Source organism: Streptomyces niveus, assembly GCF_001723055.1.
In the GTDB taxonomy this organism is placed as follows: domain Bacteria; phylum Actinomycetota; class Actinomycetes; order Streptomycetales; family Streptomycetaceae; genus Streptomyces; species Streptomyces niveus.
The window spans coordinates 1-56080 of record NZ_MDCR01000042.1 but is presented as its reverse complement, the minus strand read 5'-3'; the positions used below and the strand labels follow the sequence as shown (position 1 = coordinate 56080).

The window sequence follows — 56080 nt, the reverse complement described above, 5'->3', positions numbered from 1 at the left end:
ACGCGACACCGGAAGCACCCTAGCGAGCCCGTACCCCGTACATACACCGCTGTATCGCCGCACTGCCTTAGATTGCATACATCAACTTGCGAGATTGCTGAACAATGGAAGGCTTCAGGCATATGGACGCCGTGGATAGGCAGCTCATCCAGGCCCTCAGGGAGAACGGCAGAGCCTCGTACGCGGAGCTCGGCCGGCTCGTCGGGCTCTCCGGGCCCAGCGTCACCGACCGCATCAACCGCCTGGAGGCGGCGGGCGTCATCATCGGCTATCGCGCCACCGTCGACTCCGCGTCGCTCGGCCTCGGCGTCACCGCGCTGATCGGCATCTCGCTCTCGGACGCGGCCGACCACGAGGACGTCGCGCACCGGCTGCGCGGACTGAGCGAGATCGAGGACTGCTGGTTCATCGCGGGCGACGACTCGTACATGCTCAAGGTCCGCGCCGGCGACGTCGACGGTCTGGAGAAGACCATCCGCCGCCTCGGCAGTACGAAGGGCGTCTCGCGGACCCGTACGACGATCGTGCTCTCCACCAAGTGGGAGAACCGGGTCGGCGAACTTCCCGACGAAACGTAGGCGTACGGTTGGTGGAGTCTGGTAACCGGGCGTTCGGCGGACATATGACACACACAGTGGGAGGCGCCGCATGACTGCATCTGTCATGGATGTGGGGCTCAAGCGCGAGCTGGAGGAGAAGGTCAGGGCCGGTGAGCGGCTGACCCGTGAGGACGGCATCGCCCTCTACGAGTCGGACGACCTGGCCTGGCTGGGCGGTCTCGCGCACGAGGTGCGGACGCGCAAGAACGGTGACGTCGTCCACTTCAACGTCAACCGTCACCTCAACATGACGAACGTCTGCACGGCGTCGTGCGCCTACTGCTCGTTCCAGCGCAAGCCGGGCGAGAAGGACGCGTACACGATGCGCATCGAGGAGGCCGTGCGCCTCGCGAACGCGATGCGCGGCGAGAGCCTGACCGAGCTGCACATCGTCAACGGGCTCCACCCGACGCTGCCTTGGCGCTACTACCCGCGCTCGCTGAAGGCGCTGAAGGAAGCGCTGCCCGAGGTCTCGCTCAAGGCGTTCACCGCCACCGAGATCCACCACTTCGAGACCATCTCCGGGCTGACGGCCAGTGAGATCCTCGACGAGCTGATCGAGGCCGGGCTCGAATCGCTGACGGGCGGCGGCGCCGAGATCTTCGACTGGGAGGTCCGGCAGCACATCGTCGACCACCGCACGCACTGGGAGGACTGGTCGCGCATCCACCGCCTCGCGCACGAGAAGGGTCTCAAGACCCCGTGCACGATGCTGTACGGCCACATCGAGGAGCCCAGGCACCGGGTCGACCACGTCCTGCGGCTGCGTGAACTCCAGGACGAGACCGGCGGGTTCCAGGTCTTCATCCCGCTGCGCTACCAGCACGACTTCGTGGACATGCAGGACGGCAAGGTCCGTAACCGCCTCCAGGCGCGTACGACGATGGCCACCGGCGCCGAGGCGCTGAAGACCTTCGCCGTCTCCCGGCTGCTGTTCGACAACGTCCCGCACGTGAAGGTCTTCTGGGTGATGCACGGCGTGCAGACCGCCCAACTCGCGCTCCAGCACGGCGCGGACGACATGGACGGCTCGGTCGTCGAGTACAAGATCACGCACGACGCCGACAACTACGGCACGCCGAACAAGCTCGGCCGTGAGGATCTGCTCGACCTGATCCGCGACGCCGGCTTCCGGCCGGTCGAGCGCAACACGCGCTACGAGATCATCCGCGAGTACCCGGGCCCCGACGCGGAGCGGCGTGAGACGCCGCAGCCGATGCGGCTCTGACGTCCCGGCGTGTTCCCGTTGAGCGGCCCCAGCTCGTCGAGCTGGGGCTTCTCGCGTTCTGGAACGGGGTTGAGCGCAGATGCGCGTAATGGTTACGGTTGGCGAATGCCGCTTACGCCGCCCCCGCTCGTATTCACCCTGGACCCGCCCGTCGACCCGGCCCTGCGCGACGGCGTCGTCACGCTCTGGGCGGACGTCTCCGACGCGGGCGGCGCCGTCGGCTTCGTACCGCCGGTCAACCGGGACGACGTACGGGCCGAGCTGGTCAAGCACCTCGCGTCGATGGCCGAGGGGCGGACCCGGCTGCTCGTCGGGTACGACGAGGACGGAGCCGTGGCCGCCACGGCGTTCCTCGCGCTCAACACCCACCGGCTGATGCGGCACTGGCTCTGGCTCTACACGGTGATGGTCCACCCGAGGCACCAGGGCAAGGGCTACGGCCGCGACCTGATGGACGCGGCGGCCGACGCCGCCCGCGGCATCGACGGCATCGAGGCGATCCGGCTCACCTGCCGGGGCGGTCTGGGGCTGGAGCGGTTCTACGAGGCGTGCGGTTACAAGGAGGTCGGCCGGGTGCCGGACGCGATACGGGTGGCGCCCGGCGACGACCGCGACGACATCACCATGCTGCTGTCGCTGCGCTGAGCCAACCCGCCTATTTGGGACGCCGGGGGGCGTGCTTCACTGGTCGGGTACGTCGCCATGAGGAGCACGAGGAGAGAGGGCCGCCGTGACCGCCGCCAGAACGAGCGCCACGATCCGCTACACCGCGATGCGCCTGGGCATCTTCGTCGGCTGCTTCGTCGTTGTCGCCCTCCTGGTCCAGTTCGGCGTGCTGCCCAAGGGCCTCGGCGACTCGAACTTCGTCTGGGTGCTGCTGCTCGCGCTGGTCGTCTCCGCGCCGCTCAGCTTCATCCTGCTGCGCAAGCAGCGCGACGAGATGTCCACGCAGCTCGTGAACAAGGTCGACTCCGCGAAGGCCAGGCTTGAGGCCAACCGCGCGCAGGAGGACGGCGCGACCCAGTAGGGTCCGTTCTGTCCCGTACGAGCGCCATAAGCGCCGCGTAAGCTTCGTCACACCCGTACGCCGAACACGGATGCCCCAGCCGCTCATGCGCTGGGGCATCCGTGCGTACAGGGGCAGTTGGTGGCGCTCCGCGCACCGATACCTCAAAGCAGACCTTTGAGTTCCCCAAAGTCCCGGTGTTAATGTATCGAGCATGAAGACAGCAGTGCGCCATCACGCCGTGAGCCTCCCGCTCGTGGCGCGCCTGCATGTCGATCTCTGCCGCTGCATGTCCGCGGTCTGTTGCCGCTCGCACTGATCCGACTCGGCACCATGCGGCGGCGCCACTTCTGAAGCACGGGCGCCGCACCCCCCAGTTCCACCCCCTTCCTCTCGTCCCCTTATCCCCGTACGCCCAACTGGAGTGTGTCCGTGTCCGCGAATTCCGAGCCCGCCACCACCGGCAAGGCCGCCCAGGCCGACAAGCCGGCCGGTTCAGGCCCAGGTTTCTCCCTGCCCAAGGTCCCGTTCTGGGCCCAGATAGTCGCCGGTCTCGTCCTCGGCGTGCTGCTCGGCTGGCTCGCCCGCAGCCAGGACATCAGCTGGCTGTACACCACCCTCGACAAGATCGGCAGCATCTTCGTCCAGCTGCTGAAGCTGGCCGTCGCCCCGCTGGTCTTCTTCGCGATCCTGGTGTCGATCACCAATCTCCGTAAGGTCAACAACGCCGCCAGGCTGGCCTCGCGCACGCTGCTCTGGTTCCTGATCACCTCGCTCATCGCCGTCGTCATCGGCATCGTGATCGGCCTGATCACCAACCCCGGCTCCGGCACCGGCCTCACCCCCAAGGACGGCTCGAAGCCGGAGGGCTCGGGCTCCTGGATCGACTTCCTGACCGGCATCGTGCCGACGGACGTCATCACCCCGTTCACCGAGCTGAACGTCCTCCAGATCGTCTTCCTGGCCGCCGTCGCCGGCATCGCCGCGCTCAAGCTCGGCGACCGCGCCGCGCCGATCCTCGCGCTCAGCGAGTCCGTGCTCGAACTGCTCCAGAAGGCCCTGTGGTGGGTCATCCGCCTCGCCCCGCTCGGCACCGTCGGCCTCATCGGCTACGCCATCGCGGACTACGGCTGGGACCTGATCGGCGACTACGCGACGTTCACCGCCGACGTGTACATCGGCTGCGCCCTGGTGCTCTTCGGCGTCTACCCGCTGCTGCTGGCGACGGTCGCCAAGGTCAGCCCGATCCAGTTCTTCAAGGGCGCCTGGCCCGCGATCCAGCTGGCCTTCGTCTCCCGCTCCTCGGTCGGCACGATGCCCGTCACCGTGCGGGTCACCGAGCGTCTCGGCGTGCCGAAGGAGTACACCAGCTTCGCCGTCCCGTTCGGCGCCACCACCAAGATGGACGGCTGCGCCGCGATCTACCCGGCGCTGGCGGCGATCTTCATCGCGGAGATCTTCAACGTCCAGCTCGGCATCCAGGACTACCTGCTGATCGCCTTCGTCTCGGTGGTCGGCTCGGCGGCCACGGCCGGCCTCACCGGCGCGACGGTCATGCTGACCCTGACCCTCTCCACGCTGGGCCTGCCGCTTGAGGGCGTCGGCCTGCTGATCGCGATCGACCCGATCCTGGACATGATCCGCACGGCGACGAACGTCGCGGGCCAGGCCCTGGTCCCGGTCATCGTGGCGGCGCGGGAGAAGATCCTGGACCACGACAAGTACAACTCGGCCTCGGCGTCCCCGATCGACGACCCGGAGCCGGAGCCCAGCGACCGCAAGACGGCTGTTCCGGTCGCCGCGTAGACGCCACGCTCGGACGCCGCCCGCCTCCCGTTCTGTCGGGGGTGCGGGCGGCGTCGTTTGTCCACCGGACTGTTCCACCATCATGGATGTTGTCGTGACGCTGTGAGCGCTGGTCGCCTGGCAGGTCGGCGGATCTGAGGGAGTTGGTGGGGGCATGCCGTCTGGTACTGAGCGGAGCGCGGGAGAAGGCTTCACGTCGGCGGTCGCTACGAGGGTGGTGGCTGCGGCGTGCCGACAGGCGGGGCTCGACGGTAAGGGGGCCCGGCTGACGCCTTGGGGAGAATGCTCTGTTCCGTCTGGAGGCGCACCCGGTGGTGGTGCGGATCGCTCGGTCGACCGAGTATCTGGAGTCCGCCCGAGGTGAGGTCGCTGTATCCCGCTGGCTGGCGCGTGAGGGCTTCCCTGCGACGCGGGCGCTGGATGACGTGGAGCAACCCGTGATCGTCGATGGTCACCCGGTGACGTTCTGGCACTTGATCGAGGAGAGCGACCGTAAGCCGACGTACGGTGAGTTGGGAGCGGTCCTCCGTGACCTCCATTCGCTCACCCTGCCCGCGTCGTTGAGTCTCCCTCCGTACCCGGTGCTGGACCGGACGGATCGGCGTATCGGCGCGGCGACCGGGATACCGGAGGACGACCGTGCCGGCGTACGGCGTGAGGTCCTGGGCGAGCTGGACCGCGTCCACGGACATGAAGACATCCCCCTGGGCAGAACGCGCCACCGACGTCAGAGCACAGCGGCGCGATGAGCCACCCAGCGTAGCCAACGCCCACGCCCCTCGGTCCGTGAACACCGCGAACCCCAACAGCCTTCGGCGCTGCCCGGCCTCGGCGTGTCCGGTCTGACCGTAGGCTTGCGTGAGTTCGGGGGTACGTGGGGTGGGAGGTCGGGCCAGGTGGGTTCCGCAGGTGTGGGGAAGAGCAAGCGGATGCCGCGTGAGGTGCGTGAGCGGCAGATGATGGATGCCGCCGTGGCTACCTTCGGGCAGCGGGGGTACCGCGCGGCTTCGATGGACGAGATCGCCGAACTGGCCGGTGTGTCCAAGCCGTTGGTGTATCTGTATCTGAACTCCAAGGAGGATCTGTTCACCGCGTGCATCCGCCGCGAGGCCGGCGCGCTCCTGGCGGCCGTACGCGCGGGTGTCGTCGAGCCGGACCTCGCGCCGGACGAGCAACTGTGGGCCGGGCTCACGGCGTTCTTCGCGCACACGGCGGACAACCCCGACGCCTGGTCGGTGCTGCACCGGCAGGCGCGGACGCACGGGGAGTCGTTCGCCGCCGAAGTGGGCGCGATGCGGGGGGAGTTGGTCGCCCTGGTGACCGGTCTGCTGGGGGACGCGGGCCGCGCGTCGCCCGCCTCGCCGGATCTGGACGACCGGGATGTCGTCGGGGTCGCGCAGGCGCTCGTCGGCGCTGCCGAGGCGCTGGCCGGGTGGGCGAACGAGACGCCCGGCGTCTCCGCCAAGGAGGCCGCCTCCACGCTGATGAACTTCGCCTGGACGGGACTGGGGAGGCTGCTGGAGGGCGAACGCTGGTCACGGTGACGCCCGTTGGGCCGGTCCGGCGCTCGGTTCTCCGCTACCACCGCTCCCAGTGCAGGACCTGCTCCCGGGGAATCCGGCGGGCCGGCTTGAACTCGGTGCCGAGGGTGAACGCCAACGGGATGAAGGCGGCGAGCATCACCTCGTCGTAGGGCACTTGGAGCGCGTCGGCGAGCTCCCTCTCCAGCGGGCCCTGTGCCGAAGTCCACACCGTGCCCAGCCCGCGGGCGCGCGCGGCGAGCATGAAGCTCCACACCGCCGGGAGGATGGACCCCCAGGTCATGGACTGGTCGAGCACGGAAGCGCCTTCCGTGCGGCCCTCGATGGCGGGGACGACGAAGGCGGGCACGCGGTGGATGTTGTCGTGCAGGTGGCGCAGACCGTCCGAGATCCGTTCCATGGAGCCGGGGTGGGCGAACATGCGCGGCAGATCCCGCTCGGTCGGAGGCTGTCCGCCTCCGGTCGCCAGGGCGCGCCGGAAGATGTCCCCGACGAGACGGCGCCGGTCGGGGTCGGTGACAACGATGAAATGCCAGCGTTGCCGGTTGCGCCCCGTCGGTGCCTGCGTCGCCAGATCGACGCACTCTTCGATCAGTGACCGTGGGACCGGGCGGTCCAGGTCGAGGCGCTTGCGCACCGCGCGGGTGGTGGACAGCAGTTGGTCGGGGGTCAGGTCCAGGGTCACGGGAGCCTCCTCGCAGTCGGGTGAGGGTGTCGAGGGCAGCGCTCAGCAGCAGCGCCAATGATTGGTGGGCAGATGATTGGCGAGCATACGATTGCAATAGATGGTGGTCAAACAATCTGGAGCCAGATGATTGCGGTAAGGTGGCGTCAGCCAAGAGGGAGACCCCATGCCGTCCACGAACACGGACCGCGCGAGCGACGACTACTTCCCCCGGCTCGCCGCGGAGCGCCTCGACATCGCCCTGTGCCGGGCCTCAACTGCCGTTGCCCGGGCCGCGGATGCCCGTGTCGGCGCGCTCGGGCTCGGCGTCGGCCAGCATCTGGTGCTGAAGATGGTCGCCGAGGTCGGCCCCTGCTCGCAGCGCGTACTGAGCGACGAACTGCGTATCGACCGCACCGTGATGGTCGGCGTCTGTGACGGCCTCGAACAGGCGGGCCACGTACGGCGCGAACGAGACCCCGCCGACCGCCGCGCGTACGCCGTCACCATCACCGAGTCCGGGCGGCGGCTCCTCGCCCGCGCCGAAGACGCCGTACCCGACTTCCTCGACGGGACCTTCCAGGCCCTCAGCGCCACCGAGCGCCGACAGCTCTCCGGCATCCTCGGCAAACTGCTGTGGCCCCGCCCATGACCGGTTCCGCGCGGGCCTCAAGTCAGTGATGACGCTCCGCACCCGTGCGGTGTCGCTGTCTTGATTTCGCGACCGGGTCCCGATTTACTCGCCGGATCGGAGCCCCACGCTCCGCGCAGAGATGAGGGAACAGCGCGTGTCCACAGACGTTCCCGCCGAGGCCGGTGTGTCCTTGCCGCCGCTCTCCCACGTCGAGCCCGAGAAGCTCTGGGTGGACGGAGTCGTACGACAGGTCTCCGTACCGGCCCTCGTGCCGCCCGCCCCGGACGGCTCCCTCGCCGACATCCCCTTCGACAACGCGCAGGACGCCCCTGACGAGGCCGTCCTCAGCCGTAAAGACCCCGACGGCCGGTGGCGCGACGTCACCGCCGCCGCCTTCGCCGACGAGGTACGAGCCGTCGCCAAGGGGCTGATCGCGGAGGGGCTGCGGCCCGGCGACCGGCTCGCCATCATGGCCCGTACGACGTACGAGTGGACGCTGCTGGACTTCGCGGCCTGGGCCGCCGGCCTGGTCACCGTCCCCGTGTATCCGACCTCCTCGGCCTTCCAGACCCGCTGGATCCTCCAGGACTCGGGCGCCGTCGCGTGCGCGGTCGAGAGCGCGGAACAGGCCAGGCTGGTCAGCCACGAGCGCAGGCAACTGCCGGACCTCGCCCACCTCTGGACCTTCGACACCGGCGCCGTCGACGCGCTGCGCGCGGCCGGCGCCGAGGTCCCCGACGAGGAACTCGACGCGCGCCGCGCCGCGCTCTCGCCCGCCTCCCTCGCGACCCTCGTCTACACCTCGGGCACCACGGGAAGCCCCAAGGGCTGCGTCCTCACGCACGCCAACTTCTTCGCGGAGGTGGACAACTGCATCGAGCTGCTCCACCCCGTCTTCAAGTCGGTGAGCAGGGAGCCCGCCTCCACGCTGCTCTTCCTGCCGCTCTCCCACATCTTCGGACGCATGGTCGCCGTCGGCTGTCTGCGCGCCCGGGTGCGGCTCGGGCACGCCCCCTCGCTGCGTACCGACGACCTGATAGCCGATCTCGCGGGCTTCCGGCCGACGTTCCTGCTCGCCGTTCCGTACGTCCTGGAGAAGGTCTTCAACACCGGCCGCGCCACCGCCGAGAAGATGGGCCGCGCCGCGTCCTTCGACCGGGCCGCGAGGATCGCCCGGCGGTACGGGCAGGCCGTCGAGGCCGCCGCGGCCGGTACGGGCCCCGGCCCCGCGCTGCCCCTCAGAGCCGCCCGCGCGCTCTACGACCCGCTGGTCTACCGGCGGATACGGGCCGCGCTCGGCGGCAGGGTGGTGCAGGCCATCTGCGGCGGCTCCCCGCTCGGGGGCTCCCTCGCCGCCTTCTACGCGGGCGCGGGGATCACGATCTTCGAGGGGTACGGCCTGACGGAGACCACGGCCGCCGCCACGGTGACGCCTCCGCTCAAACCCCGTCTCGGCACGGTCGGCTGGCCGCTGCCCGGCACGTCCGTACGGATCGCCGACGACGGCGAGGTGCTGCTGCGCGGCGGGCAGGTCTTCGTCGGTTACTGGGACTTGGCGCGCGGCGAGCCCGTACCGGCCCTGGACGAGGGCTGGTTCGCGACCGGGGACCTGGGCGCGCTGGACGACGACGGCTATCTCACCATCACCGGCCGCAAGAAGGACATCCTCATCACCTCGGCCGGCAAGAACGTCGCCCCGGCCCCGCTGGAGGACTGGCTGCGCGCCCACCCGCTGATCGGCCAGTGCCTGGTACTCGGCGACAACCGCCCGTACGTCACGGCTCTGCTCACCCTGGAGCCGGACGGCCTCGCGCACTGGTGCCAGATGCGGAAGAAGGAGCACCTGACGCGCGAGGAGCTGGTCACGGACGAGGACCTGCTCGCCGCGCTGCAACGGGCGGTCGACGAGGCCAACCGGCTGGTGTCCAGGGCCGAGTCGATCCGCCGCTTCCGGGTGCTGCCCGGCTCCTTCACCGAGGCGAGCGGGCAGCTGACACCGTCGCTGAAGGTCCGGCGGGCGGCCGTCGTCGAGGACTTCGCGGCAGAGATCGAGGAGCTGTACCGCTAGCGGGCCGATCGAGGGGCTGTACCGCTAGCGGGCCCGGTTCAGGGCTTGCGCCTCGGGGCCAGCAACTGCTCCCGCAGCGCCGTCAGTTGATGGGACGACTCGACCGCGCGTGTCTCGTCCAGGGCCGTGAGCGCCAGCAGCAGGACGTCCGCCACCACCAGCCCCGTCAGGGACTCCGCCGTGATGCCGGTCGGGGTGTGCGGCGCCGTGAGGACCGACTCCACGCGGCTCGCGAACGTCTCGCCCAGCTCGTCGGTCACCAGCACCACCTTGGCGCCGACCGCCCTGGCCCGCTCCACCAGCACCGTCAGCTCCGGCAGTTCGCGGCCCGGCTGGAAGATCACGACCGCGTCCCCCTGGCCCACCGCCAGCAGCGCGTCCGCCAGGGCGAAGCCGGTCTCACCGACGAAGCGGGCCCGGCGGCCGATCCGGCCCAGGGCCAACGCCAGGTGCCTGGCGGCCAGTTCGGAGGCGGCCACCCCGTAGCAGAAGACCTCGCGCGCCGGGGCGAGCGCGGCCACCGCGCGGTGCAACGCGGCCGGTTCCGTGAGGCGGCTGCCGTGGTCGACGCGGTCCCGGGCCTCGGCGAAGACGTCGCGCCAGATGGTATCGAGGTCCTGGCCGACATGGTCGATGCGCTGCTTGAGCCGTACCTCGGGGGCGACCGTCGCCGTGAAGTCGGCGGCCAGCTCGCGCTTGAGGGCGGGCAGTCCCGCGTACCCGAGGCGCTGGAGGGCCCGGACGACGGTCGCGTTGCTCGTGCCGCTCGCCGCGCCCAGCTCCTGGGCGCCGGCGAAGAGCAGCTGCTCGACCGGGGCGCTCGCCAGATACTGGGCGACCGCCCGCTCGGACGCGGACAGCTCCTCCCACTGATCGCGCACGGCGGCCCGCAGCCGGGTCACGCCCGCACCCGGCGGCCCCGATTCCGGGCCCGCCGGCTGTCCGGACTCTGGAATCTTCATTACACCCATTGACTTCCCTGTCTCCGGCATTACTCTCCTGGACAACGCATTCCAAGAGGAACGATCCCTGAAATCAACGTTACAGGATCACGGGAATCACGTTCCGTCGCGAGGAGAACAATGGCACCCCGCTCCCTTCCGGTCATCGAGATCTCCGGCTCACCGCGCGAGCGCGGCCGGCAGTACGGCGAGGCCGTACGCCCCCAACTGCACGCCGCGCTCGGCTACTACGGGGAAGCCTTCGGGCAGTCCGCCGGTCTCACCTGGGACCGGGTCACCGCACGCGCCGAGCGCTGGCTCGCCCCCGTCGACGCCTACGCGCCCGGCCTGGTCGAGGAGATGCGCGGCATCGCCGACGGCGCGGGCGTGAGCCTGCTCGACGTCCTCGCGCTCAACGCCCGCGGCGAGGTCATCTACGACAAGTCGTTCGCCTCGATGAGCGAGAACGGCGCCCCCGCCGACGCCGACGACGAGGAGCCCGCCGACGGCTGCACGTCCTTCGCCGCGTACGGCGCCGCCAGCGGTGACGGACACGTCTACGCCGGCCAGAACTGGGACTGGCGCGCGGGCGTCGCCGACACCGTCGTCATGCTGCGGATCGTCCAGCCGCCCAAACCCACCCTGATCATGCAGGTCGAGGCAGGCCAGGTCGGCCGCCAGGGCGCCAACTCGGCCGGGATCGCGCTCAACGCGAACGGCCTCGGCGGCAGGTTCGACGACACGGTGGGACTGCTCCAGACCGTCGTACGCCGCTCGGTGCTCGACCAGCCCACCATCACCGACGCCCTCGACGTCCTGTGCCGCACCCGCGCCCACATCGCCAGCAACGCGCTGCTCACCTGCCGCGAGGGCTTCGCCATCGACCTGGAGACGACACCCGCCGGGCACGGCTGGCTCTACCCCACGGACGGCCTGCTCGTGCACGGCAACCACTACCAGGCCGGTGTCCCCGCCGCCCTCGCCGCCAACTACCGCCCCATGTCGTCCGACTCCCTCGTCCGCGTCCCGCGCGCCGAGGAAGGGCTGCGCCGGCTGCGCGGTTCCGGCGGGCCCGAGGAGTCCCGCCGGCTGATCAAGGAGGCGATGTCCGACCATCTCGGGCTCCCCGAATCGCTGTGCACGCACCCCGATCCGAGGCGGCCGACGATCAAGCACTGGACCACCCTCGTCTCGTCCTGCGTCGACCTGACCAGCGGTGACTACCACGTCACCGCAGGTACGCCCTGCGACAGGGAGTACCAGCACATGCCCTGGAACGTGTACGACGGCCCCTATGGCGACCGCCCGTACGACCCCGGGAACGACCACCACCCCGAACGCGAGACCACCGAGGACCCCGCGATGGCCACCACAGGAGCCCAGCGATGAGAAGCACCCGCACCACCGCCACGGCCGCCCTGGCCGTCGCCGCCCTGCTGACCGCCGCCGGCTGCAGCGGCGCCGACCAGACGTCCACCGGCGGCGGGAGCGCCGACGCCGCCTCCCTCAAGCTCCTCGCGACCACCCCCGCCGCCAAGGGCGGCCTCACCACGGCCAACTGGCTGCTGGAGGACGAGCCCGACTCCCTCGACCTCGACACCCAGGGCACCAGCGCGGGCCGCGTCGTCCTCACCAACGTCTGCGAACGGCTCTACCAGCTCCAGCCGGACATGTCCGTGAAACCGCTGCTCGCCGAGAAGGCCACCACCCCCGACGACCGGACGCTCGTCCTCACCGTCCGCGACGGCGTCACCTTCCACGACGGCACGGACCTCACCGCCGACGACGTGCTGTACAGCCTGAAGCGGCACGCCGACCCGGACATGGAGCAGAGCGACGAGTTCACCAACGTCGCCGCCATGAAGAAGACCGGCGACCGCGAGATCACCGTCACCTTCAAGCAGCCCGACGCCCTCTTCACCAAGGCGCTCGCCGGTGACGCCGGCCTCGTCTGGAACCAGGAACAGGTCGAGAAGTCCGGTGAGGACTTCGGTACGCCGGGCCAGCCCGACGCCTGCTCGGGGCCGTACGAGCTCAGCCGTTGGAGCTCCGGCGACTCGATCGTCATCCACAGCTACGACGACTACTGGGGCAAGAAGGCCCTCACCGACAAGGTCGTCTTCCGCTGGGCCTCCGACAGCGCGCTCGTCAACGCCGTGACCACCGGGGCCGCCGACGGCGCCTACACCGAGTCGCCCAACACCGCGTCCGCCCTGCGCGGCAAGAAGGGCGTCGACCAGCACTACGGCCCCTCCACCGCCTCGCTCGTGCTCATCCCGACCGAACGCGGCGGCCTGAAGAACGCCGCCGTCCGCCAGGCGCTCTCCCTCGCGATCGACCGCGTCGGCATCGCCAAGTCCGGTTACGGCGGCCTGGTCGAGCCCTGGGCGACGCCCGTCGGCGCCGGGGCCTGGGGGTATGAGAAGCCCGTCTTCGAGGCCGCGCAGAAGGAGATCACCAACGCCCCCGACAGCCCGTCCGCCGACGATCTGACCCGCGCGAAGAAGCTCGTGGACGAGTCGGGCGTCGACAAGGCCGCGCCGATCGTCATCGGCACCGACGCCAGCCAGGGCCGTACGGTCGTCGCCAACGCGACCCGCTCCGCGCTCCAGCGCATCGGCCTCAAGGGCCGGATCAAGACCGTACCGACGGCCCAGTTCGAGCAGTTCTACAGCGACCCGCAGATCCGCTCCGAGATCGACGTCCTCGTCGGCGACTGGTACATCTCCAAGTCCGACCCGATCGGCTTCTACGACAACGGACTCTCCGACTCCTCCAACAACTGGGTCGGCTTCAAGGACGCCGCGTACGACGCGCAGGTGAAGAAGGCCCTCGGCACGCTCGACGACGCCGAACGCGCCGGGCTCGCCGTGGAGGTGCAGCGGAAGTTCACCGACCAGGCCGTCTGGATCTCCGTCGCCCAGGTGCCGTCCGTGCTGGTCCTGAACGACAGGCTGACCGGGCCGCCCGCCTCCATGGCGTACCTCTACTACCCGTGGGCCGCCCAGCTCGGCACCAAGAGCGCCGAGAGCGCGTCCGGCACCGGGAAGGGCTGACCGACATGCTCGCCCGAATATCCAGGCGCCTCGCGGGCCTCCTCGCCACCCTCTTCGCCGCGTCGTTCGTCATCTTCGCCGCCGTGTACGCGGCCCCCGGCGACCCGGCCGTCTTCCTGGCCGGCGGCCGGGACAAGCTGACCCCGGAGAAGCTCGAACTGGTCCGTCAGCAGTACCACTTGGACGAGCCGCTGGCCGAGCAGTACGGCCGCTGGCTCTGGGACGGCGTCCATCTCGACCTCGGCCGGTCCTTCAAGTACAGCGACCAGGTGGCCGACCTGCTGGCCGCCCGCCTGCCCACCACCCTCGCGCTGGTGGCGTACGCGACCGTCCTCTTCGTCGTCATCGGCGTCGGCGCCGGTGTGCTCGCCGCCGTCCGGCGCGGCAGCTGGGTCGACTCGACGGTCGTCGGCGGTACGACGCTGGCCGCGTCCGTCCCGTCGTTCGTCTCCGCCATCGCGCTCGTCGCGCTCTTCGGTGTCCAGCTCGGCTGGTTCCCCGTCACCGGGGGCGGCGAGGGCGTCGGCGGGACGCTGCACCATCTGACGCTGCCCGCCGTCTCCCTGGCACTCGGCGCGCTCGCGCTGATCAGCCGGGTCACCCGCCAGGCGATGGTCGACGCGGGCGCCGCGGACCACGTGGAGGTGGCGCGCGCGTCGGGCCTGCCCGAACGCGAGATCGTCCGCAGACACGTGCTGCGCAACGCGCTCGGCCCCATCGTCACCATGTGCGGCCTCGTCATGGCGGGCATGCTCGCCGGCACCGTCGTCGTGGAGACGGCCTTCGGCATCAGCGGCATCGGCTCACTGCTCGTCGGCGCCATCAACACCCACGACTTCCCGGTCGCCCAGGCCGTCCTGCTGCTGATGGTCACCGGCTACATCGTGGTCACCACCCTCGTCGACCTCCTCCATCCGCTGCTGGACCCCCGAGTGAAGGAGCGTGCGGCATGACGGCGCCGACCCTCGCCCCCGTCGGCGGACCGCGCTCCCGCCAGCCGCTCGGCGTGCGCGTCGCGGGCGGGTTCCTCGTCCTCGTCGTCCTGGCCGCCGTCCTGGCGCCGTTCGTCGCGCCGTACGCCCCCGACGCCATCGACCTCTCCGCGTCACTGGTCGGCACCTCCGGCGACCATCTGCTCGGCACCGACTCCTCGGGCCAGGACCTGCTCTCGCGGGTGCTGTACGGGGCGCGTACGAGCCTGATCGCGCCGGTCCTGCTGCTGGGCCTCGCGGCGCTGCTCGGCGTCACCCTCGGCACACTCGCCGCCTGGCGCGGCGGCTGGGTGGACACCCTCGTCTCGCGGATCACGGACGTCATGTACGCGTTCCCCGGGCTGCTGTTCACCGTCCTGATCATCGCCGTCTTCGGCGCCGGGATGACCACGTCCGTACTGGCGCTGGGCCTCGCCTACACGCCCACCGTCGCCAAGTACACCCGGTCCGTGGCGCTCGCGGAGTGCCGCAAGCCGTACATCGACGCCTACCGGGTCCAGGGCATGGGCGGCGCGCGGATCTGCGCGCTGCACCTCGTGCCCAATCTGGGGCGCTCCGTCGTCGGCTATCTCGTCGTCCTCTTCGGCGAGGCCCTGATGTCGCTGGCGACCCTGTCCTACCTCGGCTTCGGTGCCCAGCCGCCCAGCTCCGACTGGGGGTTGATGGTCCAGGAGGGCCAGGCCGCCGTCGTACAGGGCGCGTTGCTCCCGGCGCTCGTGCCGGGCGTGGCCATCGCCCTCGTCGTGGTGTCCTTCAACGTCGTCGGGGTGCGGGCCGCCGACCGACTCGGCAGCGGGAGGTAACCGCATGCTCCTCGACATCGAGCACCTGACCGTCCGGCTCCCGGGCACCGCCCGGCCCGTGCTCACCGACGTCACCCTGCGGGTGGCGAGCGGCGAAGTCGTGGGCCTGGTCGGCGAATCGGGCTCCGGCAAGTCCACCACCGCCAACGCCGCCCTGCGTCTGCTGCCGGGCGACGCCACGGCCACCGGCCGGATCACCGTCGACGGGACGGACGTCCTGTCCCTCACCGGCGATGCCCTGCGCGCCCACCGCTCGCGTACGGTCGCGATGGTCCACCAGGACCCGCGCTCCGCCCTCAACCCGGTGCGGCGCGTCGGGGACTTCCTCACCGAGCGGCTGCGCGGGGCGGGGCTCGACCAGCGGGCGGCGCGAGCCCGCGCGGTCGAACTCCTCGCCGCCGTCGGCCTGTCCGACCCGGAACGGCGCGTACGGCAGCGCCCGCACGAACTGTCCGGCGGCATGCTCCAGCGCGTCGTCATCGCGGGCGCGCTCGCCGCCGAACCGCGCCTGCTGCTCGCCGACGAGGCGACCAGCGCCCTGGACGTGACGACGCAGGCGGAGATCCTGGCGCTGCTGAGGTCCCTGCGGACCTCCGGCGGTGACCGGACGCCGGGGATGCTGTTCATCACCCACGACCTCCAACTGGCCGCCGCCTACTGCGATCGCGTGTACGTCATGTACGCGGGCCGGGTCGTCGAGGAAGGGTCCGCCGACGACCTGTTCGCCCGGCCCAGGCACCCGTACACGCGGGGGCTGCTCGACTGCTCCCCGACGCTGGACACGGAGACGCGCGAGATCCGCCCCATCCCCGGCCGGCCACCCTCGCTCGCCGACGCCTTCACCGGCTGCGAGTTCGCGGCGCGCTGCCCGTGGGCGGAGGCCGCGTGCGAGACGTGGCGGCCGGAGCCGGTCGCGCTGGACGGCGGCGGTACGGCGGCCTGCCGCAGGCTGCCGGTCACAGGCGCGGCCACGGCGACGGCCACGGATACGGACACGGTCACGGTCACGGAAGGGAGCGTCCGATGACGGATGCCGGACAGGAGCACGCCCTCGCCGTCGACGGACTCCACAAGGAGTACCCGATGCCCGGCGGCGGCCGGCTCACCGCGGCCGACGCGGTGTCCTTCACCGTCCCCGCGGGCGGCTCGCTCGGCATCGTGGGGGAGTCCGGGTCGGGCAAGACGACCGTGGCGCGGATGCTGGTGGGTCTCGTACGGCCCGACGCCGGCGCCGTACGGGTCGCGGGCCGCCTCCGGGAGACCCGCACCCCACGCGGCGCGTCGGCCCGGCTGGCCAGGGCCAGGGAGATCCAGATGGTCTTCCAGGACCCGTACGTCTCACTCGATCCCCGGCTGACGTCCCGTCAGTGCCTCACCACCGCACTGCGGTTGCACGGGCGCGACGACTCACTGGCCGACGGGCTGCTCGACCGGGTGGGGCTCGGCGCCCGCGAGTCCGGGGCGCGTCCGCACGGGATGTCCGGCGGTCAGCGGCAGCGGCTCGCCATCGCGCGGGCGCTGGCCGTCGACCCGAAGGTGCTGGTGCTGGACGAGGCGGTGGCCGCGCTGGACGTGTCCATCCAGGCGCAGATCCTGCGACTGCTCGGTGAGATCCGCCGGGACACGGGCGTCGCGCTGGTCTTCGTGAGCCACGACCTGGCCGTGGTGCGGCACATCACCGACGAGGTGCTGGTCATGCGGCGCGGCATCGTGGTCGAACAGGGCCCGACGGACGGGGTGTTGGCGGCACCGGACCACCCGTACACCCGGCGGCTGCTGGCGTCGGTGCCCCGGCCGGGCTGGGACCCGGCGGCGGTCGTGGGGGCGTAGGGGTCACAAGGCAGGAGCCCTGCTCCCCGCACTGGACATGCGGGGAGAGGGCTCCTTGGGTACTGCTATTTTCGTGCGCGATCTACCGACCCGGGCAACTAGGCCGGGGTTACGTTCTCCGCCTGCGGGCCCTTCGGGCCCTGGGTGACGTCGAAGTTCACGACCTGGTTCTCCTCGAGGGAGCGGAACCCGGACGCGTTGATCGCGGAGTAATGGACGAAGACATCCGGGCCGCCGCCGTCCTGGGCGATGAAGCCGAAGCCCTTTTCAGCGTTGAACCACTTGACGGTTCCGGTAGCCATAAGCCCTCCTTGGGCCAAAGGGTTGCCCTGCTCCAGAACCTGCAAACAAGTCTGAAAACTACAAAAGCCTGCGGGTCACATGCTCCGCAGGCTCTGTACTGCAAGGGAAACCAAACTGCAACTTGCGGCGAGCCTAGCACGCGTCTTACGGGCAGCGGTAGGGGGAAAGATCACCCAAAGATCACCTCACCCCCACGTTTGAAGAGGCCCCCGGCGAGGTGACGCGGCGCGGGTCCTGACGTGCGAAGGAGACCCGCCCGGAGCCCGCCCCGGGCCCGCCGGGAGCCCCGCACGCCGCCCCGTCCGACACCCCCTGACGGCCCGGCCGGCCTCACGGGTCTAGCCTCGCCCTGTGGACAGCTCCCTTGAAAGCACAGCACGCCCCGAGGCGGACGGAAGCGCTCCGCTCCGCGTACGCCCGCGCGTCGGTCACATCCAGTTCCTGAACTGCCTCCCCCTTTACTGGGGCCTCGGCAGAACCGGAGCGCTCTTCGATCTTGAGCTGACGAAGGACACCCCGGAGAAGCTCAGCGAGCGCCTCGTGCGCGGTGATCTCGATATCGGTCCCGTGACCGTGGTCGAATTCCTCCGCAATGCCGAGGACCTCGTCGCATTCCCCGATCTCGCGGTCGGCTGCGACGGCCCCGTCATGTCCTGCCTGATCGTTTCGCAGGTGCCGCTCGACGAACTCGACGGGGCGCGGGTGGCGCTCGGCTCGACCTCGCGGACCGCCGTACGGCTCGCGCAGCTGCTGCTCGCCGAGCAGTTCAAGGTCACGCCCGAGTACTACACGTGTCCGCCCGACCTCGGTCTGATGATGCAGGAGGCGGACGCCGCCGTCCTGATCGGCGACGCGGCCCTGCGCGCCTCGCTGCACGACGCGCCGCGCCTCGGGCTCCAGGTCCATGACCTCGGGCAGATGTGGAAGGACTGGACGGGGCTGCCGTTCGTCTTCGCGGTGTGGGCGGCGCGCAAGGACTATCTGGCGCGTGAGCCGGAGACCGTACGCCTGGTGCACCAGGCGTTCCTCGCCTCCCGTGACGTGTCGCTGGAGGAGGTCACCAAGGTCTCCGAGCAGGCGGCGCGCTGGGAGAGCTTCGACGCGGAGCTGCTGGAGCGCTACTTCACGACGCTCGACTTCCGCTTCGGGCCCGACCAGCTCGCGGGCGTACGGGAGTTCGCCCGCCGGACCGGACCCACGACCGGTTATCCCGCCGACCCCCACGTCGAGTTGCTCCCCTCCTGAGAAGGTAGGAGCGGCACACGGGGGACGGGAACGGGGAGGGGACGGGTATGCAGCCGCTCGACGCGGACGGGCCTCGCACCATCGGCGCGTACCGGCTGCTGGGCAAGCTCGGCGCCGGCGGCATGGGCCGGGTCTATCTCGCCAGGTCCGGGGGCGGCCGGACGGTCGCCGTGAAGGTCGTCCATCCGCATCTCGCGCTGGACGAGGAGTTCCGGGCCCGCTTCCGCCGCGAGGTGGCGGCGGCCCGCCGGGTCGGCGGCGCCTGGACGGCGCCGGTGCTCGACGCCGACCCGGAGGCGGCCACGCCATGGGTCGCCACCGGCTATGTGGCCGGCCCCTCGCTGACGCAGGCCGTCGCCGCGCACGGCCCCCTGCCCGAGCGGACCGTACGGGCGCTGGGCGCCGGGCTCGCCGAGGCGCTGGGCGCGGTCCACGAGCTGGGCCTCGTCCACCGCGACGTCAAACCCTCGAACGTCCTGCTGGCCCTCGACGGGCCCCGGCTCATCGACTTCGGCATCGCGCGCGCCACCGACGGCACCGCCTCGCTGACCTCCACCGGCGTCTCCGTGGGCTCGCCCGGCTACATGGCGCCCGAGCAGATACTCGGCAAGGGCGTCACGGGCGCGGCCGACGTCTTCTCGCTCGGCGCGGTGCTCGCGTACGCCACCGCCGGGGTGAGCCCCTTCCCCGGCGACTCCTCCGCCGCGCTGCTCTACAAGGTCGTCCACGAGGAGCCCGAACTGGACGCGCTGGACGGCGACTTGAAGGACCTGGTGGCCCACTGCCTGGCCAAGGACCCGGCCGCGCGCCCCGCCCCGGCGGAGGTCGCCGCCCGGCTCACGCCCGCGCCCGGCGGCGCCGCCCCGCTGGTGGAGGCGGGCTGGCTGCCGGAGGCCCTGGTACGCGAGGCCGGCCGGGCCGCCGTACAGCTGCTGGACCTGGAATCGGCGGCGCCCGTACGGAGCGCTCCCGGGCAGCCGGTGCACTGGCCCACGCCGCCGGAGCCGGACACGCCCCCGCCCGCCGTGGGCCCCGCGCTGGGCGAGTTCGGGCCGCCGACGTACCCCGACGCCCAGGCGCACCCGGTGCCCGGAGCCGCCCCGCGGATCCAGGATTCCGACGACCCCCGGATGTCCCTCTCCGTCACCGCGGGCCGGGCCGGACCCCGACGCCGCAGGATCAGCTGCACGGTCGCCCTCGCCGTGGCGGGCGCGCTGGCCGCCGTCACGCTCGGCGGCACGCTGCTCCTCGACCAGTTCTCGAACGGCTCCTCCAACGACTCCGCCCACGACTCGGCCGGCCAGGGCAAACCGACGGGGGCCGGCCCGAGCGCGACGGCCCCCGGCGACACGGCCCCCGGCGACGGGGCCCCCAGCGACGGGGCGACCGGGGCCGTCGCGGACGTGCCCAAGGAGTTCGTCGGCACCTGGAAGGGCCCGACGACCGAGCGCAGCGGACTCCCGCACGGCGACTACGAGGTCGAGATCACCGCGGGCGGCAAGGGCGACAAGGTGCTCCGCTCCACCAGCTTCCTCTCGCTCCTCGGTGTGGAGGCCGAGTGCTACGGCGTGGGCACACTCGTGTCCGCCACCGCGAAGGAGATCCGGATCGAGGAGTCGACCGATCCGGACCGGCAGGGCAGGGCGGGGATGTGCACGACCACCGAGGCCGCCGAGCTGACGTTCACGCTCACCGACAAGGGGGATCTGCGCTTCGTCTCCAAGGAGGAGGCGGCGGGCAACCCGACCGGCACCCTGACGAAGCGGTAGCGGAGGCGCAGCCGGTCGGCCCGTACCCCTGGCGTACGCTGGATCGGTCCGTAGCTCCCCTGATACACCGCCGAAAGGTGACGCCCCGGTGACCGAGAAGGCCGACCAGCAGTCTGTCCTCGACCGCGCTGCCGAGGGTGGCCGGATCACCCCCGAAGAGGCGCTCGACCTCTACCGATCGGCCCCCCTCCACGCGCTCGGCTCCGCCGCCGACCGCGTACGCCGCCGCCGGTACGCCGGTACGGAGCACATCGCGACGTACATCATCGAGCGGAACATCAACTACACGAACGTCTGCGTGACGGCGTGCAAGTTCTGCGCCTTCTACGCGGCCCCCAAGGACACCGACAAGGGCTGGACCCGCGACCTCGACGACATCCTGCGCCGCTGCGCGGAGACCGTCGAACTCGGCGGCACCCAGATCATGTTCCAGGGCGGCCACCACCCCGACTACGGCGTGGAGTACTACGAGAAGCACTTCGGTGCCATCAAGGCCGCGTTCCCGCAGCTGGTCATCCACTCCCTCGGCGCGTCCGAGGTCGAGCACATGGCCCGGATCTCGGACGTCTCCGTGGAGGAGGCGATCCGCCGGATCCACGCGGCGGGCCTCGACTCGTTCGCGGGCGCCGGCGCCGAACTGCTGCCGGCCCGGCCGCGTACGGCCATCGCGCCGCTCAAGGAGTCCGGCGAGCGGTGGCTGGAGATCATGGAGACCGCGCACGGGCTCGGCGTCGAGTCGACGTCCACGATGCTCATGGGCACCGGCGAGACGAACGCGGAGCGGATCGAGCACCTGCGGATGATCCGCGACGTACAGGACCGGACGGGCGGCTTCCGGGCGTTCATCCCGTACACCTACCAGCCGGAGAACAACAAGCTGAAGGGGCAGACGCAGGCCACGCTCTTCGAGTACCTGCGGCTGATCGCCATCGCGCGGCTCTTCCTCGACAACGTCGCGCACATCCAGGGCTCCTGGCTGACCACGGGCAAGGAGGTCGGCCAACTCTCCCTGCACTACGGCGCGGACGACCTCGGCTCGATCATGCTGGAGGAGAACGTGGTATCCTCGGCGGGCGCCAGGCACCGCTCCAACCGGCTGGAGATCATCGACCTGATCCGCAAGTCGGGCCGGGTACCGGCGCAGCGCACGACGACGTACGAGCACATCGTCGTGCACGACGACCCCGCGAACGACCCGGTCGACGAGCGCGTCGTCTCGCACATCTCCTCCACGGCGATCGCGGGCGGCACGGCGCACCCCGAGCTCAAGCTGCTCGACGCCAACTGACCGCGTGGCACTGACGATCCACCGGGCGGACCTGCTGCTGCCCGGCGCCGGGCGCGCGCCCGTGCCGGGCGGCGCCGTCCTGGTCGCGGGCGACTCGATCGAGGCCGTCGGCCCGTACGAGGAACTGGCGGCGGCCCACCCGGCCGCCCGCGTCCGCCGGTGGCCGGGCGTCCTGACCCCCGGGCTGCGCAATCCGTACGGTCCCGAACTGCTGGAGCGGGCCTACCACCCCGACCCGCGCGAGGCCGACGAACTGGGAACCCGCCCGCTCACCGGCGCCGCGCTGGCCGCGCTGGAGATGACCGAGTCCCGCTGGGGCGCGAGCGCGCGGCGCGGGGTACGGGCGATGCTGGCCCACGGCACGGTCGCCGTCGCGGGCCGGCTGCGGCGCGCCACGGTGGCGGACGCCGTCGCCCGCTCGGGCCTGGGAATCGAACCCCGCGCCACCGCCCCACCGGGCCCGCCGACCCTGGACGTGTTCGCGGCCCTGCCGCCCGAGGAGTCGTTCGCGCTGCCACCACTGGACTTCGAGGGCCGCCAGGCGGACTTCGCGGTCTTCGACGTCCCGGCGGCCACCGCCCCGTACACCGCCCTGACGCAGGCGGGCGCGGCGAGCTGTGTGGCCACGATCCTCGACGGCCGCCTGGTCCACCGCCGCGCGTAACGCGCGGGGCGGTCTCTGCGGTCTCTCCGGTCGGTCCCCGGGCCCGTGCCGGAGGCGGGCTGATTCAATGGAGGGGTGACCCGAGCCTCCCTGGAAAAGCAGCCGCACGAAGTCGCCTCGATGTTCGACGACGTGGCGGCCAAGTACGACCTCACCAACGACGTGCTCTCGCTGGGCCAGGCGCGGCTCTGGCGCAAGGAGGTCGCCAGGGCCGTGGGTGCCCGGCCCGCGCAGAAGATCCTCGACCTCGCCGCGGGCACCGCCACCTCCTCCATGCCCTTCGCCGCCACCGGCGCCTACGTCGTGCCGTGCGACTTCTCGCTCGGCATGCTCCGCGAGGGCAAGAAGCGCCACCCCTGGCTGCCGCTGACCGCCGGCGACGCGACGAAACTCCCCTTCCGGGACGACGTCTTCGACCGCGTCACGATCTCCTTCGGTCTGCGCAACGTCCAGGACACCGACAGCGCGCTGCGCGAGCTGTACCGGGTGACCAAGCCCGGCGGGCAGGTCGTGATCTGTGAGTTCTCACAGCCGACCTGGGAGCCCTTCCGGACCGTCTACACGGAGTACCTGATGCGCGCGCTGCCGCCCGTGGCGCGCGGTGTGTCCTCCAACCCCGACGCGTACGTGTACCTCGCCGAGTCCATCCGCGCCTGGCCCGACCAGCCCGGTCTCGCCGCCCTCCTCCAGAAGGCCGGCTGGTCGAAGGTCGCGTGGCGCAATCTCACCGGCGGGGTCGTGGCGCTGCACCGTGGCGTCAAGGCTGAAGTCTGAGCCCGAAGCGGTACGCCTTCCGCTTGCCCACCGGCGTCATGAACGTCTCCTCCAGGTCCATGCCGAGGCGCCGGGCGACCGCCACCGAGCGGTCGTTGCGGGCGTCGACCATCGCCACGACGGTGGAGACGCCCGCCGCCCGTACCCGCTCCAGCGTCGCGTGCGCGGCGGCCGTGACGTACCCCTTGCCCCAGTACGCGCGGCCGAGCCGCCAGCCGATCTCGATCTCGCCGACCGGGCCGAACGACGTGTGCGGCCACGGCTGCGCGCCGGTGAAGCCGATCACCTCGCCCTCGGCGTCGAGCATCGTCCAGAGGCAGAAGCCGCGTTCGGCGGCGTGCGCGCGCTGACGGGCGGTGAACTCCTCGTACTCGGCGAGCGGCGCGGGCCCGCCGTGGAACTCCATGACGTCCGGGTCGTCGAAGATCCGGTGCCACGCGCGCGCGTCGTCCTCGGTGGGTACGCGGAGCCGTACGACGGGGACCGGTCGGGTGATGTCGTTCACGTGGGTGGCCCTTCAACTCGTCGATCAATACGCACCCATAGACTGCACCTGTCCAGTGCCGAACATGTCCACAGCCGTCGGTACGCCATGAACGGGACCCGCCAGCCGGGTGCCACGAGTCTTCGGGAGATCCCGCTGTGACCGAGCCCCTCTCCGAACACACCGCAGATGTGATCGTCGTCGGGGCGGGCCCGGCCGGCTCCACCACGGCGTACCACCTGGCCAAGTCGGGCCTGGACGTCCTGTTGCTGGAGAAGACCGCGTTCCCGCGCGAGAAGGTGTGCGGCGACGGTCTGACCCCGCGCGCCACCAAGCAGCTGGTGGGGATGGGCATCGACATCTCCGAGGAGGCCGGCTGGCTCCGTAACAAGGGCCTGCGGATCATCGGCGGCGGTGTACGGCTCCAGCTCGACTGGCCCGACCTGGCCAGCTACCCGGACTACGGACTCGTCCGCAAGCGCGACGACTTCGACGAGCAACTCGCCCGCCAGGCACAGAAGGCCGGGGCGCGGCTGCACGAGCGCTGCAACGTCGGCGCGCCGATCATCGACCCGCGCACCGGCCGCATCACCGGCGTCAACGCCAAGATGGGCGAGGAGAAGACGCCCGTCACCTTCCACGCGCCGCTCGTCGTCGCCGCCGACGGCAACTCCACGCGGCTGTCGCTCGCGATGGGTCTGCACCGGCGCGAGGACCGGCCGATGGGCGTCGCCGTCCGTACGTACTTCACCTCGCCCCGCCACGACGACGACTACCTGGAGTCCTGGCTGGAGCTGTGGGACCGGCGCGGTCCGCAGGACCGGCTGCTGCCCGGCTACGGCTGGATCTTCGGCATGGGTGACGGCACCTCCAACGTCGGCCTGGGCATCCTCAATTCGTCGTCCGCCTTCAAGGAGCTGGACTGGCGCGAGGTGCTGAAGGCGTGGTGCGCCTCGATGCCGGAGGACTGGGGCTACACCCCCGACAACATGACGATGCCGATCCGCGGCGCCGCGCTGCCCATGGCGTTCAACCGGCAGCCGCACTACACCAAGGGCCTGCTGCTGGTCGGTGACGCGGGCGGGCTGGTCAACCCGTTCAACGGCGAGGGCATCGCGTACGCCATGGAGTCCGGCCAGATCGCGGCGGACGTCATCGTGCAGGCGCAGTCCCGGCAGACGCCGGGACAGCGCGAGATGGCTCTCCAGCGCTATCCGCAGGTCCTCAAGGACACCTACGGCGGCTACTACACGCTGGGCCGCGCCTTCGTGAAGCTGATCGGCAACCCGAAGGTCATGAAGATCGCGACGCAGCGGGGGCTGACGCATCCGCTGCTGATGAAGTTCACGCTGAAGATGCTGGCGAACCTGACGGACCCGACGGGCGGCGACGCGATGGACCGGGTCATCAACGGTCTGAGCAAGGTCGCGCCCAAGTCGTAGAAGAGTGAGCGGCGGTGGGCCGGGTCATCCCTCGGCCCACTTCCGCAGGGCGGCGGCGTCCGCGAACCTGCCGACGTTCGTGTCGAGCGGGGTGTCCGTGTACTGGTGGAACTTCCACGCGGCCTTGATCCGGGGCTTGCCCGCCGTCACGTAGTCCGCGATCCACAGGGCGTCGCCCGCCTCGCTGGTGGTGTCGCGGTTGAGCCAGAAGTCCCTGTTGCAGTAGAGCCCGACGCGGTGGTCCGCGCCCCGCAGCCGCTTGAGCTCCGCCAGGAAGGCGTCCTTGGAGGCGCAACTGACGTCCGCGTCCTCCCAGTCGACGAACAGCGGGTCGCCGGACCGCGAGGCGGCCTTGTCCGCGAAGTACTCCGCCTGCGCCTTCATGCTGCCGGGCCGCAGGAAGTGGTAGAAGCCGACGACGAGTCCGGCCTCCCGCGCGTGCGAGGCCTGGTCGTTCATACGGGGGTTGATGTACGAGGTGCCCTCGGTGGCTTTGACGATGGCGAAGTGCAGGCCCTGCGTGGAGAACGAGGAGCTCTGGTACGACGAAACGTCGACGCCGTTGACGGTCATGGGTGGTGCCTCCTGCGTGGTGCGTGTGGGGGGAGAGATTCCCTGTCTCTCCGATGCCCTCCACGGCACCGCCGCACTCTCGAACAACCACGCCGGGGGAGTGCGTTGGAAGCACGGTCCGGGGGCGCGCGGCACGACCGAAGGGCCGCCGCTCCCCGGGGCGGGGGAGTGACGGCCCTTCGGTCGTGCGGTCGTGATGGTCGTTCTGATGGCGCAGGTCGTGCCGGTCGGTCAGAGAAGACGGACGGCGCCGCTCGGCGGGTCCCAGTCCAGCGTCTTCTCGACGACACCCGTACCGGAGTTCTGCGCGCCGATGAACTTGCCGCCGCCGGAGTAGATCCCCACGTGGTACGCGCTGCCCGCGCCGCCCCAGTAGAGGATGTCGCCGACCTGGAGGTTGTCCAGGGAGACCTGGGTGCCGGCCGTCGACTGCGGCTGCGAGGTGCGCGGCAGGTCGATACCGGCCTGGCGGTACGCGGCCTGGACGAGGCTGGAGCAGTCCCACGAGTTCGGGCCCGTGGAGCCGAGTACGTACGCGTCGCCGACCTGGGCGCGCGCGAAGGCCAGGACGGCGGCGGCCGAGCCGGTGGCCTGCGTGCTGCTGTCGGAGGCCGGGGCGGACGAGCCGGAGGAGGCGGCGAGCGTCGTGCGCTCCTCGGAGCGCGAGGCGCGCTCCTCGGCGGCCTTGGCGCGAGCGGCAGCCGCGGCCTTCTCCTTGGCCTCTGCCTTGCGCTGGGCCTCGGCCTTGGCCTTCTTGGCGACCTTCGCGGCGTGGGTCGCCGCGGCGTCCTCCTGGGCGCGCAGGTCGAGGCTGTCCGCGACCTGCTGGGTGGCGGCGGCCGACTGGGCGACGCTGCCGGCGAGACCGGCGGTGAGCGTGGGCATCTCGATGGTCTCGGTGACCGGCTCGGCGTTGGCCGGAGCGGCGGCACCGGCCAGCGCGATGGTGCTGAGTACGCCACCGGCAACTCCGGACCGGATGGCGGTTTTCGACGCGCCTCGGCGGGGCTTCCGGTGGCTGGGTATGTGAGCGGTGTGGGACATGAGGACAATCGCTATCAGGGCATTCGGGTTCCCTTCAAGCAAAGTGTGTTGCGCCACAGTTACGTTCGGAATGGGCCAATCCGCTTACTGGCGGCCTTTATTGACGCCGTAACGGGCATAACGGTCACTCGTGATCATGGCTGTGATCACCAGTAATCGGTGAATCGCCCGAATTGCCCAGCACCTACCATCCGTTCGCTCTGATGGCCAAGCCCCACTTTTAGGACGGTTGAGTGGAGTGGTACAGGTCACAGAATGGTGAACGCGGAACCGCCGGCCGCTCGTGAACGCGTGCACGTGATCCGTGTTCGTCCGTTCCCGTCCGCGTCTGCCCGACCTCGTGCCTCGTACTCCCTCTTTCCGGCACCCGCTCCCGAACTCGATCCGTACTCGTTCCGCGTTCGTTCCCGTCCTCGTCCGCCCCCGTCCGCACCCCGTCCACCTCTGTCCCCCGACCTCCCCCGGGCGGGTGGCGCGCGCCTCTATCACCCGCGCGCGTCCATCTCCAATTTGCTGCTCTCCGTGCTGTCTTGATAGGGGCAGCACGCCTCCGACCAGCGGTGACTCTCCGCATTGTTACCTCAGGTGACCGACCGGACGCTGCCCGTTCGTTGATCCAACGCCCCTGTGACGCATGATCGATCGTCAGGTGGTGGAGATCACAAACTCGTTGTCGCACCCCGTGTCGCACGTCACAGACCGGGAGGCATAAGATGCGGGGCAGTCCGGCTTGTGAACTGCCTCACATACGCGTGATCTTCGCGGGGTGGCGAGACAGAAGCTCGGTTGAGGACCAACGGTCAGGGACGACTGGAAGGAGCGAGGAGCGTGAATGCCTACGCGCCAATCCTCGTGCTCGGCGCTCTCGGTGCCGCGTTTGCGATCTTCTCCGTGGTGGCGGCCACGCTTATCGGCCCGAAAAGGTACAACCGGGCAAAACTCGAAGCGTACGAGTGCGGCATCGAGCCCACTCCCACGCCGGCCGGAGGTGGCCGCTTTCCCATCAAGTACTACCTGACGGCGATGCTCTTCATCATTTTCGACATCGAGGTCGTCTTCCTTTACCCCTGGGCCGTCACCTTCGACGCGCTGGGGCTTTTCGGGCTCGTGGAGATGTTGCTCTTCGTGCTCACCGTCTTCGTCGCCTACGCGTATGTGTGGCGGCGCGGCGGTCTGGAATGGGACTAAAGGCGCGGAGGGGCAACCAATGGGACTCGAAGAGAAGCTGCCGAGCGGTTTTCTGCTGACCACCGTCGAGCAGGCCGCGGGCTGGGTGCGCAAGTCGTCCGTCTTCCCGGCGACCTTCGGCCTCGCCTGCTGCGCCATCGAGATGATGACGACGGGCGCCGGCCGGTACGACCTGGCCCGGTTCGGCATGGAGGTCTTCCGCGGCTCGCCGCGCCAGGCCGACCTGATGATCGTCGCGGGACGGGTGAGCCAGAAGATGGCGCCCGTCCTGAGGCAGGTCTACGACCAGATGCCGAATCCCAAGTGGGTCATCTCCATGGGGGTTTGCGCGTCGTCCGGCGGGATGTTCAACAACTACGCGATCGTCCAGGGCGTCGACCACGTCGTCCCTGTCGACATCTACCTGCCGGGCTGCCCGCCGCGGCCGGAAATGCTGATGGACGCCATCCTCAAGCTCCACGAGAAGATCCAGACCTCCAAGCTCGGGGTCAACGCGGAGGAAGCCGCCCGCGAGGCGGAGGAGGCGGCGCTCAAGGCGCTCCCGACGATCGAGATGAAGGGGCTGCTGCGGTGAGCGACGAGCAGCGATCCGGAAGTTCCCCGGACGACCAGCACGACCAGCCGGCCGACGAGGCGGGCAGCAGTGTGCCGTCCGCCCGCGGCCAGGCCGCCGAGGTCATCGGCGTACGCAAGGGCATGTTCGGCACCGACAGCGGCGGCGGTGACACCAGCGGCTACGGCGGTCTCATCAGGACCGTGAGCCTGCCGGGCGCCGCCAGCCGCCCGTACGGCGGCCGGGACGGTGTCTTCGACGAGATCGCCGACGAACTCGAAGGGGCGCTGGAGGAGCAGGGACTGCTCCCCGCCGACGCCATCGAGAAGACGGTCGTCGACCGGGGCGAGATCACCTTCCACATCGCCCGCGAGCATCTGGTCCAGGTGGCCAGGACGCTGCGCGACGACCCGGCACTGCGCTTCGAGCTGTGTACGGGTGTGTCCGGCGTCCACTTCCTGGGCGACAAGGGCCGCGAGCTGCACGCCGTCTACCACCTGCGCTCACTGACGCACGGCCGGCTGATCCGCCTTGAGGTGTCCGCACCGGACAGCGACCCGCACGTGCCGTCCCTGGTCGAGGTCTATCCGACCAACGACTGGCACGAGCGCGAGACGTACGACTTCTTCGGCCTGATCTTCGACGGCCACCCCGCCCTCACCCGGATCATGATGCCGGACGACTGGCAGGGCTTCCCGCAGCGCAAGGACTACCCCCTCGGCGGTATCGCCGTCGAGTACAAGGGCGCCCAGATCCCGTCTCCGGACCAGCGGAGGTCGTACTCATGACCACCCCCCACGCCACTCCCCGTGCCACCACCGAGGGCACCGTCTACACCGTCACCGGCGGTGACTGGGACGAGGTCGTCGAGACCGCGGCCAAGTCGGACGACGAGCGCATCATCGTCAACATGGGTCCCCAGCACCCGTCGACGCACGGTGTGCTCAGGCTGATCCTGGAGATCGAGGGCGAGACCGTCACCGAGGCCCGCTGCGGCATCGGCTATCTGCACACCGGTATCGAGAAGAACCTCGAATTCCGCAACTGGACGCAGGGCACCACCTTCGTCACGCGCATGGACTACCTGACGTCGTTCTTCAACGAGACGGCGTACTGCCGTGCCGTGGAGACGCTGCTGGGCATCGAGGACGACATCCCGGACCGGGCGAACATCATCCGCGTCCTGCTGATGGAGCTGAACCGGCTCTCCTCGCACCTGGTCTGCATCGCCACCGGCGGTATGGAACTCGGCGCGACCACGATCATGATCTACGGCTTCCGCGATCGTGAACTGATTCTCGATGCCTACGAGTTGATCACCGGCCTGCGGATGAACCACGCGTACATCCGGCCCGGCGGCCTCGCCCAGGACCTTCCCCCGGGCGCCGTCGACCATCTGCGTGAGCTGCTGAAGACCCTGCGCAAGAACCTGCCGGAGTACGACAAGCTCGCCACCGGCAACCCGATCTTCAAGGCCCGTATGCAGGACGTCGGCTATCTCGACCTGGCCGGCTGCATGGCGCTCGGCGCCACCGGACCGATCCTGCGCTCGGCCGGTCTGCCGCACGACCTGCGCAAGACCGACCCGTACTGCGGCTACGAGACGTACGACTTCGACATCCCGACCGCCGAGACCTGCGACGCCTACGGGCGCTTCCTGATCCGGCTGGAGGAGATGCGCCAGTCGCTGCGGATCGTCGAGCAGTGCCTGGACCGGCTGGAGCCGGGCCCGGTCATGGTCGGCGACAAGAAGATCGCCTGGCCCGCGCAGCTCGCGCTCGGCCCGGACGGACTCGGCAACTCGCTCGACCACATCAAGAACATCATGGGCACGTCCATGGAGGCTCTGATCCATCACTTCAAGCTGGTGACGGAGGGCTTCCGGGTCCCGCCGGGGCAGGCGTACGCCGCCGTCGAGTCGCCGAAGGGCGAACTCGGCGTGCACGTCGTCTCCGACGGGGGCACGCGTCCCTACCGGGTCCACTTCCGCGACCCGTCGTTCACCAATCTCCAGTCCATGGCGGCCATGTGTGAGGGCGGCCAGGTCGCCGACGTCATCGTCGCCGTCGCGTCCATCGACCCCGTGATGGGAGGCGTCGACCGGTGACCACCACACCGAATTCCGAGGTCAGCCTCGGGATGCCCCAACTCCCCGCCCCCGACTACCCGGCCGATGTACGCGCCCGGCTGGAGACGGACGCCAAGGAGGTGATCGCCCGCTACCCCGACAGCCGCTCGGCCCTGCTGCCGCTGCTGCACCTCACCCAGTCCGAGGACGGGTACGTCACCCGTACCGGCGTCCGCTTCTGCGCCGAGATGCTGGGGCTGACCACCGCCGAGGTGACCGCGGTCTCCACCTTCTACTCGATGTACCGGCGCAAGCCCTCCGGCGACTACCAGGTCGGCGTCTGCACCAACACGCTCTGCGCGGTGATGGGCGGCGACGCCATCTTCGACGGGCTCAAGGAGCACCTGGGCGTCGGCAACAACGAGACCACCGAGGACGGCAAGGTCACGCTGGAGCACATCGAGTGCAACGCGGCCTGCGACTTCGCGCCGGTGGTGATGGTCAACTGGGAGTTCTTCGACAACCAGACCGTCGAGTCGGCGAAGCGGCTCGTGGACGACCTGATGGCCGGCGAGCAGGTCTCCCCGACCCGCGGCGCGCCCCTGTGCACGTACAAGGAGACCGCGCGCATCCTCGCGGGCTTCCCCGACGAGCGCCCCGGCGCCGTCGACGCCACCGGTGGCGCGGGCCCCGCCTCGCTGATCGGTCTCCAGCTCGCCAAGGGCGAGGCCGTCCCGGCCCGTACACCGCGCCCGCGCGGCGACGCGGCCCCGCAGGACACCCCGCCCCAGCCCGGTGCCGGGCACCTCAGCTCGCACGACGCGCCGCAGCGGACCGCGGCGTCCGATCCCGCGAACCCCACGGGCCCGGTAGACGGGGAGGGGAAGTGATGACCACAGCACCCGAGTTGAACGACACGAGCCCGGAGAAGCTGCTGACTCCGGTCCTGTCCGCGTTCTGGGACCAGCCCGACGCGTGGACGCTGGACACCTACAAGCGGCACGAGGGGTACGAGGGCCTGCGCAAGGCGCTCGCCATGACGCCCGACGACCTCATCGCGTACGTGAAGGACTCCGGTCTGCGCGGCAGGGGCGGCGCGGGCTTCCCCACCGGCATGAAGTGGCAGTTCATTCCGCAGGGCGACGGCAAACCGCACTACCTCGTCGTCAACGCCGACGAGTCGGAGCCCGGCACCTGCAAGGACATCCCCCTTCTCTTCGCCAACCCGCACTCCCTCATCGAGGGAATGATCATCGCCTGCTACGCGATCCGCTCGCAGCACGCCTTCATCTACCTGCGCGGCGAGGTCGTGCCCGTACTGCGCAGGCTGCACGAGGCCGTACGCGAGGCGTACGAGGCGGGCTACCTCGGCAAGGACATCCTCGGCAGCGGGATCGACCTCGACATCACCGTGCACGCGGGGGCCGGCGCGTACATCTGCGGCGAGGAGACCGCGCTGCTGGACTCGCTGGAGGGGCGGCGCGGACAGCCCCGCCTCCGCCCGCCGTTCCCGGCGGTCGCGGGTCTCTACGCGTGCCCCACTGTGGTGAACAACGTCGAATCCATCGCCTCGGTTCCCGCGATCCTGAACCGGGGCAAGGACTGGTTCAAGTCGATGGGCAGCGAGAAGTCCGCGGGCTTCACGCTCTACTCGCTCAGCGGCCATGTCACCAGCCCCGGCCAGTACGAGGCCCCGCTCGGCATCACGCTGCGCCAGCTGCTCGACATGGGCGGCGGCATGCGCAAGGGCCACCGGCTCAAGTTCTGGACGCCGGGCGGCTCCTCCACGCCGATGTTCACCGACGAGCACCTGGACGTGCCGCTCGACTACGAGGGCGTCGGCGCCGCCGGATCCATGCTCGGCACCAAGGCGCTCCAGTGCTTCGACGAGACGACCTGCGTGGTGCGGGCCGTCACCCGCTGGACCGAGTTCTACGCCCACGAGTCCTGCGGCAAGTGCACTCCGTGCCGTGAAGGCACCTACTGGCTCGTGCAGTTGCTCCGTGACATCGAGGCCGGCAAGGGCGTGCCCTCCGACCTCGACAAGCTGAACGACATCGCCGACAACATCAACGGCAAGTCGTTCTGCGCCCTCGGAGACGGCGCCGCAGCGCCGATCTTCTCCTCGCTCAAGTACTTCCGCGAGGAGTACGAGCAGCACATCACCGGCAAGGGCTGCCCCTTCGACCCGGCGAAGTCCACCCTGTGGGCCGACCAGCACGCGCACCTGGAGGTGAACGCATGACAGTCACCACCTCCGCCCCCACAGGCGGCGGCGAGGCGGCGGTCCCGCCCGAAGATCTCGTCTCGCTGACGATCGACGGCATCGAGATCTCGGTCCCCAAGGGGACCTTGGTGATCCGCGCCGCCGAACTCCTCGGCATCGAGATCCCCCGGTTCTGCGACCACCCGCTCCTCGACCCGGCCGGCGCCTGCCGGCAGTGCATCGTCGAGGTCGAGGGCCAGCGCAAGCCGATGGCCTCCTGCACCATCACCTGCACCGACGGCATGGTCGTCAAGTCGCAGATCACCTCGCCGGTCGCCGAGAAGGCGCAGCGCGGTGTGATGGAGCTGCTGCTCATCAACCACCCGCTGGACTGCCCGGTCTGCGACAAGGGCGGCGAGTGCCCGCTGCAGAACCAGGCGATGAGCGCCGGCCAGTCCGACACCCGGTTCGAGGGCCAGAAGCGGACCTTCGAGAAGCCCGTACCGATCTCCACCCAGGTGCTGCTCGACCGCGAGCGCTGCGTGCTCTGCGCGCGCTGCACCCGCTTCTCCAACCAGGTCGCGGGCGACCCGGTGATCGAGTTCCTGGAGCGCGGCGCGCTCCAGCAGGTCGGCATCGGCGTGGGCGACCCCTTCGAGTCGTACTTCTCCGGCAACACCATCCAGATCTGCCCGGTCGGCGCGCTGACCTCGGTGGCGTACCGCTTCCGCTCCCGCCCGTTCGACCTGGTCTCCTCGCCGAGCGTGTGCGAGCACTGCGCGGGCGGCTGCGCCACCCGTACCGACCACCGGCGCGGCAAGGTCATGCGGCGCATGGCCGCCGACGACCCCGAGGTCAACGAGGAGTGGATCTGCGACAAGGGGCGGTTCGGCTTCCGTTACGCGCAGCGGCCCGACCGGCTCACCACTCCTCTCGTACGCGGCGAGGACGGCGAGCTGGCACCGGCGAGCTGGCCGGAGGCACTTGAGGCCGCCGCGAACGGGCTCGCCGCCGCGCGCGGCCGGGCCGCCGTCCTGACCGGCGGCCGGCTCACGGTCGAGGACTCCTACGCGTACGCCAAGTTCACCCGCGTCGCGCTCGACACCAACGACATCGACTTCCGCGCGCGCGTACACAGCGCCGAGGAGGCCGACTTCCTCGCCGCCCACGTCGCCGGACACGGCGTCGACCTGGACGGTACGGGGATCACGAACACGACGCTGGAGAAGGCCCCGGCCGTCCTGCTCGTCGGGTTCGAGTCCGAGGAGGAGGCGCCCGGCGTCTTCCTGAGGATGCGCAAGGCCCACCGCAAGCACGGGCAGCGCAGCTTCTCGGTCGCCACGCACGCCACGCCCGGTCTCACCAAGGCGGGCGGCACGCTGCTGCCCGCCGCGCCCGGCACCGAGACCGAATGGCTCGACGCGCTCGCCTCGCAGACCGGCCTCGAAGGCGCGGGCACCCGCGCCGCCGACGCCCTGCGCGAGAGCGGCGCGGTGATCGTCGTCGGCGAACGGCTCGCCGCCGTCCCCGGCGGGCTCACCGCCGCCGCCAGGGCCGCCACCGCGACCGGCGCGAAGCTCGTCTGGGTGCCGCGCAGGGCCGGTGAGCGCGGTGCGGTCGAGGCCGGCGCGCTGGCCGGCCTGCTGCCCGGCGGCCGTCCCGCCACGGACCCGCGCGCCCGTGACGAGGTCGCCGAGGTCTGGCGCGTACGGGAACTGCCGTCCCGGCACGGCCGCGACACCGGCCAGATCGTCGACGCCGCCGCGACCGGCGAACTCGGCGCGCTGGTCGTCGCGGGCGTCGAGGTCGCCGACCTGCCGGACCCGGCACGCGCGCGTGAAGCACTCGCGGCCGTCGGCTTCCTGGTGTCGCTGGAGCTGCGGCCCAGCGAGGTCACCGACCACGCCGACGTCGTCTTCCCGGTCGCCGCCGTCGCCGAGAAGGCCGGCACCTTCCTCAACTGGGAAGGCAGGGCGCGGATGTTCGAGGCGGCGCTCAAGCCCGATCAGATGACGCGTCGGCTGGCCACGGACGACGCGCGGGTGCTGCACATGCTCGCCGACGCCATGGACATCCCCTTCGCGCTGCCCGACCTGAACTCCGTACGCCGCGAACTGGACCGGCTCTCCAACTGGGACGGCCCGCACGCCGAACCGCCCGTCGAGTCCTCCCGTCCGCTGCCCCGTCCGGGCGCGGGCGAGGCGGTGCTCGCCGGTCACCGGCTGCTGCTCGACCAGGGCCGGCTCCAGGACGGCGACGAGGCCCTGGCGGGCACCCGCCATGCCGCCGTCGCCCGGCTCTCCGCCGCCACGGCGGCCGAGACCGGCGTCAAGGACGGCGGCGTCCTGGCCGTCACCGGGCCCGCCGGCACGGTCGAACTGCCGCTCAGCGTCACCGAGATGCCCGACAAGGTCGTCTGGCTGCCGCTGAACTCGACCGGCGGCGGTGTCCTCGCCGACACCGGATCCCGGCCGGGCACGCTGGTCCGGATCGGCGCCGCCGAGGCCGGGGCCCCGGCGGACGCACCGGAGTCCGACGCACCGGAGGTGCGCGCATGACCGCCATCGACCGAATCGGCGCGGCCCCCGCGCAGAGCGTCCTCGCCGCCGAGGACCTCTCGATGTTCGGCACCGACCCGTGGTGGCTGGTGGCCCTCAAGGCCGTCTTCTGCTTCGCGTTCCTGATGGTGACCGTGCTGGTCGCCATCGTCTGGGAGCGCAAGGTCGTCGCCTGGATGCAGCTGCGCATCGGCCCCAACCGGCACGGCCCCTGGGGCATGCTCCAGTCGCTCGCCGACGGCATCAAGCTGATGCTGAAGGAAGACGTCGTCGTCAAGCGGGCCGACAAGGTCGTCTACGTCCTGGCGCCGGTCATCGCGGCGGTGCCCGCCTTCATGGCGATCGCTGTGATCCCCTTCGGCCCCGCGGGCAACGAGGTGTCGATCTTCGGCCACCGTACGACGATGCAGCTGACCGACCTGCCGATCGCGATGCTCTACATCCTCGCGGTCGCCTCCGTCGGCATCTACGGCATCGTCCTCGCCGGCTGGTCGTCCGGATCGACGTACCCGCTGCTCGGCGGTCTGCGCTCGTGCGCGCAGATGATCTCGTACGAGATCGCGATGGGCGCCGCGTTCGCCTCGGTGTTCCTCTACTCCGGGACGATGTCGACGTCGGCGATCGTCGAGGCGCAGGCCGACCGGTGGTACATCATCCTGCTGCCGGTCTCCTTCATCATCTACATCGTCACAATGGTCGGCGAGACCAACCGCGCGCCGTTCGACATGCCCGAGTCCGAGGGCGACCTGGTCGGCGGCTTCAACACCGAGTACTCGTCGATCAAGTTCGCGCTGTTCATGCTGGCCGAGTACGTCAACATGGTCACCGTCTCCGCCGTCTCCGCCACGCTCTTCCTGGGCGGCTGGCGGGCCCCGTACCCGATCTCCTCGTTCTGGGAGGGTGCGAACCACGGCTGGTGGCCGATGCTCTGGTTCATCATCAAGGTCCAGCTGCTGCTGTTCTTCTTCATCTGGCTGCGCGGCACGCTGCCGCGCGTGCGCTACGACCAGCTGATGAAGCTCGGCTGGAAGGTGCTGATCCCGGTCTCGGTCGTCTGGCTGATGCTGGTGGCGACCGTGCGCGCCCTGCGCAACGAGAACTACGACTTCCAGGACATCGTCCTGTACGTCGCCGGGGCCGTCATCGCGATCCTGCTGCTCTCCTTCGTCGCCGACATCTTCCGGGACAAGAAGGAGAAGGCCGCCGCCGCGGCCGAACCACCACCGCCCCCGTTCGACCCGATGGCCGGTGGATTCCCGGTGCCCCCGCTGCCCGGGCAGACCCTGCCGCCCGTGCCGCGCCGACGCTCACGCGGTGAGCGCGAACTGGTTGTCAGTGGCGGGGCCAATACTGAGAGTGACGCGAGTGACGGAAAGGAGGCTGACGGTGTCTGACAACGCTTCCAAAGGTTCGAAGGGGGACGACCCCGGGGCGCGCCGGCTGAATCCGGTCGCCGGCTTCGGCGTGACCTTCAAGGCCATGTTCAAGAAGCGGCTGACCGAGCAGTATCCGGAGACGGAGAAGGTGACGGCGCCGCGCTTCCACGGCCGCCACCAGCTGAACCGCCATCCGGACGGCCTGGAGAAGTGCATCGGCTGCGAGCTGTGCGCCTGGGCCTGCCCGGCGGACGCGATCTATGTCGAGGGCGCGGACAACACCGAGGAGGAGCGCTACTCCCCGGGCGAGCGGTACGGTCGCGTCTACCAGATCAACTACGCGCGCTGCATCCTGTGCGGCCTGTGCATCGAGGCGTGCCCCACGCGGGCGCTCACGATGACCAACGAGTTCGAGCTGGCGGACAGTTCGCGCGAGAGCCTCATCTACACCAAGGAGCAGCTGCTCGCCGGTCTGGAGGAGGGCATGGTCGAGTCGCCGCACTCGATCTTCCCCGGCACGGACGAACAGGACTACTACCGGGGCCTGGTGACCGAGGCCGCCCCCGGCACGGTCAAGCAGGTCGCGTACACCAAGGGTGAGGTCCCGCAGGAGAGCGCCTCCACCTTCGGTGAGGACGAACCGGCCTCGAAGAAGGTGATCGGCGGATGAACACGCTCGCCGCTTCCCTCACCTCGACCGGCGAAGCCGTCCAGTTCTGGATCCTCGGCACGATCGCCGTGATCGGCGCGCTCTGCACCATCCTGATGAGGCGGGCCGTGCACAGCGCGCTCTGCCTCGCCGGGACCATGATCGTCCTGGCGGTCTTCTACCTGGCCAACGGGGCGTACTTCCTGGGCATCGTGCAGATCGTCGTCTACACCGGCGCGATCATGATGCTGTTCCTCTTCGTGGTCATGCTCGTCGGCGTCACCGCCGCCGACTCGCTCACCGAGACCATCAAGGGCCAGCGCTGGTGGGCCGCCGCCTGCGGCCTCGGCTTCGGCATCCTGCTGATCGCCGGTATCGGCAACGCGTCGCTGACGACCTTCACCGGACTCGGCGTCGCCAACGCCGGTGGCAACGTCGAGGGCCTCGCCGCCCTTATCTTCACCAAGTACGTGTTCGCCTTCGAGATCACCGGCGCCCTGCTGATCACGGCCTCCATCGGCGCGATGGTGCTCACGCACCGCGAGCGCACCGAACGGGCCCTGACCCAGCGGGAGATGTCCGAGAAGCGCGTCCGGAGCAAGCACCTGCCCCCGCTGCCCGCGCCCGGTGTCTACGCCAGGCACAACGCGGTGGACATCGCCGGTCTGCTGCCCGACGGCAGCGCCTCGGAGCTGACGGTCAGCAAGACGCTGAAGGACCGCGGTCAGATCCGGGACGTCTCCGGTGAGGCCATCGCCGATCTGAAGGCGCTGGAGCAGCGGTCGAGCGAGCGACTGGGCCGCGCGGACCGCCTCGGCCGTGAGGACCGCGAGGACCGTGAGGAGGGCGTCACCAAATGAATCCGGTCAACTACCTCTATCTCGCAGCGCTGTTGTTCACCATCGGCGCGGCGGGAGTGCTGATCCGGCGCAATGCGATCGTCGTCTTCATGTGCGTCGAGCTGATGCTCAACGCGTGCAACCTCGCGTTCGTCGCCTTCTCCCGGATGCACGGCAATCTGGACGGCCAGATCATCGCCTTCTTCACGATGGTCGTCGCCGCCGCGGAAGTCGTCGTCGGGCTCGCGATCATCGTGTCGGTGTTCCGTTCGCGCCACTCGGCCTCGGTCGACGACGCCAGCCTGATGAAGCTCTGAGGGGTCGCTGAATCGTGGAGAATCTGATCGCGCTGCTCATCGCGGCGCCCCTGCTCGGAGCAGGTCTTCTGCTGTGCGGCGGGCGGCGTCTCGACCGGGTGGGCCATATCCTCGGCACGCTGCTGGCTGCCGCCTCCTTCGTGATCGGCGTGGTGCTGTTCGCGGACATGCTGGGCAGGAGCGGCGACGACCGCGCCCTGCACCAGCACCTGTTCAGCTGGATTCCGGTCGAGAGCTTCCAGGCGGACATCGCCTTCCAGCTCGACCAGCTGTCCATGACGTTCGTACTGCTCATCACCGGCGTCGGCACCCTGATCCACATCTACTCCATCGGGTACATGGAGCACGACGAGCGGCGCCGCCGCTTCTTCGGCTATCTGAACCTGTTCCTCGCCGCGATGCTGCTGCTGGTCCTCGCGGACAACTACCTGCTGCTGTACTTCGGCTGGGAGGGTGTCGGCCTCGCGTCGTACCTGCTCATCGGGTTCTGGCAGCACAAGCCCAGCGCGGCCACCGCGGCCAAGAAGGCCTTCCTCGTCAACCGCGTCGGCGACATGGGCCTGTCGATCGCGATCATGCTGATGTTCACCACCTTCGGCACGTTCGCCTTCGGGCCCGTCCTGGAGTCCACCGGTCAGGCGAGCAGCGGCACGATCACCGGCATCGGCCTGATGCTGCTGCTCGCGGCCTGCGGCAAGTCGGCGCAGGTGCCGCTCCAGTCCTGGCTCGGCGACGCGATGGAGGGCCCGACCCCGGTCTCGGCCCTGATCCACGCGGCGACGATGGTGACGGCGGGCGTGTATCTGATCACCCGCTCCGGCGCGATCTTCAACGCCTCGCCGGACGCCCAACTCGTCGTCGTGATCGTCGGAGCCGTCACGCTCCTGTTCGGTGCGATCGTCGGTTGCGCGAAGGACGACATCAAGAAGGCCCTCGCGGGCTCGACGATGTCCCAGATCGGCTACATGATCCTGGCCGCAGGTCTCGGCCCCATCGGCTACGTCTTCGCGATCATGCACCTGGTGACGCACGGCTTCTTCAAGGCCGGGCTGTTCCTCGGCGCCGGCTCGGTCATGCACGGCATGAACGACGAGGTCGACATGCGCAAGTACGGCGGTCTGCGCAAGTACATGCCGGTCACCTTCGTCACCTTCGGTCTCGGCTATCTCGCGATCATCGGCTTCCCGGGTCTCTCCGGCTTCTGGTCGAAGGACAAGATCATCGAGGCGGCGTTCGCCAAGGGAGGCACCGAGGGCTGGATCCTCGGCGCCGTCACCCTCCTGGGCGCGGCCCTCACCGCGTACTACATGACGCGCGTGATGCTGATGACCTTCTTCGGTGAGAAGCGCTGGCAGCCCGACGCGGAGGGCAATGAGCCCAAGCCGCACGAGTCGCCCAAGTCGATGACGATCCCGATGATCGTCCTCGCCTTCGGCTCGGTCTTCGCGGGCGGTCTCTTCTCGCTCAACGAGTCGTTCGTGAAGTGGCTTGAGCCGGTCACCCAGTTCGAGCACGGTCACCCGCCGATCAGCGCGGCGGCCGTCACCACCCTCACGGTCGTGGTGCTGCTCATCGGTGTCGGTGTCGCGTATCTCCAGTACGGCCGCAAGCCGGTGCCCGTCACGGCGCCGCGCGGCTCGCTGGTCACCCGCGCCGCCCGCCGCGATCTTCTCCAGGACGACTTCAACCATGTGGTCCTGGTCCGCGGCGGCGAGCACCTCACCCGCTCGCTCGTGTACGTCGACCACACCCTGGTCGACGGTGTCGTCAACGGCACCGCGGCGTCGTTCGGCGGGCTCTCCGGCCGGCTGCGCAAGCTGCAGAACGGCTACGCCCGCTCCTACGCGGTCTCGATGTTCGGAGGTACGGCAGTGCTCATCGCCGCGACCCTGCTGATGAGGGCGGTGTAATCAGATGTCGTTCCCCCTTCTGACGGCGACGGCGGCCGTCCCGGCGATCGGCGCCATCGTCACGGCGGCCGTTCCGGCCGCCCGGCGCACCGCCGCCAAGTGGATCGCGCTGACCTTCTCGCTCGCCACGCTCGTACTGGCGGCGATCGCGCTGGTCCGCTTCGAACCCGGCGGCGACCGTTACCAGTTGACGGAGTCCCACGCCTGGATCTCCGACTTCGGGGTCAGGTACGAACTGGGCGTGGACGGCATCGGTGTGTCGCTCATGGCGCTCACCGCCCTGCTGATCCCCTTCGTCATCGCGGCGGGCTGGCACGACGCCGACCCGCTGGAGACGAAGAGCTCCCGCTGGCGGCCGACGCAGGGCTTCTTCGCCCTGATCCTGATGGTCGAGGCGATGGTGATCCTCTCCTTCGAGGCCACCGACGTCTTCCTCTTCTACATCCTGTTCGAAGCCATGCTCATCCCGGTGTACTTCCTCATCGGCGGCTTCGGGGACCGGGCCCACGCGGGCGGCGACGAGGCCGGAGCCACCCAGCGGTCGTACGCGGCCGTGAAGTTCCTCCTCTACAACCTGGCCGGCGGCCTGATCATGCTGGCCGCCGTCATCGGACTGTTCGTCCAGGCGGGCACCTTCTCGCTGACGGAGATCGCCGCGGCGAGGGCCGACGGCACGCTGGACATGTCGACGGGCATGGAGAGGTGGCTCTTCCTGGGCTTCTTCCTCGCCTTCGCCATCAAGGCGCCCCTGTGGCCGGTGCACACCTGGCTGCCCAACGCCATGGGCGAGGCCACCGCGCCCGTCGCCGTCCTGATCACCGCGGTGGTCGACAAGGTCGGCACGTTCGCGATGCTGCGCTTCTGCCTCCAGCTCTTCCCGGAGGCGTCCAAGTGGGCCACCCCGGTGGTGCTGGTGCTGGCGCTGATCAGCATCGTCTACGGGGCGCTGCTCGCGGTCGGCCAGCGCGACATCAAGCGGCTGATCGCCTACGCGTCGATCTCGCACTTCGGCTTCATCATCATGGGCATCTTCGCGATGACCAGCCAGGGCCAGTCGGGCGCGACGCTCTACATGATCAACCACGGCATCTCGACGGCCGCGCTGCTGCTGGTCGCGGGCTTCCTGATCTCGCGGCGCGGTTCCCGGCTCATCTCGGACTACGGCGGAGTGCAGAAGGTCGCCCCGGTCCTGGCCGGCACGTTCCTGATCGGCGGACTGGCGACCCTCTCGCTGCCGGGGCTCGCCCCGTTCGTGAGTGAATTCCTGGTCCTGGTCGGCACGTTCAGCCGGTATCCGGTGATCGGCATCATCGCGACCATCGGCATCGTGCTCGCCGCGCTCTACGTCCTGGTCCTCTACCAGCGCACGATGACGGGCCCGGTGAACGAGTCGGTCCGCCACATGCCGGACCTGAAGCTGCGTGAGCTGGCGGTCGTCACCCCGCTGATCGCGCTCCTCCTCTTCCTGGGCGTCTACCCGAAGCCGCTGACCGACATCGTGAACCCGGCGGTGGAGCACACCATGAGCGACGTCCATAAGTCCGACCCCAAGCCCGAGGTGGAGGCAGCACCGTGAGCGTGACAGCTGTCCACAGCCTGTGGACAACGACGGCGGCCGAGGGGATCGACAAGATCCAGGCCCCCAAGATCGAATACGCGCAACTGGCCCCCGTACTGATCGTGCTGGGCGCCGCGGTCGTGGGCATCCTCCTTGAGGCCTTCGTCCCGAGGAAGGGTCGGTACTACGCGCAGCTCTTCCTCTCGGTCGTCGCCCTGGCCGCCGCGTTCGCCGCGGTGGTCGCCCTGGCGGCGGGCGGATACGGCAGCACCAAGGCGCACCTCGCCGCCATGGGCGCGATCGCCGTGGACGGGCCCGCGCTGTTCCTCCAGGGCGTCATCCTCCTGACGTCGGTCGTCGCCGTGTTCACCTTCGCCGAGCGCAGGCTCGACCCGGTGAGCCACGGCGCCCGGATCGACTCCTTCGCCGCCGAGGGCGCCTCGGTGCCCGGCAGCGAGGGCGAGAAGGCGGCGGTCAAGGCCGGGTTCACCACCACCGAGGTGTTCCCGATCATGATGTTCGCGGTGGCGGGCATGCTGGTCTTCCCGGCCGCCAACGACCTGCTGACGCTCTTCATCGCGCTGGAGGTCTTCTCCCTCCCGCTCTACCTCCTGTGCGCGCTGGCCCGCCGCAAGCGGCTGATGTCGCAGGAGGCCGCGGTGAAGTACTTCCTGCTCGGGGCCTTCTCGTCCGCGTTCCTGCTCTTCGGCGTCGCGCTGCTGTACGGCTACGCGGGCTCGGTGTCGTACGCGCGCATCGCCGCCGTCGTCGACGGCTCGGTCGGCACCGTCGACCCGGTCCTCGCGGACACCATGGGCAACGACGCGCTGCTGCTCATCGGCGGCGCGATGATCCTCATGGGCCTGCTCTTCAAGGTCGGCGCGGTGCCGTTCCACATGTGGACCCCGGACGTCTACCAGGGCGCGCCCACGCCGGTCACCGGTTTCATGGCGGCCGCGACGAAGGTCGCCGCGTTCGGCGCCCTGCTGCGACTGCTGTACGTGGTGCTGCCGGGCCTGCGCTGGGACTTCCGGCCCGTGATGTTCGGTGTCGCGATCCTCACCATGCTGTTCGGCGCGGTCGTCGCCATCACCCAGACGGACATCAAGCGCCTCCTGGCGTACTCGTCGATCGCGCACGCGGGCTTCATCCTGGCCGGTGTCATCGCCATGTCGGACGACGGCATCTCGTCCGTCCTCTTCTACCTGGCGGCGTACTCGTTCGTGACGGTCGGCGCGTTCGCCGTCGTCACGCTGGTGCGCGACGCGGGCGGCGAGGCGACGCACCTGTCGAAGTGGGCGGGGCTCGGCAGACGTTCACCCCTGGTGGCCGCGGTCTTCGCGGTCTTCCTGCTCGCCTTCGCCGGCATTCCGCTGACCTCGGGCTTCTCCGGCAAGTTCGCCGTCTTCAAGGCGGCGGCGGACGGCGGGGCCGGCGCGCTGGTCGTGGTCGGTGTGATCTCCTCCGCGATCGCCGCGTTCTTCTACATCCGGGTCATCGTCCTGATGTTCTTCAGCGAGCCGAAGGCGGACGGCCCCACGGTCGCCGTGCCCTCGCCGCTGACGATGGCGACGATCGGCGTGGGAGTCGCGGTCACCCTGGTCCTGGGCCTCGCACCCCAGTACTTCCTGGACCTGGCAAGCCAGGCGGGCGTCTTCGTCCGCTAGGTCGCACGCCCGTACGCGGGCACACAAGCGCCGCGGGGCCCCACCGACACCCGGTGGGGCCCCGCGGCGTTCGGCGGACCTCAGGAGCCCGCAGACGGGTTCCGCGGCGTGCGCGGCGAGCGGGGCCGCGTCGCGCTCATCCGGCGACGATCCGCCCCGCCACCTCGCCGAGGCCCACCCGGGTGCCGTCCGGGCCCGGGGCCCAGGCTGTGAGGGTGATCTCGTCGCCGTCCTCCAGGAACGTGCGCTTGCCGTCGGGGAGTTCGAGGGGCTCGGTGCCGTTCCAGGTGAGTTCGAGGAAGGAGCCGCGCTCCTCGCGCCGGGCGCCGCTGACCGTGCCCGAGGCGAAGAGGTCGCCCGTACGGAGGGAGGCACCGTTGACCGTCATATGGGCCAGCTGCTGCGCCGCCGTCCAGTACATGGTGGAGAACGGGGGCTCCGAGATCACATGGCCGTTCAGGGAGACGGAGATCCGCAGGTCGAAGCCGCCGGGCTCCTCGTCCTGCGCGTCGTCCAGATAGGGGAGCAGATCGTCGGTACGGGCCGGGGGCGCCACGCGGGCCGCGTCGAGGGCCTCCAGCGGGGTCACCCAGGCGGCAACGGACGTGGCGAAGGACTTGCCGAGGAACGGGCCGAGCGGCACGTACTCCCAGGCCTGGATGTCCCGCGCCGACCAGTCGTTGAGCAGGGAGAGACCGAAGACGTGGTCACGGAACGAGGCCAGCTCCACCGGGCTGCCCTGCCGCGAGGGCGTACCGACGACGAAGGCGACCTCCGCCTCGATGTCGAGCTTGCCGGAGGGGCCGAAGACGGGCGCCGGGTCGGCGGGCGACTTGCGCTGCCCGGACGGGCGGGTGACGTCCGTGCCGGAGACGACGATCGTGCCGGCCCTGCCGTGGTAACCGATCGGCAGATGTTTCCAGTTGGGTGTCAGCGCGTCCCCGTCGGGGCGGAAGATCCGGCCGACGTTGGTGGCGTGGTGCTCGCTGGCGTAGAAGTCGACGTAGTCCGCGACCTCGTACGGCAGGTGCAGCGTGACGGAGTCGAGCGGGTGCAGCAGGGGCTCTATGTCCGGCCGGTGGGCGGGGACCGTCACCCAGGCGGTGAGGGCCCGGCGTACATCGCGCCAGGCCGTGCGCCCGGCGGCCATCAGCGGGTTGAGACTCGGCCGGTCCAGCAGCGCGGCGTACGGGGAGCCCAGCGCGTGCGCGGCGGCCCCCGCGTCGAGCACATGGCCGCCGACACGCACCCCGAGCCGACGGCGCTCGGGCTCGCCGGCCGTGGTGAAGACGCCGTAGGGGAGGTTGTGCGGACCGAAGGGATCGCCCTCGGCCAGTTCGAGCGGGCTCTGCTCGGGCATCGGTGCTGCCTCGCTTTCCGGATCGATGCTGGACACGTTACGTCGGTGTTGCCCGGCGGCGGCAGTGATAAAAAGCGCGCAACGACCGAAAGGGCCTGAGCGGGGTGGGGTGTTGGGGCGTACTACCGGCGGTAGCCCGAACGGGCGCGGGGCACGGACAAACGGGGTCAGTTCTGGTCGTATTTACTGATCACGAACATACGGGCGGAGCCGGGAAGGCGCCCATGGTGATCGAAACCCGACCGGATACGCTGACTTGAATGACAGCAGCGACACATCGACAATCCATGTGATCGTCAGCAGACAGGAGTACCCCTCGTGACCGTCGTCGGGCCGTTCGGGCTGAGCGTGCGGGACCCGGCTCTTGAAGCCGATGTCCTGAGCGGATTGTCGGCAGTGGAGGCGGGTCTCCTCGAAGCCACCAAGAGCGAGGTCCCTTTCATCACGGAAGCGGCGCAGCACCTGGTGCGCGCCGGGGGCAAGCGGTTCCGGCCGCTGGTCGTGATGCTGGCGGCCCAGTTCGGTGACCCGTACGCCCCCGGGATCGTCCCCGCGGCCGTGGTCGTGGAGCTGACGCACCTGGCGACGCTGTACCACGACGACGTGATGGACGAGGCGGACGTACGCCGGGGTGTGGACAGCGCCAACAGCCGCTGGGGCAACTCCGTCGCGGTTCTCACGGGTGACTTCCTCTTCGCGCGCGCGTCGCACATCCTGGCGGACCTCGGGCCCGAGGCCGTACGGATCCAGGCCGAGGCGTTCGAGCGGCTGGTGACGGGCCAGATCCTGGAGACGGCCGGACCGCGCGACGGGCGCGACCCCGTCAGCCACTACCTCGACGTGCTCGCCGGCAAGACCGGCGCGCTGTTCGCCGTGTCCGGCCGCTTCGGCGCGCTGACGTCCGGCGCCGACGAGACGGTCACCGACATCCTCACCCAGTACGGCGAGCGGCTCGGGGTCGCCTTCCAGCTCGCCGACGACGTCCTGGACATCGCCAGCGACTCCCACGAGTCCGGCAAGACCCCCGGCACCGACCTCCGCGAGGGCATCCCCACGCTGCCGGTGCTCCTGCTGCGCGCCCAGGCCGAGGCGCACGGCCGCCCGGAGGACATCGAGCTGGTCGAGCTGCTGGACGGCGACCTGACGGACGACGCCAGGCACGCGGAGGCGCTGCGCGGGCTGCGCGCGCACCCGGCGCTGGAGCAGGCACGGCGGGACACCGTCCGGTACGCCGAGGAGGCGCGTACGGCGCTCACTCCGCTGCCCGAGTGCTACGCGAAGTCCGCGCTGGTCGAACTGTGCGACCTGGTGGTCCACCGCGCGGGCTGAGTACGCCCGTTGACACCCCCGCGTGTTCCTTGGGCCGGGCCGTCCCCTACTGGATGGGGGAGCCGACGGCGCCGGCCGTCATCCCAGAGCAGTACGCGAAGTTGCCTCTGCGGGGTGACGCTTCCGATTAGCCGATTTGGTCTTATGGACAACACCACCCCGGACCAATTCGAGTGAGAATGGCGGCAAGGGGTGGACGAGTGCAAAGGGACGGAAGCCGCCGACCACGGAGGTAGGGCACACATGGCACCGAACGACAGCGCACAGATCACCGGCGAGACCGGCGAGACCGGGGGAGTTCCGGCGGGCCGTCGCAGAGCGGCGCGCTATGTCGTCCCGGTCGCGGTCGCGGGCATCACGGCGGCCACCATCGGTCTCGTCCCGGCGCTCGCCTCGACGGGCGATCCGGATCTGCCGAAGATCAGCGCGGCGGAGCTGATCGAGAAGATCGCGGCGTCCGACACCGAACAGCTGTCCGGCACCGTCAAGATCACCACGGACCTCGGCATCCCGTCGCTCGGAGGTCTCGGTGGCTCGGCCGCCGGGACGTTCGCGCCGAAGGGCGGCGCCGCGGGCGCCGAGGGCGGCGGTTCCGCCGCCGAGCCGACCGGACGGCTGATGGAGCTGGCCTCCGGCGAGCACACCCTGCGCGTCGCCGCCGACGGACCGGACAAGCAGCGCCTGTCGATCCTCGACAGCGCCGCCGAGTACAGCCTGATCCACAACGGCGACGAGGTGTGGGCGTACGACAGCGCCTCGAACGAGGCGTACCACGCCACGGCCCCGGCCGGCGCCGCCAAGGGCTCGGAGAAGGGTGCGAAGGGCAAGGACCAGGCCGCGCCGAAGGATCTGCCCGCCACGCCCCAGGACTTCGCGCAGGAAGCGCTGAAGGCCGCGGGCGACACCACCTCGGTGACCGTCGACGGCACGGCGCGGATCGCGGGCCGTGACGCCTACCAGCTGGTCATCAAGCCCAAGCAGACGGGCTCGACGATCGGTTCCATCAAGGTGGCGGTCGACTCCAGGACCGGTACGCCCCTGAAGTTCACCCTGCTGCCGAGCAGCGGTGGCAAGGCCGCGATCGACGTCGGCTTCACCAAGGTCGACTTCTCGAAGCCGGCCGCGTCCACCTTCGACTTCACGCCCCCCAAGGGCGCGAAGGTGACGGAGGCCGACGAGTCGAAGGCCGCGGGCAAGGACCAGGCCCACAAGGCGCCCAAGGACGCCAAGGACCTCAAGGGCCTCGGGACGGAGCCGAACGTCATCGGGGAGGGCTGGACCACGATCGTCCGGCTCGACACCGGCGGCGTGGGCCCGGCCGCCGCGTCGAAGGACATGCCCGCGCAGGGGCGGGAGTTCATGGACGCGCTGGGTGACAAGGTCGACGGGAAGTTCGGCTCGGGCACGGTCTTCAAGACGCGCCTGGTCAACGCCCTGATGACGGACGACGGCAAGGTCTACGTCGGCGCGGTCACCAAGGACGCGCTGGTGAAGGCGGCCAACGCGGCGAAGTAGCGCGAAGCGCGGCGCATGCGCGCGGCACCAGGCATGCGCGCAGCACCACGCACGGACGGCCCGCCCCGTCGTACGCTCCGTACGGCGGGGCGGACCGCTGTCCGCACGGGAACGGGGAGAAGGGACGGCCGCGGGATGACAGTCGTCATAGAGACGCGCGGGCTCACCAAGCGCTACCGGGGCGGACAGCTCGCGGTCGACCGCCTGGACCTCGCCGTACCGGCCGGCAGCGTCTTCGGCTTCCTCGGCCCCAACGGCTCCGGGAAGACCACCACCATCCGCATGCTGATGGGCCTCATAGAACCGACCGCGGGCACCGCCTCGGTCCTCGGCCGCGGCATGCCGCGCGCGGCCGGAGCCGTACTGCCGCAGGTCGGCGCGCTGATCGAAGGCCCGGCGCTGTACGGGTACTTGAACGGCCGCGACAATCTCCTGCGCTACGACTCCGCCGACCCCACCGCCGACCCCCGCACCCGGCGTGCCCGGGTGGCCGGGGCGCTGGAGCGGGTCGGGCTCACGGCGGCCGGCGGCAAGAAGACCAAGGCGTACTCGCTGGGCATGAAGCAGCGGCTCGCGCTCGCCGCCGCGCTGCTCCAGCCGCGAAAGCTCCTCGTCCTCGACGAGCCGACGAACGGCCTCGACCCGCAGGGCATGCGCGAGATCCGGGCCCTCGTACGGGAGCTGGCGCACGAGGGCACGACGGTCTTCCTCTCCTCGCATCTGCTGGACGAGATCGAGCAGGTGTGCACGCACGCGGCCGTGATGGCGCGCGGACGGCTGCTGACCCAGGGCACGGTCGCCGAGCTGGCGGCGGGCACCCGGGGGCGGCTGGCGGTCACGACCCCCGATCCGGCGGACGCCGCCCGGGTGCTGAAGGAGCTGGGGGTCACCGATGTGACGGTGGCCGGGGACCGGGTGAGCGGGGAGCTGCCGGTGTCCGACGAGGGGGAGCCGGCCGAGCCGGCGGACCTCAATTCGGCGCTGGTACGGGCGGGGGTGCGCGTACGGGCCTTCGGGGTCGAACGGGCTTCGCTGGAGGACGCGTTCGTGGCGCTGACCGGGGAGGGATTCGATGTCGCGGGTTGAGAACGTGAGCACGGACGTGGCTACGGCTCCGGCTCCGGTTCCGGCCGCCGGCGCCCGCTCCGTATCGCCGCTGTGGACGCTCGGGCTGCTGCGATCCGAGCTGGTCACCACCTTCCGCCGCTGGCGCACCCTCGCGCTGCTGGGCGTGCTGGCCGCCGTACCGGTCCTGATCGGCATCGCCATCAAGATCGAGACGAGCGACGGCGGCTCGGTCGGCGGTGGGCCCGAGGGCGGCGGCGGCCCGGCCTTCCTCACGCAGATCACCAACAACGGGCTGTTCCTGGTCTTCGCCGCGCTCGCCGCGACGCTGCCGGTCTTCCTCCCGATGGCGGTCGGCGTCATCGCGGGCGACGCGGTCGCGGGCGAGGCGAACGCGGGCACCCTGCGCTATCTGCTGGTGGCGCCGGCGGGCCGGACGCGGCTGCTGCTGGCCAAGTACGCGGCGACGCTGGTCTTCTGCCTGGCCGCGACGCTGGCGGTCGCGGTGTCCGCGCTGCTCGTGGGGGCACTGCTGTTCCCGCTCGGCGACGTCACGACGATCTCCGGCACGAGCATCTCCTTCGGCGACGGGCTGATCAGGGCGGTGCTGATCGCCCTGATCGTCGCCGCGTCACTGATCGGGCTGGCGGCGCTCGGCCTGTTCGTCTCCACCCTCACCAACAGCGGGATCGCCGCCATGGCGACGACGGTGGGGCTGGTGATCACGGTGCAGATCCTGGACACGATCCCGCAGCTGCACGGGATCCACCCGTATCTCTTCCCGCACTACTGGCTGTCCTTCGCCGATCTGCTCCGCGAGCCGTTCTACTGGGACGACGTGCTGAAGAATCTCGGCTTGCAGGGCGTGTACGCGGCCGTGTTCGGCTCGGCGGCCTGGGCGCGTTTCACGGCGAAGGACATCAGTGCGTGAGGAGCGGGCGGGTCAGGGCCTGTCTTTCGGATCTTGCCGGGCTCGCGTGCGCTGGTGCCGCGCCTCTCCCCCGTAGCCCCCAGGGGGGCACGGGAGGTACCCCCTGCGTTGTCGTCGGTCGGCATGGCNNATCCAAACGACAGGCCCTAGCTCGCCAGCTCCCAGATCGCGTAGGCGATGGCGTCGCTGTTGCGGTTCAGCGCGGTGTCGTTGATGCTCGCCGTCGTGTCGCACGACGAGTGGTAGCAGCGGTCGAAGGCCTGGCCGGCCGTGCCGCCCCACTTCTGGACCTGGGCACTGGTCTTCGTACGCCCGGCGCCGGTGAACAGTCCGCCGACCGGGATGCCGATGTTCTTGAAGGACGCGTGGTCGGAGCGGCCGTCGCCCTCGGTCTCGATCTCCGTGGGGACGCCGAGTCCGGCGAAGTAGGTCTTGAAGGTCTGCTCGATGGCGGGGTCGTCGTCGTAGACGAAGTAGCCGGCGTTCGACGAGCCGATCATGTCGAAGTTGAGGTAGCCGTCGAGCTTCGCGCGCTCGGCGGACGGCAGGTTGTTCGTGTAGTAGCGGGAGCCGACCAGCCCCAGCTCCTCCGCGCCCCACCAGGCGAACCGCAGATGCTTCGTCGGCTGGAGCCCGGCTCTGGACACCGCCAGGGCGGTCTCCAGTACGGCGGCGGAACCGGACCCGTTGTCGTTGATCCCGGCGCCCGAGGTCACCGAGTCGAGGTGGGCCCCGGCCATCACGACCTGGTTGGGGTCACCGCCGGGCCAGTCGGCTATCAGGTTGTAGCCGACGCTCCCGCCGGAGCTGAACTGCTGCACGGAGGTGGTGAACCCGGCCGCGTCCAGCTTGCCCTTCACATAGTTGACGGAGGCCAGGTAGCCGGGCCGGCCGTGCGCGCGGTTGCCGCCGTTGGCGGCGGCTATGGACGAGAACTGCGTCAGATGCGCCTTGACGTTGGCGAGGGATATGTCGGGGGCGGCGAGGACGGTGGCGGGTGCGGTGGCCGTGGCCCGCGCGACCGGCGCCGCGTTCGCGGCGGGAGCGACGGACGCGAGCATCCCGCCGATCGCGAGCGCGCCGACGAGAACGGTACGTGAGCGAACGGAGAGCTTGGAGAGCTTCATGTGGGGGCTCCGGATTCCGTACGGGGACTGACGGAAAGTGGTGCGCGTGATGCGGACTGATGGTCAACGCACGCTTGACTCAGCGTCAAGAGCGGGAATCGGACACGCGTGTTCGACTTGCGGATACTTATGCTGCTGACATGCGACCCACGTTGTTCACGATCGACCTGCCCGGCCCCGGACGTCTGAGCACCATGGCCAAACCTCGGGGCGGCGACTGGCTGGACGACGAGATGCGGGGCCTGCGCGAGGCGGGAACCGACGTGCTGGTCTGCGCGCTCACCGGGCCCGAACGCGACGAACTGGGCCTGTCCGACGAGGAACGCGCGGCCACGGCAGCCGGCCTGCGCTTTGTCTCTGTCCCGATCCCCGACCGCACCGTCCCCGACCTGGCCGCAGTCCTGTCGACGCTGCGCGAGCTGTCCGACGGCCTCGCCGACGGCGCGCACGTCGTCACCCACTGCCGGGCGGGCATAGGCCGCGCGTCCCTGCTTGCCGCCGCGCTCCTGATCCTCGGCGGGACCGACCCTGACCTCGCGTGGCACGCCCTGGAAGAGGCCCGCGGCCTGGCCGTCCCGGACACCCCCGAACAGCGGGCGTGGACGCTACGCCTGCTCAACCGGGCGGCGTGACCGGGGGCGACCACACGCCGGACCACTGCTCGGCGCCGTACGCCTCGAACCGCTCCACCTCGGTGAACCCCAGCTTCGCCGCGAGACGCAGCGCGCGCTCGTTGGCGGTCCGGGTGCTGAGTACCACCGGCTCGCCGGGAAGCACACCGGCGAACCAGCCGAGCGCCGCCGCGCACGCCTCGGCCGCGTAGCCGTATCCCCAGGCATCCGGCAGGAACAGATAGCCCAACTCGGCCTTCCCACCGCCCGGATGCTCCGCGTCCCGCCGGTCGAGCGTGACCATGCCGATCATCGCCCCGTCGAGATCGACCACGAACAGGCCAGACCGCTGCCCGGGCACCGCGGGCATGGCGCGCTCAAGCTCGTCGCGCGGGCGGGCCCCACCCACGTACACCCCCACCTCGGGCGAGGCGAACAACTCGACGAACCTCCCCCGGTCCCCGGCCCCGGCCTCGCGCAGCACGAGCCGCTCGGTCCTGATCGGGTCGGTCGGCCAGGGAATCGGCGCGGGGCTCGGTCCGGGCTCGGGCATGCCCGGCAACGTACCGCAGGACCCGGACGGTTGTTCGGGGGTTCCGTGCCGCGTGCCGCCGTACGCTCGTTCACTGCACGCAGAACTCGTTGCCCTCCGGGTCCGACATCGTCACCCACACACCCCCGGGCACGTTCGCCTCGTACAGAAGCGTCGCGCCCAACCCCTCCAACCTGGCCACTTCGGCCGCCCGGCGGCCCTCCCCGACGTGGACGTCCAGGTGGATGCGGTTCTTGCCGGCCTTGGTCCCCGGTACGCGCTGGAAGAGGATCCGTCTGCCCGCGCCGACACCCGTGTCCGCGTCGAACGGGTCGTCCGGATGGCGGACGGCGATGAGATCGAGCCAGGCTCGGCGGCCGTGGGAATCCACCGTCTGCTCGATCGGTACGGCTCCGATGCCCAGCAGCCGTTCGATCAGGGCGCTGTTGTCCTCGACGTCGTAACCCAGTGCCTCGGCCCAGAAGTCGGCCTGGCTGTGCGGATCGGTCGTGTCGATGACGAGTTTCCAGTGCAGGGTCATGGAAGCGTTCATAGGGCTTCCGGGGCGGCTCGGGCGGCGAACACGCCGGGACCGGCTCCGTCAGGGCGCCGTCGCCGCGCGCCTGTCGTACTCCTCGCGCGCCGCCGCGATCTGGTTCTGGTGCTCCTCGGTCCAGACGACGAGCGCGTTGATCGTCGTGTGCAGCGTCCGCCCCATCGGCGTCAGCTGGTACTCCACGCGCGGCGGCACCACCGGGTGGACCGTGCGCTTCACCAGGCCGTCGCGCTCCAGCTGGCGCAGTGTCACCGTCAGCATCCGCTGGCTGATGCCGTCGATCTCCCGGCGCAGCTCGGTGAAGCGCAGCGTGCTCACGTCGAGCAGGGCGATGACCAGCAGCGACCACTTGTCGCCGATCCGGTCGAGGATCTGCCGGACCTCGCAGTCCTCGCGGGTGTCCCACTGGAAGGGGTCCGCGTCGCCGTAGTCGCACCGGGCGGCGGCGGCCGGCGCCGGGGCGGGCGCGGTACCCGTGGGGTGCCTCGGTGACTTCAAAGTGCCTTCTTCCATGGCATCTGATCGTGCCGCAGGATCGGGTTGGTTACAAGAGGGAACCGACCCTCTAACGAGTAACCGATCCCTTCTTCCGTCGTGCCCTTCGAGGAGACACTCATGCCACCCGCCATCCCGGCCATGTCCGCACGGGCCTGGGCACTGCTGCTGGTCCTCAGCGGGACGATCTTCCTTGAGGGGATCGACATCGCGATGCTCGCCGTCGCCATCCCCACGATCCGGGCCGACCTCGGCCTGTCGACCGGCACCGCGGCCTGGGTGATCAGCTCGTACATCCTCGGTTACGCCGGATTCACCCTGCTCGGCGGGCGCGCCGCCGATCTGCTCGGACGGCGCCGGATGTTCCTCGTCTGGCTCACGGTCTTCCTGCTCTTCTCCGGACTCGGCGGCTTCGCGACCGAGGGCTGGATGCTGCTCGTCGCCCGGTTCGTCACGGGTGTGTCGGCGGCCTTCATGACCCCGGCGGCGATGTCGATCATCACCACCTCCTACGAGGAGGGCCCGCAGCGCAACCGCGCCCTGCTCGTCTTCGCCGGTACGGCGGCCGGCGGCTTCTCGCTCGGCATGGTCATCGGCGGTCTGCTGACGCAGATCGGCTGGCGCTGGGTGTTCTTCGCCCCCGTACTGCTCGCGGGCGTCATCCTGATCGCCGCGCTCAAGCTGCTGCCGCGTACCGAGGCCGCCGCCGCGCCCGACAGGACGCCGAGAGGCTTCGACCTGCCGGGGGCCGCCGCGGCGGCGGGAGCGATGCTGCTGCTGGCCGTCGGGGTCGTACGGCTGGAGCACGGTGGTGCCGGCTGGCCGCTGACGGTGGGGGCGTTCGCCGTCGGACTGCTGCTGGTCTACGTCTTCGTCACCGTCGAACGCCGCTCGCCCGCCCCGCTGGTGCGCCTCGGGATCTTCCGCAAGGCGTCGATGGTCCGCGCGGATCTCGGCGCGATGCTGTTCCTCGGGTCCTTCTTCGGCTTCCAGTTCATGGCGACGCTCTACCTCCAGGAGCTGCGCGGCTGGTCCTCGCTGGAGACCTCGCTCGCACTGGCCCTGATGGGCCTCGACGCGATCCTCGCCCCGACCCTCACACCCGTCCTGGTCAACCGGTTCGGCAACACACGGGTGGCGCTGGGCGGCTTCGCGGCGGCGACCGTGGCGTACGCGCTGTTCCTGCCGGTCGGCGCGGACTGGTCGTTCGGGCTGATGGCCCCCACCCTGATCCTGACGGGCGTCGCGTTCGCGCTGGCGTACGGGCCGCTGTCGATCGCGGCGACGGACGGTGTCGCGCCCGAGGAGCAGGGGCTGGCGAGCGGGCTGCTGTACACCTCGACGCAGTTCGGTTCGGCGATCGGGATCTCGGCGGTGACGGCCGTGTACGGACTGGCCTCGACGACAGGCCCGGACGGGGAGTTGGGCGCGTTCCGGGCGGCGCTTGTGGTGCCGGTGGTGATGGTGGTGCTGGGGCTGCTGGTCGTGGCGACAGGGCTACGGCCCCGGAGGCTCCCGAAGCCGCACGGTCCTCACTCCCCGGACGAGGTCCCCGTCCCGGCCCGCCCCACGGCCTTCGCGCCGTCCGCCGACTGAGCAGGGGCGGCTGACCCCTCGGCCTGGACCTGCGCGCCCGCCCGCCGCAGCGCCTCCGCCGTCGCCCTGTTCCGCCGCGCAGTCCGCAGCGCGTCCCACGTCAGGATGGTCAACGCCGTCCACACCAGCGCGAAGCCGGCCCACCGCTCGGCCGGCATCGCCTCGTGGAAATACAGGATCCCGAGGAGGAACTGGAAGACCGGCGCCAGATACTGCAACAGCCCCAGCGTCGACAGCGGTACGCGTATCGCCGCCGCCCCGAAGCAGACCAGCGGCACGGCGGTCACCACACCGGTGGCCGCCAGCAGCGCGCCGTGCCCCACCCCCTCGGGCCCGAACGTCGCGTCGCCGGAGGCCCCGAGCCAGAGCAGATAGCCGAGCGCGGGCACGAACAGGATCACGGTCTCGGCGGCCAGCGACTCCAGCCCGCCGATGTTGACCTTCTTCTTCACCAGGCCGTACGTCGCGAACGAGAAGGCCAGCGTCAGCGAGATCCAGGGCGGCTGCCCGTACCCGATCGCCAGGACCAGTACGGCGGCCAGACCGACGCCGACCGCCGCCCACTGGGCGGGCCGCAGCCGCTCCTTGAGGAGCAGGACGCCGATGGCGATGGTGACGAGCGGGTTGATGAAGTATCCGAGGGACGCCTCGACGACATGGCCGGTGTTGACCGACCAGATGTACAGGCCCCAGTTGACGCTGATCACGGTGGCGGCGACCACCAGCAGGCCGAGCTTGCGCGGCTGGGCCAGCAACTCCCGTATCCACGCCCAGCGGCGTACCACCAGCAGCGCGATCGCGACGACGGCCAGCGACCAGACCATCCGGTGGGCGAGGATCTCGACCGCGCCGGAAGGCTTCAGCAGGGGCCAGAAGAGCGGGACCAGGCCCCACATGCCGTAGGCGCCGATCCCGTACAGCAATCCCGCGCGCTGCTCGCCGTCCGACTTCACTGGCCTGCCTCCCGAACCCCACGCGCACACGTCAGTTCGACGAAGGTAGCGCCGCGCGGGCCGGGCTGTCATGTCCGTATCGCAATACGGTCATGACAGCCGCTCGGACGGCAAGGAAAACGGGGCCCGGGTCTCGTGGAGGACGAGATCCGGGCCCCGCGATGAACGGACGGGTCGGCGGTGTCAGCCGACTACCGTCCAGGTGTCGTTGCCGGCGAGGAGTTGTGAGAGGTCGCCCTTGCCGTGCTGTTCGACGGCGGTGTCGAGTTGCTCGTTCATGAGGGTGTCGTAGACGGGTCGCCGGACACTGCGCAGGACGCCGATGGGTGTGTGGTGCAGCGTGTCCGGGTCGGCGAGGCGTGAGAGT

Annotated in this window: 53 protein-coding genes and 2 pseudogenes (1 of these 55 cut by a window edge); 42 read left to right on the top strand and 13 right to left on the bottom strand. The window is 70.3% G+C overall.

The features are described from left to right. The 8 genes from BHU15_RS06870 to BHU15_RS06835 form a co-directional block, all read left to right on the top strand. Window positions 1–23, top strand: the 3' end of a protein-coding gene (locus BHU15_RS06870; RefSeq protein ID WP_069626350.1) for a UbiX family flavin prenyltransferase. 736 nt of this gene lie to the left of the window's left edge; the window shows 23 of its 759 coding nt (coding positions 737–759); its start codon lies beyond the left edge, outside the window; it ends in the stop codon at window positions 21–23. A 99-nt stretch (window positions 24–122) separates the two neighbouring features. After that, the gene (locus tag BHU15_RS06865; RefSeq protein WP_023539462.1) at window positions 123–578 is read left to right on the top strand and encodes an Lrp/AsnC family transcriptional regulator; all 456 of its coding nucleotides are present in this window, start codon (window positions 123–125) and stop codon (window positions 576–578) included. Window positions 579–663: 85 nt separating this feature from the next. Continuing rightward, window positions 664–1827: an aminofutalosine synthase MqnE gene (mqnE, locus tag BHU15_RS06860; RefSeq protein WP_023539461.1), complete on the top strand. Its 1164-nt coding sequence runs from the start codon at window positions 664–666 to the stop codon at window positions 1825–1827. A 105-nt stretch (window positions 1828–1932) separates the two neighbouring features. Next, window positions 1933–2472, top strand: coding sequence for a GNAT family N-acetyltransferase (locus BHU15_RS06855; protein WP_069626349.1), 540 nt, complete (start codon window positions 1933–1935; stop codon window positions 2470–2472). A gap of 85 nt (window positions 2473–2557) precedes the next feature. Further along, window positions 2558–2854, top strand: coding sequence for a DUF4229 domain-containing protein (locus BHU15_RS06850; protein ID WP_069626348.1), 297 nt, complete (start codon window positions 2558–2560; stop codon window positions 2852–2854). Window positions 2855–3265: 411 nt separating this feature from the next. Then, on the top strand, window positions 3266–4639 hold the full coding sequence (locus tag BHU15_RS06845; RefSeq protein WP_069626347.1) for a dicarboxylate/amino acid:cation symporter: 1374 nt from the start codon (window positions 3266–3268) through the stop codon (window positions 4637–4639). 311 nt (window positions 4640–4950) lie between these two features. After that, window positions 4951–5388 (top strand): phosphotransferase, encoded by a 438-nt coding sequence (locus tag BHU15_RS06840; RefSeq protein ID WP_069626346.1) that lies wholly within the window; start codon window positions 4951–4953, stop codon window positions 5386–5388. Between the two features lie 180 nt (window positions 5389–5568). After that, window positions 5569–6183 carry a TetR/AcrR family transcriptional regulator gene (locus tag BHU15_RS06835; protein ID WP_069626345.1) on the top strand — a complete coding sequence of 205 codons (615 nt, stop codon included), beginning with the start codon at window positions 5569–5571 and terminating at the stop codon, window positions 6181–6183. Between the two features lie 34 nt (window positions 6184–6217). On the opposite strand, the gene BHU15_RS06830 is transcribed toward BHU15_RS06835, so the two are convergent. Further along, window positions 6218–6865 carry a nitroreductase family protein gene (locus tag BHU15_RS06830; RefSeq protein WP_069626344.1) on the bottom strand — a complete coding sequence of 216 codons (648 nt, stop codon included), beginning with the start codon at window positions 6863–6865 and terminating at the stop codon, window positions 6218–6220. 166 nt (window positions 6866–7031) lie between these two features. Between BHU15_RS06830 and BHU15_RS06825 the strand changes: the two genes are divergently transcribed. Then, window positions 7032–7496 carry a MarR family winged helix-turn-helix transcriptional regulator gene (locus tag BHU15_RS06825; RefSeq protein WP_069626343.1) on the top strand — a complete coding sequence of 155 codons (465 nt, stop codon included), beginning with the start codon at window positions 7032–7034 and terminating at the stop codon, window positions 7494–7496. 121 nt (window positions 7497–7617) lie between these two features. Further along, on the top strand, window positions 7618–9546 hold the full coding sequence (locus tag BHU15_RS06820) for an AMP-dependent synthetase/ligase (protein ID WP_079127958.1): 1929 nt from the start codon (window positions 7618–7620) through the stop codon (window positions 9544–9546). 38 nt (window positions 9547–9584) lie between these two features. Here BHU15_RS06820 and BHU15_RS06815 read toward each other — a convergent pair whose 3' ends face one another. After that, window positions 9585–10508, bottom strand: a complete 924-nt coding sequence (locus BHU15_RS06815) for a MurR/RpiR family transcriptional regulator (protein ID WP_069626342.1) — start codon at window positions 10506–10508, stop codon at window positions 9585–9587. Window positions 10509–10628: 120 nt separating this feature from the next. Here BHU15_RS06815 and BHU15_RS06810 point away from each other — a divergent pair, with 120 nt between their 5' ends. The 6 genes from BHU15_RS06810 to BHU15_RS06785 are packed head-to-tail and all read left to right on the top strand — an operon-like array spanning window position 10629 to window position 17168. After that, window positions 10629–11876: a C45 family autoproteolytic acyltransferase/hydrolase gene (locus BHU15_RS06810; RefSeq protein ID WP_079127957.1), complete on the top strand. Its 1248-nt coding sequence runs from the start codon at window positions 10629–10631 to the stop codon at window positions 11874–11876. Beyond that, window positions 11873–13543 (top strand): ABC transporter substrate-binding protein, encoded by a 1671-nt coding sequence (locus tag BHU15_RS06805; RefSeq protein WP_069626341.1) that lies wholly within the window; start codon window positions 11873–11875, stop codon window positions 13541–13543. The genes BHU15_RS06810 and BHU15_RS06805 overlap by 4 nt, the downstream gene beginning before the upstream one ends. A 5-nt stretch (window positions 13544–13548) precedes the next feature. Beyond that, complete coding sequence (locus tag BHU15_RS06800) at window positions 13549–14496, top strand: ABC transporter permease (RefSeq protein WP_069626340.1); 948 nt, start codon at window positions 13549–13551, stop codon at window positions 14494–14496. Continuing rightward, window positions 14493–15338, top strand: a complete 846-nt coding sequence (locus tag BHU15_RS06795; protein ID WP_069626339.1) for an ABC transporter permease — start codon at window positions 14493–14495, stop codon at window positions 15336–15338. The genes BHU15_RS06800 and BHU15_RS06795 overlap by 4 nt, the downstream gene beginning before the upstream one ends. A gap of 4 nt (window positions 15339–15342) precedes the next feature. Next, window positions 15343–16365, top strand: coding sequence for an ABC transporter ATP-binding protein (locus tag BHU15_RS06790; RefSeq protein WP_069626338.1), 1023 nt, complete (start codon window positions 15343–15345; stop codon window positions 16363–16365). After that, window positions 16362–17168, top strand: a complete 807-nt coding sequence (locus BHU15_RS06785) for an ABC transporter ATP-binding protein (RefSeq protein ID WP_069626337.1) — start codon at window positions 16362–16364, stop codon at window positions 17166–17168. Before BHU15_RS06790 ends, BHU15_RS06785 begins: the two co-directional genes overlap by 4 nt. A gap of 98 nt (window positions 17169–17266) precedes the next feature. Here BHU15_RS06785 and BHU15_RS06780 read toward each other — a convergent pair whose 3' ends face one another. After that, on the bottom strand, window positions 17267–17470 hold the full coding sequence (locus tag BHU15_RS06780) for a cold-shock protein (RefSeq protein WP_003967102.1): 204 nt from the start codon (window positions 17468–17470) through the stop codon (window positions 17267–17269). Window positions 17471–17822: 352 nt separating this feature from the next. On the opposite strand from BHU15_RS06780, the gene BHU15_RS06775 reads away from it, so the two are divergent. From BHU15_RS06775 to BHU15_RS06755, 5 genes are all read left to right on the top strand, one after another. Next, a complete protein-coding gene (locus tag BHU15_RS06775; protein ID WP_069626336.1) occupies window positions 17823–18716 on the top strand; it encodes a menaquinone biosynthetic enzyme MqnA/MqnD family protein in 894 nt (297 codons plus the stop codon). A gap of 47 nt (window positions 18717–18763) precedes the next feature. Beyond that, a complete protein-coding gene (locus tag BHU15_RS06770) occupies window positions 18764–20485 on the top strand; it encodes a serine/threonine-protein kinase (RefSeq protein WP_069626335.1) in 1722 nt (573 codons plus the stop codon). An 88-nt stretch (window positions 20486–20573) separates the two neighbouring features. Beyond that, on the top strand, window positions 20574–21773 hold the full coding sequence (mqnC, locus tag BHU15_RS06765; protein ID WP_023539444.1) for a cyclic dehypoxanthinyl futalosine synthase: 1200 nt from the start codon (window positions 20574–20576) through the stop codon (window positions 21771–21773). A gap of 10 nt (window positions 21774–21783) precedes the next feature. After that, window positions 21784–22437 (top strand): imidazolonepropionase-like domain-containing protein, encoded by a 654-nt coding sequence (locus BHU15_RS06760; protein WP_069626376.1) that lies wholly within the window; start codon window positions 21784–21786, stop codon window positions 22435–22437. A gap of 75 nt (window positions 22438–22512) precedes the next feature. Beyond that, window positions 22513–23211: a demethylmenaquinone methyltransferase gene (locus tag BHU15_RS06755; protein ID WP_079127956.1), complete on the top strand. Its 699-nt coding sequence runs from the start codon at window positions 22513–22515 to the stop codon at window positions 23209–23211. Here BHU15_RS06755 and BHU15_RS06750 read toward each other — a convergent pair. Further along, window positions 23195–23707 (bottom strand): GNAT family N-acetyltransferase, encoded by a 513-nt coding sequence (locus BHU15_RS06750; RefSeq protein ID WP_069626375.1) that lies wholly within the window; start codon window positions 23705–23707, stop codon window positions 23195–23197. The two genes, BHU15_RS06755 and BHU15_RS06750, sit on opposite strands and share 17 nt — an antisense overlap. 146 nt (window positions 23708–23853) lie before the next feature. Here BHU15_RS06750 and BHU15_RS06745 point away from each other — a divergent pair, with 146 nt between their 5' ends. Continuing rightward, the gene (locus BHU15_RS06745; protein WP_069626333.1) at window positions 23854–25137 is read left to right on the top strand and encodes a geranylgeranyl reductase family protein; all 1284 of its coding nucleotides are present in this window, start codon (window positions 23854–23856) and stop codon (window positions 25135–25137) included. 24 nt (window positions 25138–25161) lie between these two features. Here the strand turns inward: BHU15_RS06745 and BHU15_RS06740 are convergent, their stop codons facing one another. Further along, complete coding sequence (locus tag BHU15_RS06740; RefSeq protein ID WP_069626332.1) at window positions 25162–25710, bottom strand: GH25 family lysozyme; 549 nt, start codon at window positions 25708–25710, stop codon at window positions 25162–25164. A gap of 231 nt (window positions 25711–25941) precedes the next feature. Next, window positions 25942–26754: a C40 family peptidase gene (locus tag BHU15_RS06735; RefSeq protein WP_069626331.1), complete on the bottom strand. Its 813-nt coding sequence runs from the start codon at window positions 26752–26754 to the stop codon at window positions 25942–25944. An 828-nt stretch (window positions 26755–27582) separates the two neighbouring features. On the opposite strand from BHU15_RS06735, the gene BHU15_RS06730 reads away from it, so the two are divergent. The 14 genes from BHU15_RS06730 to nuoN all read left to right on the top strand — a co-directional run bounded on the left by BHU15_RS06730 (window position 27583) and on the right by nuoN (window position 43643). Then, window positions 27583–27942 carry an NADH-quinone oxidoreductase subunit A gene (locus BHU15_RS06730; protein ID WP_023539436.1) on the top strand — a complete coding sequence of 120 codons (360 nt, stop codon included), beginning with the start codon at window positions 27583–27585 and terminating at the stop codon, window positions 27940–27942. Window positions 27943–27961: 19 nt separating this feature from the next. Further along, window positions 27962–28516, top strand: coding sequence for a NuoB/complex I 20 kDa subunit family protein (locus BHU15_RS06725; RefSeq protein ID WP_023539435.1), 555 nt, complete (start codon window positions 27962–27964; stop codon window positions 28514–28516). 71 nt (window positions 28517–28587) lie between these two features. Next, a complete protein-coding gene (locus BHU15_RS06720) occupies window positions 28588–29283 on the top strand; it encodes an NADH-quinone oxidoreductase subunit C (RefSeq protein ID WP_247748795.1) in 696 nt (231 codons plus the stop codon). Beyond that, on the top strand, window positions 29280–30602 hold the full coding sequence (locus BHU15_RS06715) for an NADH-quinone oxidoreductase subunit D (protein ID WP_023539433.1): 1323 nt from the start codon (window positions 29280–29282) through the stop codon (window positions 30600–30602). Before BHU15_RS06720 ends, BHU15_RS06715 begins: the two co-directional genes overlap by 4 nt. A 32-nt stretch (window positions 30603–30634) precedes the next feature. Then, window positions 30635–31453: an NADH-quinone oxidoreductase subunit NuoE gene (gene nuoE, locus BHU15_RS06710; RefSeq protein ID WP_069626374.1), complete on the top strand. Its 819-nt coding sequence runs from the start codon at window positions 30635–30637 to the stop codon at window positions 31451–31453. Then, window positions 31453–32808 (top strand): NADH-quinone oxidoreductase subunit NuoF, encoded by a 1356-nt coding sequence (gene nuoF / locus BHU15_RS06705; RefSeq protein ID WP_023539431.1) that lies wholly within the window; start codon window positions 31453–31455, stop codon window positions 32806–32808. Before nuoE ends, nuoF begins: the two co-directional genes overlap by 1 nt. Then, window positions 32805–35327, top strand: a complete 2523-nt coding sequence (locus BHU15_RS06700; protein WP_069626329.1) for an NADH-quinone oxidoreductase subunit G — start codon at window positions 32805–32807, stop codon at window positions 35325–35327. The genes nuoF and BHU15_RS06700 overlap by 4 nt, the downstream gene beginning before the upstream one ends. Then, entirely contained in the window at window positions 35324–36721 is a 1398-nt protein-coding gene (gene nuoH / locus BHU15_RS06695) for an NADH-quinone oxidoreductase subunit NuoH (RefSeq protein ID WP_069626328.1), read from the top strand. Before BHU15_RS06700 ends, nuoH begins: the two co-directional genes overlap by 4 nt. Continuing rightward, window positions 36714–37373, top strand: a complete 660-nt coding sequence (gene nuoI, locus BHU15_RS06690; RefSeq protein ID WP_069626327.1) for an NADH-quinone oxidoreductase subunit NuoI — start codon at window positions 36714–36716, stop codon at window positions 37371–37373. Before nuoH ends, nuoI begins: the two co-directional genes overlap by 8 nt. Continuing rightward, window positions 37370–38212, top strand: a complete 843-nt coding sequence (locus BHU15_RS06685) for an NADH-quinone oxidoreductase subunit J (RefSeq protein WP_069626326.1) — start codon at window positions 37370–37372, stop codon at window positions 38210–38212. Before nuoI ends, BHU15_RS06685 begins: the two co-directional genes overlap by 4 nt. Beyond that, a complete protein-coding gene (nuoK, locus tag BHU15_RS06680) occupies window positions 38209–38508 on the top strand; it encodes an NADH-quinone oxidoreductase subunit NuoK (RefSeq protein ID WP_023539425.1) in 300 nt (99 codons plus the stop codon). Before BHU15_RS06685 ends, nuoK begins: the two co-directional genes overlap by 4 nt. Window positions 38509–38522: 14 nt before the next feature. Next, window positions 38523–40418 (top strand): NADH-quinone oxidoreductase subunit L, encoded by a 1896-nt coding sequence (gene nuoL, locus BHU15_RS06675; RefSeq protein ID WP_069626325.1) that lies wholly within the window; start codon window positions 38523–38525, stop codon window positions 40416–40418. 4 nt (window positions 40419–40422) lie between these two features. Continuing rightward, window positions 40423–41994 (top strand): NADH-quinone oxidoreductase subunit M, encoded by a 1572-nt coding sequence (locus BHU15_RS06670; protein WP_069626324.1) that lies wholly within the window; start codon window positions 40423–40425, stop codon window positions 41992–41994. Continuing rightward, window positions 41991–43643, top strand: coding sequence for an NADH-quinone oxidoreductase subunit NuoN (gene nuoN, locus BHU15_RS06665; RefSeq protein ID WP_069626323.1), 1653 nt, complete (start codon window positions 41991–41993; stop codon window positions 43641–43643). Before BHU15_RS06670 ends, nuoN begins: the two co-directional genes overlap by 4 nt. Window positions 43644–43779: 136 nt before the next feature. Here the strand turns inward: nuoN and fahA are convergent, their stop codons facing one another. Next, on the bottom strand, window positions 43780–45003 hold the full coding sequence (gene fahA, locus BHU15_RS06660) for a fumarylacetoacetase (protein WP_069626322.1): 1224 nt from the start codon (window positions 45001–45003) through the stop codon (window positions 43780–43782). Window positions 45004–45321: 318 nt separating this feature from the next. Between fahA and BHU15_RS06655 the strand changes: the two genes are divergently transcribed. The 4 genes from BHU15_RS06655 to BHU15_RS06640 all read left to right on the top strand — a co-directional run bounded on the left by BHU15_RS06655 (window position 45322) and on the right by BHU15_RS06640 (window position 49843). Then, entirely contained in the window at window positions 45322–46332 is a 1011-nt protein-coding gene (locus BHU15_RS06655; protein ID WP_023539420.1) for a polyprenyl synthetase family protein, read from the top strand. 243 nt (window positions 46333–46575) lie between these two features. Further along, entirely contained in the window at window positions 46576–47847 is a 1272-nt protein-coding gene (locus BHU15_RS06650; RefSeq protein WP_069626321.1) for a LolA family protein, read from the top strand. Window positions 47848–47982: 135 nt separating this feature from the next. Continuing rightward, entirely contained in the window at window positions 47983–48933 is a 951-nt protein-coding gene (locus BHU15_RS06645; protein WP_069626320.1) for an ABC transporter ATP-binding protein, read from the top strand. Beyond that, on the top strand, window positions 48920–49843 hold the full coding sequence (locus BHU15_RS06640) for an ABC transporter permease (protein WP_069626319.1): 924 nt from the start codon (window positions 48920–48922) through the stop codon (window positions 49841–49843). Before BHU15_RS06645 ends, BHU15_RS06640 begins: the two co-directional genes overlap by 14 nt. Before the next feature lie 149 nt (window positions 49844–49992). Here the strand turns inward: BHU15_RS06640 and BHU15_RS06635 are convergent. Further along, window positions 49993–50904: pseudogene (locus BHU15_RS06635) on the bottom strand (M28 family metallopeptidase); the annotation flags it as partial. Between the two features lie 206 nt (window positions 50905–51110). Between BHU15_RS06635 and BHU15_RS06630 the strand changes: the two are divergent. Continuing rightward, window positions 51111–51602, top strand: coding sequence for a protein-tyrosine phosphatase family protein (locus BHU15_RS06630; protein ID WP_069626318.1), 492 nt, complete (start codon window positions 51111–51113; stop codon window positions 51600–51602). Here BHU15_RS06630 and BHU15_RS06625 read toward each other — a convergent pair. The 3 genes from BHU15_RS06625 to BHU15_RS06615 form a co-directional block, all read right to left on the bottom strand. After that, the gene (locus BHU15_RS06625) at window positions 51586–52134 is read right to left on the bottom strand and encodes a GNAT family N-acetyltransferase (RefSeq protein ID WP_069626317.1); all 549 of its coding nucleotides are present in this window, start codon (window positions 52132–52134) and stop codon (window positions 51586–51588) included. The genes BHU15_RS06630 and BHU15_RS06625 overlap by 17 nt on opposite strands. 70 nt (window positions 52135–52204) lie before the next feature. Continuing rightward, complete coding sequence (locus BHU15_RS06620; RefSeq protein WP_107422800.1) at window positions 52205–52654, bottom strand: VOC family protein; 450 nt, start codon at window positions 52652–52654, stop codon at window positions 52205–52207. 60 nt (window positions 52655–52714) lie between these two features. Then, complete coding sequence (locus BHU15_RS06615; protein ID WP_069626315.1) at window positions 52715–53182, bottom strand: winged helix-turn-helix transcriptional regulator; 468 nt, start codon at window positions 53180–53182, stop codon at window positions 52715–52717. A gap of 123 nt (window positions 53183–53305) precedes the next feature. On the opposite strand from BHU15_RS06615, the gene BHU15_RS06610 reads away from it, so the two are divergent. Further along, a complete protein-coding gene (locus BHU15_RS06610) occupies window positions 53306–54760 on the top strand; it encodes an MFS transporter (protein WP_079127964.1) in 1455 nt (484 codons plus the stop codon). Here the strand turns inward: BHU15_RS06610 and rarD are convergent. Further along, a complete protein-coding gene (gene rarD / locus BHU15_RS06605; RefSeq protein ID WP_069626314.1) occupies window positions 54697–55713 on the bottom strand; it encodes an EamA family transporter RarD in 1017 nt (338 codons plus the stop codon). The genes BHU15_RS06610 and rarD overlap by 64 nt on opposite strands. A gap of 183 nt (window positions 55714–55896) precedes the next feature. Then, window positions 55897–56080: pseudogene (locus tag BHU15_RS06600) on the bottom strand (2-oxoacid:ferredoxin oxidoreductase subunit beta); the annotation flags it as partial.

Bases quoted from the DNA above. Each gene is read 5' to 3' on its own strand.
- BHU15_RS06865 (WP_023539462.1), top strand. From the start codon at position 123: ATGGACGCCGTGGATAGGCAGCTCATCCAGGCCCTCAGGGAGAACGGC.
- mqnE (WP_023539461.1), top strand. From the start codon at position 664: ATGGATGTGGGGCTCAAGCGCGAGCTGGAGGAGAAGGTCAGGGCCGGT.
- BHU15_RS06855 (WP_069626349.1), top strand. From the start codon at position 1,933: ATGCCGCTTACGCCGCCCCCGCTCGTATTCACCCTGGACCCGCCCGTC.
- BHU15_RS06835 (WP_069626345.1), top strand. From the start codon at position 5,569: ATGCCGCGTGAGGTGCGTGAGCGGCAGATGATGGATGCCGCCGTGGCT.
- BHU15_RS06825 (WP_069626343.1), top strand. From the start codon at position 7,032: ATGCCGTCCACGAACACGGACCGCGCGAGCGACGACTACTTCCCCCGG.
- BHU15_RS06820 (WP_079127958.1), top strand. From the start codon at position 7,618: ATGAGGGAACAGCGCGTGTCCACAGACGTTCCCGCCGAGGCCGGTGTG.
- BHU15_RS06815 (WP_069626342.1), bottom strand. From the start codon at position 10,508: ATGAAGATTCCAGAGTCCGGACAGCCGGCGGGCCCGGAATCGGGGCCG.
- BHU15_RS06810 (WP_079127957.1), top strand. From the start codon at position 10,629: ATGGCACCCCGCTCCCTTCCGGTCATCGAGATCTCCGGCTCACCGCGC.
- BHU15_RS06805 (WP_069626341.1), top strand. From the start codon at position 11,873: ATGAGAAGCACCCGCACCACCGCCACGGCCGCCCTGGCCGTCGCCGCC.
- BHU15_RS06800 (WP_069626340.1), top strand. From the start codon at position 13,549: ATGCTCGCCCGAATATCCAGGCGCCTCGCGGGCCTCCTCGCCACCCTC.
- BHU15_RS06795 (WP_069626339.1), top strand. From the start codon at position 14,493: ATGACGGCGCCGACCCTCGCCCCCGTCGGCGGACCGCGCTCCCGCCAG.
- BHU15_RS06790 (WP_069626338.1), top strand. From the start codon at position 15,343: ATGCTCCTCGACATCGAGCACCTGACCGTCCGGCTCCCGGGCACCGCC.
- BHU15_RS06785 (WP_069626337.1), top strand. From the start codon at position 16,362: ATGACGGATGCCGGACAGGAGCACGCCCTCGCCGTCGACGGACTCCAC.
- BHU15_RS06780 (WP_003967102.1), bottom strand. From the start codon at position 17,470: ATGGCTACCGGAACCGTCAAGTGGTTCAACGCTGAAAAGGGCTTCGGC.
- BHU15_RS06770 (WP_069626335.1), top strand. From the start codon at position 18,764: ATGCAGCCGCTCGACGCGGACGGGCCTCGCACCATCGGCGCGTACCGG.
- BHU15_RS06740 (WP_069626332.1), bottom strand. From the start codon at position 25,710: ATGACCGTCAACGGCGTCGACGTTTCGTCGTACCAGAGCTCCTCGTTC.
- BHU15_RS06735 (WP_069626331.1), bottom strand. From the start codon at position 26,754: ATGTCCCACACCGCTCACATACCCAGCCACCGGAAGCCCCGCCGAGGC.
- BHU15_RS06725 (WP_023539435.1), top strand. From the start codon at position 27,962: ATGGGACTCGAAGAGAAGCTGCCGAGCGGTTTTCTGCTGACCACCGTC.
- BHU15_RS06715 (WP_023539433.1), top strand. From the start codon at position 29,280: ATGACCACCCCCCACGCCACTCCCCGTGCCACCACCGAGGGCACCGTC.
- nuoE (WP_069626374.1), top strand. From the start codon at position 30,635: ATGCCCCAACTCCCCGCCCCCGACTACCCGGCCGATGTACGCGCCCGG.
- nuoF (WP_023539431.1), top strand. From the start codon at position 31,453: ATGACCACAGCACCCGAGTTGAACGACACGAGCCCGGAGAAGCTGCTG.
- BHU15_RS06700 (WP_069626329.1), top strand. From the start codon at position 32,805: ATGACAGTCACCACCTCCGCCCCCACAGGCGGCGGCGAGGCGGCGGTC.
- nuoH (WP_069626328.1), top strand. From the start codon at position 35,324: ATGACCGCCATCGACCGAATCGGCGCGGCCCCCGCGCAGAGCGTCCTC.
- BHU15_RS06685 (WP_069626326.1), top strand. From the start codon at position 37,370: ATGAACACGCTCGCCGCTTCCCTCACCTCGACCGGCGAAGCCGTCCAG.
- nuoK (WP_023539425.1), top strand. From the start codon at position 38,209: ATGAATCCGGTCAACTACCTCTATCTCGCAGCGCTGTTGTTCACCATC.
- BHU15_RS06670 (WP_069626324.1), top strand. From the start codon at position 40,423: ATGTCGTTCCCCCTTCTGACGGCGACGGCGGCCGTCCCGGCGATCGGC.
- fahA (WP_069626322.1), bottom strand. From the start codon at position 45,003: ATGCCCGAGCAGAGCCCGCTCGAACTGGCCGAGGGCGATCCCTTCGGT.
- BHU15_RS06650 (WP_069626321.1), top strand. From the start codon at position 46,576: ATGGCACCGAACGACAGCGCACAGATCACCGGCGAGACCGGCGAGACC.
- BHU15_RS06645 (WP_069626320.1), top strand. From the start codon at position 47,983: ATGACAGTCGTCATAGAGACGCGCGGGCTCACCAAGCGCTACCGGGGC.
- BHU15_RS06640 (WP_069626319.1), top strand. From the start codon at position 48,920: ATGTCGCGGGTTGAGAACGTGAGCACGGACGTGGCTACGGCTCCGGCT.
- BHU15_RS06630 (WP_069626318.1), top strand. From the start codon at position 51,111: ATGCGACCCACGTTGTTCACGATCGACCTGCCCGGCCCCGGACGTCTG.
- BHU15_RS06625 (WP_069626317.1), bottom strand. From the start codon at position 52,134: ATGCCCGAGCCCGGACCGAGCCCCGCGCCGATTCCCTGGCCGACCGAC.
- BHU15_RS06620 (WP_107422800.1), bottom strand. From the start codon at position 52,654: ATGACCCTGCACTGGAAACTCGTCATCGACACGACCGATCCGCACAGC.
- BHU15_RS06615 (WP_069626315.1), bottom strand. From the start codon at position 53,182: ATGGAAGAAGGCACTTTGAAGTCACCGAGGCACCCCACGGGTACCGCG.
- BHU15_RS06610 (WP_079127964.1), top strand. From the start codon at position 53,306: ATGTCCGCACGGGCCTGGGCACTGCTGCTGGTCCTCAGCGGGACGATC.